Consider the following 54,103-nt stretch of genomic DNA (forward strand, 5'->3'; position numbering starts at 1 on the left):
AGCCGGACCGGGCGCGCGCCCTCCGGCGCGGCGGCCGGTTCGCCGGTCGCGGCGACCGACCAGGTGCCGGCGGCCGAACGGATATAGACGCCGCGGTCGGCCGGCCGATAGGCGAGGCGGCCGTCGCGCAGCGCTTCGATCACCGGCGCGGCCTGGGCCAGGCCGGATCCGGAGAGTGCGGCGACCGCCGCGGCGATCTCGTTGAAATTGTCGGTCGCGAAGCGCTGCACGAGCGGGCGCGCGCGCGCCGCCTCGTCCTGCGCGCGCACCGGCGCGACGCCGGCGGCGATGACGGCCAGCGCCAGAAAGGTCAGGATGAGTGACAGGCGTCGCATGAACATGTCCGGGCGGGAGCGGGCGGCAAGGCTGTCGTCGCCGGGACGCGCGGGGCGCGTCCCGGTCGTCTGGCGGTCAGGGTCAGCGCTGCGCCGAGCCGCCGCAGCGGCCGACACGGACGTTGAAATTGCCGCAGTTCATCGGCGCGCGATGGTCGGCGATCAGGTCGCGCGAGCCTTCCAGGTGCGGCGACCATTCCTGCGCCACGACGGTGCCTGGCGTCTGCCAGACCGTGGAGAACTGGCCGTTCTCCTGGATCTCGCCGATCAGCACCGGCTTGGTGATGTGATGGTTCGGCATCATGGTGGAGATGCCGCCGGAGAGGTTCGGCACGGCGATGCCGATCATCGCCTGGCGCACCTTGGTCGGATCGGTTGTGCCGGCCGCCTCCACCGCCTTCACCCACATGGCGAAGCCGATGACATGGGCTTCCATCGGGTCGTTGGTCACCGCGCGCGCATTGTTCTTGAAGGCGCGCCAGCGGGCGATGAAGTCCTGGTTGGCGGGCGTGTCGACCGACTGGAAATAGTTCCAGGCGGCGAGATGGCCGACCAGCGGCCGGGTGTCGAAGCCGGCGAGCTCTTCCTCACCCACCGAGAAGGCGATGACCGGAATGTCGGTGGCCTTGACGCCCTGGTTGCCCAGCTCCTTGTAGAAGGGAACGTTGGCATCGCCGTTGATCGTCGAGATCACCGCGGTCTTGCGGCCCGACGAGCCGAACCGCTTGATCGCCGCGACACGGGTCTGCCAGTCGGCATGGCCGAACGGCGTATAGTTGACCGAGATGTCCTCCGGCTTGATGCCCTTGGACAGCAGATAGGCTTCCAGGATCTTGTTGGTGGTGCGCGGATAGACGTAGTCGGTGCCTTCGAGCACGAAGCGCTGCACGCCTTCCGCCAGGAGGTAGTCGACCGCGGGGATCGCCTGCTGGTTCGGCGCGGCGCCCGTATAGAAGATGTTGGGCGAGGATTCCTCGCCCTCGTACTGCACCGGATAGAACAGGATCGCGTTCAGCTCCTCGAAGACCGGCAGGACCGACTTGCGCGACACGGAGGTCCAGCAGCCGAAGGTGACCGCGACGCGGTTGCGGGTGATCAGCTCGCGCGCCTTCTCGGCGAACAGCGGCCAGTTGGAAGCGGGATCGACCACCACCGGCTCGAGCTGCCGGCCGAGCAGGCCGCCGCGCTTGTTCTGCTCGTCGATCAGCATGAGCATGACGTCTTTCAGCGTCGACTCGCTGATCGCCATGGTGCCGGACAGTGAGTGCAGGATGCCGACCTTGATCGTTTCCTGCGCCCGGGCGGGCGCGCTGGTCAGGCCGGCCGCCAGGGCCAGGCCGGCCACGAGGCCCAGCACCTTTGATTTCAGGTTCAACATGAAAGGTTCCCCGTTCTGGTGTTCACCGTCGGACTTCGAAGGCCTCGGAACCGGCGGTAGGCGGGAAACCGACTCGCAACGGTTGTGCCAGCCCCGTGTCGATGCCGTAGAGTGCTGATTTAGTTGGAGTATTGCGGATTTGGGAGCGGCGCTGCGAGGACAGGTCTGCCATCCGCCTTAGCGGTTGCACAAAATTTCACCGGACTGTTCTGCTTAATTCTTGAGCTCGACGGAAAAGTGCAAACAATTGAGGCATTCGCCGCCGGCGAGGTCCAGGATCCAGCCCGCCCGTGACCTCGTCTTCAATTTTCCTTAACCATAAGGGCGTCACCTCAAGCCGGTACCCCGAACGAGGAGTTCTCGATGACCGCCAGCGAGACCGTGGCCAAGGCCGCGGACGGAGCCGCCGGCAGGACCGGCTGGCGCGCGGCGGCGGCCGTCTATCTGCGCCGGGACGTGTTCATCGTCCTGTTCCTCGGCTTCGCCGCGGGCCTGCCGCTGGCGCTCTCCGGCTCGACGCTGCTGGTCTGGATGGCCGAGAGCTCGGTCGACCTGAAAACCATCGGCCTGTTCGCACTGGTTGGCACGCCCTATACGATCAAGTTCCTCTGGGCACCGGTGGTCGACGCCGTCGACATTCCCGTCCTGTCGCCCTGGCTCGGTCGCCGCCGCGGCTGGCTCCTGTTCAGCCAGATCCTGCTGATGGCGGCGATCGTCTTCCTCGGCCTGCAGAACCCCGACGTCTCGCCCTTCATGATCGCGCTCGGCGCCGTGCTGGTGGCCACCGCCTCGGCGACCCAGGACACGGTGATCGACGCCTACCGCGTCGAGAAGCTGCAGCCGTCCGAGCAGGCGGCCGGCATGGGCGCCTATGTCGCCGCCTATCGGATCGGCATGCTGGTCTCCACCGCCGGCGCGCTGCTGATCGTCTCCTTCTTCGAGAAGGTCCAGGGCTTCGACAAGGCGACCGCCTGGTCGCTCGGCTATTGCGTGATGGCGGCCTTCGTCCTGGTCGGCATGGCCACGACGCTGGTCGCGCGCGAGCCCGAGCGGTCGGCCGAGGCGGCCGCGACGGTCCACGCCCAGGGCAATCCGATCGCCCGCGTCGCCAAGGCGGCGGCCGGCGCTTTCTCCGAGTTCCTCACCCGCGACATGGCGGTGGTCGTGCTCGCCTTCGTCGTGCTGTTCAAGTTCTGCGACGCCTTCGTCGGCGCCATGACCGGTCCCTTCGTCATCAGGGGCATGGGCTACAGCCGCGAGGAATATGCCGCCATCGTCAAGGGCCTCGGCCTCGCGGCGACGCTGACGGGCGGCTTTGCCGGCGGCTTCATCGCCCGCGGCCTCGACCTCAGGACCAGCCTGTGGCTCGCCGGCATCCTGCAGATGGCGTCCAATCTCGTCTTCGCACTGCAGGCCCAGGCCGGCGTCAGCTACGCCATGCTGGCCTTCGTCATCGTCGTGGAGAATTTCACCGGGGCCATAGGCACGGTCATTTTCGTGGCTTATCTGTCCTCGCTGTGCAATTCGCCGCTCCACACCGCCACCCAATATGCCCTGCTCGCCGCGCTCGCGGCGGTCGGACGCACCTATCTGTCGGCGCCGGCGGGCCTGCTGGTCGAACAGACCGGCTGGTTCTGGTTCTTCGTCCTGTCCTGCCTCACCGCGCTGCCGAGTTTCGTCCTGCTCTGGTGGCTGCAGGCACGGGGCCATTTCGACAGCCTGGCGCGGCCGACCGGTCCGCTGGCCGCGGACGACTGATCGCCGGCGACCGACGGCTTCGGCCGGGGGGAGCGCCATGAGCGAGGTCTTCCGCTCCTCCGGCGATCTCCTGGCCGACCGGCGCTACGACTACGCGATGGCCGCCCGCCGCGAGGGCGACCTTGCGGCCAGCGCCGACCTCATCGCCCAGGCGCTGGAGATCGCACCCGGCTGGGCCGCAGGCTGGTTCGCGCTTGGCGAGGTCGAGCGCGACCGCGGCCACAGGGAAGCTGCGATCGCCGCGTTCCGCGCGGCCGCGGACCATGATCCCAAGGATGCCCTCGGCGCCCGGCTCATGCTCGCCCGGCTCGGCGTCGAAAACACTGATGGGGGCGAGCTACCGGCCATGTCGCCCGCCTATGTCGCGACATTGTTCGACCAATATGCGCCCCGGTTCGACCGGGCCTTGCGCGAAAAGCTCGCCTATCGCGGTCCCGAAATCCTCCGCGATGCCGTCGGTCGCGCCACAGTCGCGGCGGACCGGCCGTTCCGGTTCCGCCGCATGCTCGATCTCGGCTGCGGCACCGGCCTTGCGGCCGAGGCTTTCGCTCCGCATGCCGACGCCATCGACGGTGTCGACCTCTCGGCCAGGATGGTCGAGATCGCCCGCGCCAAGCGTCTCTATGCCAGCCTCGAGGCCGGCGATCTCACCGCCTTTCTCGCCGCCCGCACGGCCGGCGCGGCGGACCTCGTCGTCGCCGCCGACGTCTTCGTCTATTGCGCCGACCTGAAGCCCATCCTCGCCGCCGCCGCGCGGGCGCTGGAGCCGCAGGGCCTCCTCGCCTTCACCGTCGAGACCCACGATGGCGAAGGCGTCGTGCTCGGCGCCGGCCTGCGCTATGCCCATGCGCGGGCCCATCTCGAGACGCTGTTCGCGACGCTGCCCTTCCGTCCCCTTGTGCTGGAGCCGGCATCGTCCCGCCGCGAGGGTGGCGAGCCCGTTCCCGGCCTGGTCGTGGTGGCGGTGCGCCCGGGCTGAGCCAAGCGGCGGCAATTGACGTCCGCAGCGCAAGACGCCACAGCATGAACCCATGAATGATCGCCACGCCAGCGGCCGCAGGACGCCATAGCCCCGGACCCATGAACTATCGCCACGCCAGCGGCCACAGGACGCCATAGCCCCGGACCCATGAACTATCGCCACGCCTATCATGCCGGGAATCCGGCCGATGTGATCAAGCATGCGGTGCTCGCCTTCGTGATCGAGCATCTCCTGAAGAAGGAGGCGCCGATCCGCATCGTCGACACCCATGCCGGCATCGGCCGGTACGACCTGACGTCCGACGCTGCCGAGCGCACCGGCGAATGGGTCGAGGGCATAGGCCGGCTCTGGGGCAAGCCCCTGCCGGCGGCCCTCGAGGCTCTCGTCGGTCCCTATCTCGACGTGGTGGCGCGGCTCAATCCGGATGGCCGGCTGCGCTTCTATCCCGGCAGCCCCGACATAGCGCGCCTGATGACGCGGCCCGGCGACGGCATCACCGCCTGCGAACTGCATCCGGAGGACGGCGCCTCGCTCGCCGCGCTCTATGCGCGCGACCGGCGCATCAAGGTGATCGACCGCGACGGCTGGCTGGTGCCCAAGGCGTTCCTGCCGCCCAAGGAGAGGCGCGGCCTCGTCCTCATCGATCCGCCGTTCGAGGAGCGCGGGGACTATGACCGGCTGGTCGAGGCCCTCGGTGCCGGTCACCGCCGCTGGGCGACCGGCATCTTCCTGCTCTGGTATCCGGTCAAGGACCCGGTCGCGGTGAAGCGGTTCCACGCCATGATCGCCGGTCTCGGCCTCGCCAAGTGCCTCACCGTCGAGGCGATCTGGCGCCCGGTCGACGGCGAGCGCCTGGCCGGAGCCGGGCTCGTCATCGTCAACGCGCCCTTCACGCTCGCCGCTGCCTGCCGGGCGGCGGAGCGGCCGCTCTGGGAAGCGCTCGGCGTGGCCAACGGCCGGCTCGGCGTGACGGGCGATGCGGCCTGATCATCGCATGCGGCAGGGAGGTGGGAATTGAGCAAGATCGGCCTGACGGACGAGGAGCGCGCGGTGGTGGCGCTGGTCGCCCGCGGAGGGGACAGCACGCTCAGAACGTTTTTCGATGCGCTTGTCTGGTACCTGCCGCTTTTTGCCTTCGGCTTCTATGGGCTGGCGATCAAGGATGTCAGCCTCATCTTCCTCTGCCTTGTCTTTCTTGCCGCCCTGATCGTCTGGGCGCTCTTTTCGGCAAGCGCCGAGCGGCAGCGGCTCGTCGCCATCCTCGTCAAGCTCGATGCTTTCGAGCGGGCCGAGGATGCGACGCAAAAGCCAGGCGAGGAGCCACCGCGGCCTGGTCTTTCGGGCGAGCCGGGCCGCTGAGGGACTGCGCCGCCGCTCGCGTGTTCAGCGATCGGCGGGCAGGTTCATCTGCCTGACCGCATCGACGACGAAGAGGGCGAGCGCCGCGCCGACGGCAAGTCCGATGGCGACGATGGCGAGGTCGGCAAGCACGAGCGTAATCATGACAAAGCCCTTCGAGGCTCGGGTGACGGTCGTCATCCGCGGCTCGGGCCGTCGGGGGGCGGCTCCGGCTCAGGTCAGGGCTCGTGGGGGAGCGAATGGCGCAGTGGCGGGAGGTGAACAGGGAACGATGCGTCGAGGCGCCGTTGCCTCTCTATCCGGCACTGCCTTTTCGTTGCCATTCGCCATTCGCGCTTGCGGATCAGGAGTCCTGCCCATGCGTTTGCCCGTCGCCCCCGGCGGCCAGGGCCCGGAGCGCCGTCCTGAAGTTTGGATGTTTCAGGTTAACGGACAGTTCACCTTTCAGGCGCCGGTTGGCGACACGCTTGCATTCGCCGTAGAAGCTGAGGCCCATCGGTGACAGCCCGGCCGCCTCGATCGGGATGTCGGGCGGTACGGCCACGCCGAGCAGTTCGGCCGCATAGGCGACGACGTCCTGGGCGGGCGCGGGTTCGTCGTCGGTCACATTGACGACGCCGTCGAAACGCTTGTCGAAGCTTGCCAGCACCGCCGCGGCGATGTCGTCGACATGGATGCGGTTGAACACCTGCCCGGGCTTGATGATCCGGCGCGCCGTGCCGCGCGCGACATTGACCAGGGCGTTGTTGCCCGGTCCGTAGATGCCGGAGAGGCGCAGGATCGATACCGGCACGCCGGCCGACCGGCCGAAGGCGGTCCAGGCCGCCTCCGCCTCCAGCCGCTCGACGCTGCGCGGGCTGACCGGCTTCGGCGCCGTCGTCTCGTCGACCCAGCCACCGCCATGGTCGCCATAGACGCCGACGGTGGAGAGGTAGGCGATCGCGCGTGGCCGGCGCGCGGCGAGCGCCGCGGCGCAGCGCTTGAGCACCGGATCGCCCGAGGCGTCGGGCGGTGCCGAGACGAGCACGTCGTCGGCTTCGCCGATCGCGGCCGCGAGCGCTTCCGACAGGTCCGAGCCATCGAACGGCAAGGCGGTGACCGGCTGGCCTGCGACGCCGTTCGCGGTGAAGCGGGCCGCGCGATCGGCGGTGCGCACGGTGGCGACGATCTTGTCGTAGCGCCCCTCGGCAGCGCGCACCGTCGCCTGCGAGGAATAGCCGAGGCCGAAGATCAGGAGCGTCGTCATCAGGTCCATTCCTCGCGGACGGTTGGATCGGTCTCAAGGCTCGCGTCGATGCCGGCGAGCCGGGCCGGCGCGATCTGGCGCAGTGCCCAGACCGCGGCGCCCCGCACCAGGGGCGAGGCGTCGGCGACGAGCGCCAGCGCGGTATCGGCCAGCGCCGGCTCGGCGCTGTTGCCGATCGCGATCAGCGCGTTGCGCACGAAGCGGTCGCGGCCGATGCGCTTGACCGGGCTCTTGGCGAAGAGCGCGCGGAAGGCCGCATCGTCGAGCCGGGCGAGCTCGGCGAGCCGCGGCCTGCGCAGGGCCTCGCGCGCCGCAAGCTTCATCTCGCGTCCGGTTTCGGCGAATTTGTTCCAGGGACAGACCGCGAGGCAATCGTCGCACCCATAGATGCGGTTGCCCATCGCCTTGCGGAACGCGCGCGGGATCGGCCCCTTGTGCTCGATGGTCAGGTAGCTGATGCAGCGGCGGGCATCGAGCTGGTAGGGCGCCGGAAAGGCTGCGGTCGGACAGGCATCGAGACAGGCCCGGCACGAGCCGCAATGATCGCGCTCCGGCCTGTCGGGCCGGAGCGCGAGCGTCGTCATGATCGAGCCGAGGAACAGCCAGGAGCCGTAGCCGCGCGAGACCAGATTGGTGTGCTTGCCCTGCCAGCCGAGGCCGGCCGCGGCGGCCAGCGGCTTTTCCATGACCGGCGCGGTGTCGACGAAGACCTTCAGTTCGCAGCCGGTCGCCTCGGCCAGCCAGCGCCCGATCGCCTTGAGGCGCGACTTGACGAGATCGTGATAGTCGTCGCCCCGGGCATAGACCGAGAGAAGCCCGGCTGTGCGCTGGCTCAGTCCGTCGAGCGGATTCTCGTCCGGGCCGTAATTGAGACCGAGCATGATGATGCTGCGGGCGTCCGGCCAGAGCACGGCGGGATCGGCGCGCCGCTCGGCGGTTTCGGCCATCCAGGCCATGTCGCCGTGAAAGCCGCGGGCGATCGCCGCGGCGAGCCGTGGCGCGGCGGCCGGGATCGCGCCGGGCAGGGTGAAGCCGACGATGTCGAAGCCGTTGCGGCGCGCCTCGTCGACGATGGCCTGGCGCAGCGCGTCGGGATCGCTCAGAAGTCGAGATCGGCGTAGGTCGCGCTCGCGGGCGTTCCGACCACCCGATCGGCCAGCAGCGGCCGGAACGAGGGGCGTGACTTCACCCGCGCATACCAGTCCTTGGCTGTCTCGTCGTCGTTCCACGGTACTTCGCCCAGATAGTCGGCGACCGACAGGTGAGCGGCGGCGACCAGGTCGGCATAGCTCAGCTCGGCCCCGGCGAGCCAGTCGTTGCGCGCCGCCAGCCACCCGATATAGCGCAGATGATAGCGGATATTGGCGCGCGCAGCCCTCAGCGCGTTGGTATCGGGGGCGCCGCCGCCATATTCGGCCGACATGAACCGCTTGTCGATCTTTTCGGCGACCAGCGGTCCCGACACCTCCTCGAAAAACTTGGTGCCGAACCAGTGCATCAGCCGGCGCACCTCGATGCGCGCGGCCATGCCGTCGGGCATCAGGCGCCGCTCGGTCTCAGGCTGGCCCAGCTCGTCGAAATAGGCCGCGATGATGTCGGCGCCGGGAATGATGAGGCCGCCGCCGGCATTGAGGATCGGCGTCGTCCCCTCGGGATTGAGCCGCAAGAAGTCCTCACGGCGCTCCCAGGGCCGCTCTTCGATGAGTTCCACCTCCACGCCACGCTCGGCCAGGATCAGCCTGACGAAACGCGAATGGGGGCAGAAGAATCGATGGTGCAGTTGCATCCGATCAAACCTGGACGGTCCGCAATCGACGGCCCTGTTGTGGTTTTTCGATGACATTTGGTTCAGAGGTGGCGTGAATAGCCTCCTCCCGGTCACGAAACAACCACGCGATTCGCATGATCAGTTTAACGACACGTCATGCTTAACCGTTCATGAAGGCGCCTGCGCTATCACGGTGGCGCGCCAGCACTGCTTCCTCCGGAGAACCCCATGGACATCGCCAATCTCGGCAAGGCCCTGATCCTCGGCCTCGTCGAGGGCGGGACGGAATTCATCCCCGTCTCCTCCACCGGCCACCTGATCCTCCTCGGCCATTTTCTCGGCTTCCATTCCACCGGCAAGACTTTCGAGGTGCTGATCCAGCTCGGCGCCATCCTTGCCATCGTGCTCGTCTACTTCACCCGGCTGCTCGGCGTCGTCCTGTGCCTGCCGACCGACGCCTGGGCGCGCCGCTTCGTGATCTCCGTGCTGGTCGCCTTCCTGCCGGCCGCGGTGCTGGGCGCCGTGCTGCACGGCACGATCAAGTCGCTGTTCGAGCGTCCGGCTCTCGTCTGCGTGGCGCTGATTCTCGGCGGCATCGTGCTGCTCTTCGTCGACCGGCTGAAGCTGCGCCCGACCGAGGACAACGCTTTCCGGTTCTCGCCGATGCTGGCGCTGAAGATCGGGCTTTGCCAGTGCGCCGCACTGTTTCCCGGCGTTTCCCGCTCCGGCGCGACCATTGTCGGCGCCCTCCTGATGGGCACGACCAAGCGGGCGGCGGCGGAATTCTCCTTCTTCCTCGCCATGCCCACCATGGCGGGTGCCTTCGCCTACGACCTCTACAAGAACTACAAGCTGCTCGATTTCTCCGATGTCAGCGCCATCGGCATCGGTTTCGTCGCAGCCTTCGTCTCCGGCCTGTTCGTCGTCCGCTTCCTGCTCGACTATGTCAGCCGGCACGGCTTCGCACTCTTCGCCTGGTGGCGGATCATCGTCGGTGTCGTGGGACTGGCCGGGCTGGCAATGTTCGGCTGAAGGGCGCGCTTTAGCGGGCCTGCTTCTCTCGCATCAGGGGCTGGCTCGCCCAGGGGCGAACGCCGCGCCGTGAGTCATGCCGAGGACCGGCATCAGGGGAGGACCCTGATGCCGGGCTATCGCTCGTGCCGACTCAGCGCGCCTGTTCGGCAAATTGGCCCTGCCGGTGGGCGAAGCGCCTTTAGCGCGCCTGTTCGGCAAATTGGCCCTGCCGGCGGAAGCGCCAGAGATAGCTCGGCACGATCGCCTCGACCGATTGCGGGTGGATGCCGAGTCCCTGCAGCGTGCGGCCGTCGGCGGTGGCGCCGGCGCTCACCACATTGTCGACCTTCAGGAGCTCGACCTGATCGGGGGTCAGGGGCGGGTTCGGGATATATTGCAGGAACTTCGCCTGGAACGCGGCGAGCCCGAAAGGCAGCGTCATCAGCGGCCGCCGGCGACCGGTGGTGGCCAGCACGAATTCGATGATCTCCTTCATCGATTTCACCGCCGGGCCACCGAGCTCATAGGTCGTGCCGGCCTTGGCCTTGCCGTCGATCGCGGCCATGACGGCCTCGGCGACGTCGCCGGCGAAGACCGGCTGGAACCGGGTCTCGCCGCCGCCGATCAGCGGCATGACCGGCGACATCTGGGCAAGCGCCGCAAAGCGGTTGAACAGCCCGTCCTCCGGCCCGAACACGACGGAGGGGCGCAGGATCACCGCGTCGGGCTTCTGGCGCAGCACCCCGGCCTCGCCCGCCGCCTTCGAGCGGGCATAGAGGGCCCGGCCATCCGCATCGGCCCCGATGGCGGAGACATGGATCATCCGGGCACCGGCATCGGCGGCGGCGCGGGCCACCGTCTCGGCGCCGCGGCCCTGGACCGAATCGAACTTCTGCCGGCCGGTCTCGTAGAGAATCCCGACACAATTGATCAGGATTTCCGCGCCCTCGGCGGCATGGCGCACCGAATCCGGATAGCGCAGATTGGCCTGGACCGGGCTGATCTGGCCGACGGCGCCGAGCGGCTGCAGGTGGCCGGCCAGGTCCGGCCGGCGCACCGCGACGCGGATGCGGAAGCCGCGGCGGGCGAGTGCCCGCACCACATGCCGTCCGATGAAGCCCGAACCGCCGTAAACCGTCACGAGCCGGTCGAAGGTCTGCATCTCCTGCCCCTTTGAAAGCGCATCTCGAATGCCGCGTGATTAGTCCATTTCAAAAGAGCCGTACAGAGCGACGGCAGCATGGCCGGCGGCTATCCGGTCATGCCCGCGCGTGGCCTTGCGTTCTCACACGGATGGGTTGTGTCGCGCCGGCCCGGAAACCAGGAAGACCGCGAGGGCGAACAGCGCGGTGGCGCTGACCGCGATCGCCAGAGGCCAGGCGCTGGCACCGAGGCCGTGGCCGACCAGGATGCCCGTCACCGCCCCGGACGTCATCTGGATGAAGCCGGCGAGCGAGGAGGCGGCTCCCGCCCTGTCGGGAAACGGTTTCATGGCGCCGGCCAGGGTCTGGGGCATGGTCAGGCCGAAACCGCAGGTATTGATCGCCATCGGCACGAGCACGCCGGCCGGGCCGAAGCCGCCGGCGGCGAGCGCAGCCACCATGGCGAGCCCGCCGATCACCTGAAGCGTCACGCCGGTGCGGATGGTCCAGTCCTCGCCCTTGCGCATGACGAGCCGGGTGCCGCCGAGGCTGCCGCTGACGAAGCCGACCACGCAGCTGCCGAAGGCCGCGCCCGCGCCGACCGGGCTGAGCCCGTAGAGTTCCTGCATGACGAAGGACGAGGCGGAGATGAAGGAGAAGAGCCCGGCATAGCCGGCCGCATAGATCGCGGTATTGGCGGCGAAGGTGCGGTTGGTGATGATGCTCCCGAAGGTCCGGAGAATGCCGAGCGGCGAGATCGGCGCGCTCGAGCGGACCTTCAGCGTTTCCGGCAGACGGCTCACCACCAGGACCAGGGCGCCGAGGCCGAAGGCGAGCGCAATGAGGAAGGTGGAGCGCCAGCCGAAGGCGACATGGGCGAAACCGCCGCCGATCGGCGCGAGTGCCGGCACCACGCTCATGATCGTGCCCATCAGGGCGAGCTCGCGGGCGGCGCGCCGCCCGTCGTAGAGGTCGCGCACCACGGCGCGGGCAACCACGATGGGGCCGGCGGCGCCGAGCGCCTGCAGCGCGCGGGCGCCCGTCAGCATTTCGATCGAGCCGGCGCTCGCGCAGACCGCCGTGCCGAAGCCGTAGAGAAGGAGCGCGCCGATCAGCACGGGACGCCGGCCATATTTGTCCGAGAGCGGCCCGTAGATGATCTGTCCGAGGGCGAAACCGGCGAGGAAGGCCGAGAGAGTGAGCTGGACCTCTGCCGTCGAGGCGCCGAGCAGGCGGCCGATATCGGGCAGCGAGGGCAGATACATGTCGGTCGACAGCGGCCCGAGCCCGATCAGCACCGACAGCAGCATGGTCAGGGCGAGGCTGTCGGGACGAAAGGCCATCTGCGCGGGTTCCGGAATGAAGGCGCCGCTCTACGCGAGCCGCGCGCCTCTGTCGAGGCGAGCCGGTGGGCGGTCGCCGTCAGGTCAGGGTGGCGATGGCGCCGGTCGCGCCGAGCCAGATGACGCCGTAGCGGATGGTGCGCGCGATGCCGGTCAGCACCAGGGTGGGCAGGAACGGGTAGCGCGCCATGCCGGCCACCAGCGTGATGGGATCGCCGATGACCGGCAGCCAGCACAGCAGCAGAGCAGCCCAGCCGATCCGGCCGAACAGGCGATGAACGCGCTCGACCATGTCGGGCGGCAGGCGGAAGCGTTCGAGCCAGGCATGGCCGGTCGTGCTGTCGGCGCCACGCGCGATCAGCGTGCCGATCCACCAATTGGTAAGGCCTCCGGCAATATTGGCAGCGGTCGCGACCAGGAACAGCATCATGGGATGCGGGTAGCCGGCCGCGATGAAGCCGACGAAGACCAGTTCCGAGCCCCCGGGCAGCAGCGTCGCGGCCGAGAACGCGGCGGCGGCCATGGTGGCGAGGGTGGTGACGTCGGCGAGCAAGATCGGGCCTTCCCTGGGCCGGCATCGGCGCGGCGCGCCCTCTTGCCACGGCGGCCGGCTCTTGCACAGGGACTTTCACGGCCGTTTAATACGGCCCCGTAACGAGTTGGGGCGTGCCGATGGCTGTCCAGTTGCGACCTGCCCAGGCGATCAAGCTGATGCACGACCTGTCTCTGGCCCTCGTCCAGGACGGCGAGCCGGACCTCAGCGCCCGCCAGCTCGCCATCCTCCTGACCATCTATCTCGAGCCGCCGCCGCACCATGTGCGCGACCTTGCCGCCCGGCTGAAGGTGACGAAACCGGTCATCACCCGGGCGCTCGACAGCATGGGCAAGCTCGACCTGGTCTCGCGTCGCCGCGACGAGCGCGATCGCCGCGACGTCGTCATCCAGCGCACGGTGAAGGGCGCACTCGCCATCGAGCGGCTCGGCGATCTCGTGGTGGCGCAGGCGCGCGGCCTGCCGCCGTGAGCGGCGGACATGGCTCGTAAACCGGCCCGTGCTAAAGGCTGAGGAATGACCGCCTTCGATCGCCGCCTGACCCCGGCCCGCCCCGACCTCGCCGCTGCCAGCCTGAAGGGCCGGGTGGAGGCCGCCCGGTTCGTCGAGGGGAGGCCGGCCCGTGTCGTGGCGCCGATCGTGCCGCTGCGCGGCGCGCCGCGCGCCGACGCCATGCTCGACACCGAGCTGACCTATGGCGAGCCCGTGACCATTTACGACGAGACCGGCGGCTGGGCCTATCTGCAGTCGGCCCGCGACGGCTATGTCGGCTACGCTCCGGCCGAGGCCTTCGGCACGCCGGCGGCCGCGACGCACCGCGTGGCGGTGCTGCGCACCTATCTTTATCCGGGACCCGGCATCAAGCTGCCGCCGATTGGCCTGATCCCGATGAATGCCGGCCTGACGGTGACCGGCCTTGCCGGCGATTTCGCCGTCACCGACACCGGTGCCCATGTCGTCGCCCGCCATATCCGGGCGATCGGCGAGCATGCCGAGGATTTCGTCGCGGTGGCCGAGGCCTATCGCGGCACGCCCTACCTCTGGGGCGGGCGCACCAGCCTCGGCCTCGACTGTTCCGGCCTCGTGCAGACCGCGCTGGAAGCGGCCGGCATTGCCGCCCCGCGGGATACCGACATGCAGGAACGCGCGCTCGGTACGGCCGTGCCGCTCGGCGCGGAGCTTTCGGGCCTCCGGCGCGGCGATCTGATGTTTTGGAAGGGTCATGTCGGCATCATGACGAGCCCGCTGCGGCTCCTTCATGCCAACGGCCACCATATGATGGTCGCGGAGGAGGACGTCGCCGAGGCCGTCGCGCGGATCGCCGCGAAGTCGTTCGGCGCGGTCACCAGCGTCAGGCGGCTGGGGGGCTGAACGCTTCGCCCGGGAAGCTCCGTCGTCACGGCGAGAACGGCCGCGCCGATGCGCTGGACGGTGTTGCCGGTCAGGGGGTCGCGGCTTCGCCCCACCAGTCATTTGGCAGCTGACGGATGATGTCGCGATTCGAGATCACGACCCAGACGGGCCCATAGGCCGCGGCGAACACCCGGACGCGGTGGTTGTCATACTCGAAAATGTCGTTGTCGTTGGCGCGCCTGGGCGGCCCGAGACGGCTTCGAAACATGTCGGAATAGGCGGCGGCGAGAACCGAGATATTGCGGCGCTCACCCGCGAACTCCTCCAGGCCGATCTGACGTGGAGCCTGCCCGATGAACAAACGGAGCTCTTCCACGAAGCGCCCCTCGATGGGGCTTGCCCGCTCGTGTGTCCCGTCGAGCCGAAGCTGAAGTGGCGGGCGCGCCGGGCAATCCGCCGAAGGCCACACGCCCGGGCCGCTTCCACGAAGGTCTCCGGGTGCCAGATGCCGCCGGTCCGGGCCACCCGGCCATAGAGATCGAACAGATCCGCCGGGGCGGGTGTGTCTCGATCAAAGATCCGCAATGCCGGTCTCCCTGCTCCTATGCCTTCGAGAGCATAGGCTGGTTTCCCCCGGGGGGCGTTGACACAGGATTTGATGTTTCGAAAGGCGGCCAGCCAGCCTCAAGCTAGCCGTCGCAGACCGGCTTGTCGCATTCGCGCACGGCGCGCACGGCCGATTCGATCGTGCCACGGCCGGGCCAGCCGATCAGTGCCACCCCCGCGATCAGCCAGGACGGCGTTGCCGCGAGATTGGCGGCATTGGCGAGGCGCACGGCCTGGGCCAGCATGTCGCCGACCTCCTGGCTGTCGGCGACCTTCTCGACCTCGTCGGCATCGAGGCCGATGTCGCGGGCGACGTCGAGCGCGCGGATGCCGTCGAACACGCCGCGCGCGGCCATCGAGCGGTCGTGGAACGCCCGGGCCTTGTCCTCGCCGCCGACCTTCTTCACCGCATATTCGACGCGTGCCGCCTGGAACGAGGGCAGGCCGAGGCTCGGCGCGTTGATGAAGCGGATGCGAAGATCGGGATCGGCCGCGGCCATGGCCTTCACGTCGGCGGCCGCGCGCCGGCAATAGCCGCAGTTGGAATCGTAGATCTCGGTCAGCGTCAGGTCCGGGCTCTGCGAGCCGATCGAGAAGCCGTTGTCGAGATCGATGATCTCGCTTTCGAGTTCCACCGGCACCCGGTGGTTGGCGACGGTCCTGCCATCGGGCCCGCGCAGCGCGAACCAGGCATCGTCCGCCCGCGCCGGCAGGGCCGTGGCGGCGGTGACGAGGGCGGGCGCGGCGAGCGCGCCGGTCAGGACGAGGCGGCGGCGGGTCAGCATGGCGGTCACATCATGGGCGGCACGGATGGCCGCACCATGGCAACGGCCCGGGCCGCCGAGGCAAGTCACGCCTGCGTGACGAGCCGCGCGGGGCGGACCGTCCCCGCTCAATAGCCGTGTTTCGGATCGACCACATTGGTCAGCGGCTCGCCGCGCTCGGCCGCCAGGATCTGGCCGGCGACATAGGCGGCGATCGCCGGCGGCGAGGAGATGGCCGAATTGTGCGGCGTCACCGTCACCTTCGGATGCAGCCAGAGCGGGCTGGTCGCCGGCAGCGGTTCGGTTTCGAACACGTCGAGCACGGCGGCGCCGAGCTTGCCGCTGTCGAGGGCGGCGAGAATGTCGGCCTCGACCTGCAGCCCGCCACGGCCGACATTGATCAGCACCGGGCCGCCGATCGCCTCGGCCTTGGGCATGTGATTGAACAGGCCAGCGTTGAGGAAGCCGGCCGTGTCGGGGGTCAGCGGCAGGATCGCCACCAGGATGTCGGAAACGGCGGCGATGGCGGCAAGGCCCTCGTCGCCATGGAACATCTCCACGCCGGCGATTTCTTTCGGCCGACGGCTCCAGCCGGCCACCTTGAAGCCCATCACGCCGAGCTTCATGGCCGCGTCCTGGCCGAGCTGGCCAGTGCCGAGCAGGCCGACGCGAATGTCGCTCGCCTGCGGCTGGTCGCGCAGGTCGGTCCAGGACCGCTCGCGCTGGAAGCGGTCATAGACGCGCACGCGCCTCAGTGCCATCAGGCAGTGCATGACGACATATTCCGACATGCGCGTGGTGAGGTCGGGGTCGACGACGCGGACGATCGGCACGCCATCGGGGAGCTTCTTGTCCTTGAAGAGGTGGTCGACGCCGGCGCCGAGCGAAAAGATCGCCTTCAGGTTCGGCAAGGCCGAGAAAGCGCCCTCGCGCTGCTTCCAGGCGGCCGCATAGCTGATCGCCGCTGGGTCATAGGCCTCCGTGTCGAGGACCACGGTCCAGCCGGGCAGGGCGTTCTGGAAGCGGGTGCGCCAGGGCTCCGGGTCCCAGGCGGTGATGCCGAGCAGCAGGGTCGTCACGGTGCGGTACTTCCATTTCCGACGGGAGCAAGATCGAAGGCGGCGGCGAAAAGCGCCTTGGTGTAGTCGTTCTCGGGCGACTTGAACACCCGCGCCGCGGGGCCGGCCTCGACGATCTTGCCGCCCTTCATCACGATGATGTCGTCGGCGAGCGCCGAAACCACCTTCAGGTCGTGCGAGATGAAGAGATAGGTGAGATCGCGCCTGGCCTGGAGGTCGCGCAGGAGATCGACGATCTGGGCCTGGACGATGCGGTCGAGCGCCGAGGTCGGTTCGTCCAGGAGCACGAAGGAGGGCTCCAGCACCATGGCCCGCGCAATGGCGATGCGCTGGCGCTGGCCGCCGGAAAATTCGTGCGGATAGCGATGGCGCGTCGCAGGGTCGAGGCCGACATCGGTCAGGGCGGCGATGACGCGCTGCTCGCGTTCGGCGGCGCTCAGCCGGCGGTGATGCACGTTCAGGCCTTCGCCGACGATCTCGGCCACCGACATGCGCGGCGACAGCGAGCCGTAGGGGTCCTGGAACACCACCTGCATGTGCCGCCGGTTCGGCTGCATCGCCTTGAAGCCGAGCCCGGCAATGGGCTTGCCCATGAACACGATGGCGCCTTCCGAGGAGATCAGCCGCAGCAGGGCGAGGCCGAGTGTCGTCTTGCCCGAGCCGGACTCGCCGACGATGCCGAGGGTGCGGCCCTGGCGCACGGCGATCGACAGGCCGTCGACCGCCTTCACATGGCCGACGGTGCGGCGCAGCAGGCCACGCTTGATCGGGAACCAGACCTTGAGGTCGCGGGCCTCCATCACGACCGGCCCGTCGGCCTTGTCGCCGCGCTCGACCGGCGCCGGCTCGGCCGCCATCAGCGCGCGCGTATAGGGGTGGGTCGGCCGCTCGAAGATGTCGGCGACCGGCCCCTGCTCGACGATCTTGCCGTAGCGCATGACGCAGACCCGGTCGGCGATCTTGCGGACGATGCCGAGGTCGTGGGTGATGAACAGGATGGCCATGCCCTCCTGGCGCTGCAGGTCCTTCAGCAGCGCCAGGATCTGCGCCTGCACGGTCACGTCGAGCGCGGTCGTCGGCTCGTCGGCGATCAGCAGGTCCGGTTCGTTGGCGAGCGCCATGGCGATCATCACCCGCTGGCGCTGGCCGCCCGAGAGCTGGTGCGGATAGCTGTCGAGCCGCTGGGCGGGATCGGGAATGCCGACCTTGCCGAGCAGCTCGACGGCGCGCTTGAGGGCCTGCGCCTCCGACAGGCCTTTGTGCAGGGTCAGCACCTCGGCCACCTGCCGTCCCACCGTATGCAGCGGGTTGAGCGAGGTCATCGGTTCCTGGAACACGATGGTGATGTCGTTGCCGCGCACCTCGCGCATGGCCGGCTCGTCCGCCGCGATCAGGTCGCGGCCGCGGAACAGGATCTCGCCCGACGGGTGCGAGGCGGCCGGATAGGGCAGGAGCTTCATCACCGACAGGGCCGACACCGACTTGCCGGAGCCGGATTCGCCGACCAGCGCGACCGTCTCGCCACGCCGGACGTCGAACGAGATCCGGTCGACCGCCAGCGTTTCGGCGCCGGCCTGGCGGAACGCGACCGACAGTTCGCGCACCGACAGGAGCGGCGTTTCGATGGCGTCGGTGCCGGCGCTGTCGCTGGTCATGGCAGGGCCCTCAGGAAACGGTCGAGATCGCGCGAGGATTCGGGGTCGATCAGGTCGATGCCGCCGGCAAGGCCGAGCTTCCGGTCGCCCGACAGCAGGGCGCGGCAGCCGGCGGCCTCGGCGGTCGCGAGGTGGATGGCGTCGGTCAGTTTCAGTGCCGGCAGCCGGGCGCGCAAATGTGCCGCCGTGCGCAGCACCTCGGCGGTGACGGGGCTGACGGTGAGCGGCAGGATCTGCCCGGCGAACAGGTCGTCGTAGCCGAGGACGAGGCCGTCATCGCGGGCCCGCAGCGGCTGCACCAGCACCTCGGCATAGCTGAGCCAGCTCGTCACCGCGGCGAGCCGCCCGGCCACGATCCGCTCCCAGACGGGATCGAGGGCGCCGGCGGCGCCCTCCGATCGCTCCATCAGCCGGATCAGCACATTGGCGTCGAGATAGACCGGCACCGCCACGGTCGTTCCGTCCGCCGTCACGCGAAGGTCTTGCGCGGGTCGAAGGCATCGCGCACCGCTTCCCCCGCGAAGATCAGCAGCGACAGCATGACGGCCACCGTGACGAAGGCCGTCAGCGCCAGCCAGGGCGCCTGCAGGTTGGACTTGCCCTGCTGCAGCAATTCGCCGAGCGAGGGCGAGCCGACCGGCAGGCCGAAGCCGAGAAAGTCGAGGGCGGTCAGGGTCATCACGCTGCCCGAGAGGATGAAGGGCAGGAAGGTGACCGTCGCGACCATCGCATTGGGCAGGAGATGGCGCTTCATGATGGTGAGCGAGGAGACGCCGAGCGCGCGCGCCGCGTTGACATATTCGAAATTGCGGGCACGCAGGAACTCCGCGCGCACCAGGCCGACCAGCCCGACCCAGGAGAACAGGAGCAGGATGCCGAGCAGGACGAAGAAGCTCGGGGTGATCACCGAGGAGATGATCAGCAGCAGGTAGAGCGAGGGGATCGCCGTCCAGATCTCGATGAAGCGCTGGAACAGCAGGTCGGTCCAGCCGCCGAAATAGCCCTGCACGGCGCCGGCGGCGATGCCGACCAGGGAGGAGATGATGGTCAGGGTCAGGCCGAACAGCACCGAGATGCGGAAGCCGTAGATCACCCGCGCGACGACGTCGCGGCCCTGGTCGTCGGTGCCGAGCCAGTTCCAGTTGCCGAGCGTGCAATAGCTCGACCCCTGCGGCCGCTGGCTGCGTGGCATGGCTTCGGCGGCGGCGCAGTCGGGCAGCTTGTCGCGCTGCATCCAGGTCGGCGCGGAGGGAAAGGGCGTCACCGGGTCCTTGACGGTGGAGGCGGCGCTGTGCCGGATCGGCGGCCAGAGCAGAAAGGCCTGCTTCTCGGCGAACAGGTCGAGCAGGAACGGATCCTTGTAGTCGGCCGGCGTTTCGAATTCGCCGCCGAGGCTGCGCTCGGAATAGTCGAACAGGACCGGGAAATAATGCCGGCCCTCCAGATTGATGTAGAGCGGGCGATCATTGGCGATCGCTTCGGCGAACAGCGTCACCACGAACAGCAGGAGAAACAGCCTGAGGCTCCACAGGCCGCGCCTGTTGGCCCGGAAATTGGCGAGCCGGCGCCGGTTGAGCGGGCTCAGCCAGTCGGTCCTGGGGCTGGCCGCGGGAGCCGGGCCGGTTCTGGTCGCCGATGCCTCCATGGTCAGACCTCGCGCGCCTCGAAGTCGATGCGCGGATCGACCCAGGTGTACATGAGGTCCGAGACCAGGTTCACCACCAGCCCGACCAGCGAAAAGATGAAGAGTGTTGCGAACACCACGGGATAGTCGCGGTTCAGCACGCTTTCGAAGCCGAGAAGGCCGAGCCCGTCGAGCGAGAAGATCGTCTCGATCAACAGCGAGCCGGTGAAGAAGGCATGGACGAAGGCGCCGGGAAAGCCGGCGATGATGATCAGCATGGCGTTGCGGAAGACATGGCCGTAGAGCACGCCGCGCTCATCCAGCCCCTTGGCCCGCGCGGTCAGCACATATTGCTTGCGGATCTCGTCGAGAAACGAGTTCTTGGTCAGCAGCGTCATGGTGGCGAAGGCGCCGAGCGCCATTGCGGTGAGCGGCAGGACGAGATGCCAGGCATAGTCCAGGGCCTGGCCGACAAAGCTCATCTGCCGGTAATTGTCGGAATGCAGGCCGCGCAGCGGAAACCAGTCGAGGAACGAGCCGCCGGCGAAGACGACGATCAGGAGGATCGCGAAGAGGAAGCCGGGAATGGCATAGCCGACCACGATGACCGCCGAGGTCCAGACGTCGAAGCGTGACCCGTCGCTGACCGCCTTGCGGATGCCGAGCGGGATCGACACGGCATAGGTCAGGAGCGTGAGCCAGAGGCCGAGCGAGACTGAGACGGGCAGTTTCTCGCCGATCAGCGTCAGCACCGAGACGTCACGGAAATAGCTCTTGCCGAAATCGAAGCGGATGTAGTTTTTCAGCATGAGCAGAAAGCGCTCATGCGCCGGCTTGTCGAAGCCGAACTGCTTTTCGAGCTGGGCGATGAACTGCGGGTCGAGCCCCTGCGCGCCGCGATAGCGGCTGGCGGTCGCCTCGGCCCCTGCCGCCGCCTGGCGGGCGGCATCGCCGCCGCCGGAGACGCGCTGGGTCGCCGAGGCATCGTTGCCGGTCAATTGCGCGATCACCCGCTCCACCGGTCCGCCCGGCGCGAACTGGATGACCACGAAGGAGACGAGCATGATCCCGAACAGGGTCGGGATCATCAGGAGCAGGCGGCGGACGATATAGGTCAGCATGGCCTCAGACTCGGCTGCCCAGAGTCCGCCGTCAATGGGGCCCGGGGCTGCGGCCCTGGCCTCAGCCTTTCGGTGCTCACGCGCCGTTGCTTTCGCAGAAGCGCAGGCGGTTGCCGAACGGGTCGTGCACGGTCAGTTCCAGGCCCCAGTCGGCCTGTTCGAGGCCGGGCCGCATGTAGGAATAGTGCGTGCCGATCAATTCCGCGTGCAGCGCGCGGATGCCGCGCATGCGCACGAAGGTGGTGCTGCCGGGGCTGGCATCGCCGTGATGTTCGCTCAGGTGCAGGACGAGACCGGCCCGCGAGATCTGCATGTAGAGCGGCATGCCCTCGTCGAAACGATGGTCCCAGTCGACGGCAAATCCGAGGAAGCCGAGATAGAATTCCCGCGCCTTGGCGATGTCGAAGATCCGGATGATCGGGATCGCCGCCTCGAAGCCTATGGTGTCGCCTTCGGCCGGCTTCGCCGTGCCGGCCGGCTCCTCCGCCGCGATCCGGGCGGCGAGCACGTTCCAGTCGGCGCAGCCGAACTGGGCTGCGACCAGCTCGAGCGCCTGCGCGTGGCTGATCTGGATATTCTTTGCGGCCAGGGACTGACGGAGCGTCGTGGCCATGGCCTTCGCGTCGCGGAACGAACGCATCGTTGCCGATCCCTCTCGTCGGGCGATCGAGGGTCCAGGGCTCGCGTTGCTGGCTCGTTCGCCGTCCGGTCGGACCTCGTGGCACAACGAAGGCGCAGGTATCGATACGTTCACCAGACCCTGACGGGCGCGAGCGGCAGGCCGTATCAGCCTTCTGCAAGCCTTATCTGCTATAGGGGCGGCCGCCGTCAAGGACGGGCCGGCGCCCCGCCGGCCGGCGGCCATGCGGCATCGTGCGAAGGACCATGGATGTGATGAGGCCAGTCGGACGCCGCGACCTCCTGAAGCGTGCCGGTGCTTTTGCGCTCGCTGCCGCGCTGCCGGCGCCCGCGCGCGCCGCAGGCGGGGGCGACAAGGTGACGCTGGCCTGGGCGCCGGTCCTGCAGTCGCTGCCGCTCTGCGTTGCCCGCGACGAGGGGCTGTTCGAGCGTGCCGGTCTCGAGATCGAGGTGATGCGCCTGCAGGCGCAGGCCCATCTCGTCGAGGCCGTCGTTTCCGGCCGCGCCGACGCCAGTGCGCCGGGCGCCTCGGTCGGCCTCGCCACCATTGCCGAGACCCGCGAGCCGGGCAGCCTGCGCGTTTCCGGCTTCCAGGGCGCGAGCAACAGTCTCAACCGCATTGCCGACGGGCTGATTACGCTGCGCCAGGCGCCGATCGCCGCTCTCGGCGATCTGCGCGGCCGTTCGCTCGGTCATCTGCCCGGCGCCTCCTGGCGCACGGTCGCCCGGCACATGGTGCGGCGGGCCGGCCTCGATCCGGAGCGCGATGTCCGTTTTGTCGAGCTTGCCGGCGGCCTGCACCGCGAGGCGCTGACGTCGGGCACCGTCGAGGCGGTCCTCTCGGTCGAGCCGGTCGTGTCGCTGGCGGTCGCCTCGGGCACCGCGAAACGCATTCTCGCCAATCTCGGCGCGGCGGCGATCGCCGATCCCTTCTTCGCCGGAGCCTCGCTGATCGGCACGAGCTTCGTCCGCGAGCGTCCCGATGTCGCCCGCCGCCTGATCGGCGCGCTCGACGAGGCGACCAGCCGCATCGAAGCGGATTTCGATCGCTATCGCCCGCTCATCGTGCATTGCACCGGCATCGAGCCGGCCGAGGCCGGCCTCGTGCCGCAGCCCTATCTGAAGGGCTGGCGCGACCTCGGCGAAGCCGACCGCCGGTCCTACCGGGCGTTTGTCGAGACGCTGGTGACCGAGCGCGCGCTGAGTGCTTCCGCGCGCGGCGCCGACATGATCCTGAAGCCGAGCGACTTTTCCGCCTGATCCCGGCCGGCCGGCTCAGCCGGCGACGGCGAGCGTGCCGATCGCCATGGTGACGGCGGCCTGGGTCGGATCGATCACCGGAAGGCCCAGGGCTTCTTCCAGCGGCCGGCGATGCCGGGCCATGCCGGCGCAGCCCATGACGATGGCGCCGGCGCCGTCGATCTCCTTCAGCTGGCGCCCGACCGCGATCATGCGCTCCAGCGTCTTCTCGCCGGCCGCGGTCTCGGCCACCGACATTTCCAGCGCCCTTTCGCCGGCGAGCCGGTCGGTCAGCGCCATCTGCCTGAGATAGCGCATGTGGCGGGGGATGGAGCCGCTCTTGATGGCGATCACGCCGAACCGCTCGGCGCGGGCGAGCGCGGTCAGCACGCCGCTCTCGGCTATGCCGAAGACCGGGCGGCTGGTGCCCTCGCGCGCGGCATGGATGCCGGGATCGGAATAGCAGGCGATGACGAAGGCGTCGGCGTCGTTGGTCGCTTCCACCTTGCGGCGCAGCGGAATCGCGATGCTGTCGACATGTTCCTGGGTCTCGATGCCGAAGGGGCCTTCGGCGAGCGTCGTGCAGACGATGTCCGGGCCCTCCGCATAGGCGAGGGGCTTCAGCGCCTCGCGCAGGCCCTCGGTGACCGCCTCGTTGGAATTGGGGTTGATGACGAGGATACGGGGTCTGCGTGCCATGGAGTTCCGCTCGCGCTGATCTGCCGGCTATTGTCGGCCCGTTCGACAGTGCCGTCCAGCCGGAGGAAGTCATGCCCGCCCAGCCCTACGATATCGTCATCCGCGGCGGCACCGTCGCCACCGCCAGCGGCCGCTTCCTCGCCGATGTCGCGATCTCCGGCGAGACGATCGCCGCCGTCGGCCGCGGCCTCGGACCCGGCGCCCGCGAGATCGACGCGACCGGCAAGCTGGTCCTGCCCGGCGGCATCGACGCCCACACCCATATCGAGCAGGTCTCGGCGGGCGGTCTCCTCAATGCCGACAGTTTCGAGAGCGCCACCACCTCGGCGGCCTTCGGCGGCAACACCACGGTGATCTCCTTCGCCGCGCAGCACCGCGGCCTCGACCTGCGCAAGGTGGTCGACGACTATTCGGCCCTCGCCGCGCGAGGGGCGCTGATCGACTATGCCTTCCACCTGATCGTCGCCAATCCCGACGCCAAGACGATCGAGACCGACCTGCCGGCGCTGATCGGCGAGGGCCATGCCTCGATCAAGCTGTTCATGACCTACGACCTCATCAAGGTCGACGACGAGCCGCTGCTCGACGTGCTGCTCACCGCCCGCCAGAACCGGGCGCTGCTCTGCGTCCATGCCGAGAACCACGGCATGATCTCCTGGATGGGCAAGCGCCTGGTCGCCAAGGGCTACACCGCCCCGAAATTCCATGCGATCAGCCATCCGCGCGGTTCCGAGGCGGAAGCCTTCACGCGCCTGATCACGGCCGCGGCGCTGATCGACCAGCCGATCATGATCTTCCATGTCTCCACCCGCGAGGGCGCGGAGGTGATCCGCAAGGCGCGCGGCGAGGGGCTGAAGGTTTTCGCCGAGACCTGCCCGCAATATCTGTTCCTGACCCGCCACGACCTCGACAAGCCAGGCCTCGAAGGCGCCAAGTGGATGTGCTCGCCGCCGCCGCGCGAGGCGGAGGACCAGGAGGCGCTCTGGCGCGCGCTCGCGCTTGGCGACATCCAGACGGTGACCTCCGATCACGCGCCCTATCGGTTCGACGAGACGGGCAAGCTCTCCGCCGGCCCGCAGCCGACCTTCAAGCAGATCGCCAACGGCCTGCCGGGGCTCGAAGTGCGCCTGCCCCTGATGTTCGATGCCATGGTCTCCAAGGGCCGGCCGGAATTCGGCGGCCGCGGCCTCGAGGCCTTCGTCGATCTGACCGCCACGGCGCCGGCCTCGATCTACAACCTGCCGAACAAGGGCGCGATCGCGCCGGGCCTCGATGCCGACATCGCGATCTGGGATCCCGCGCGCGTCGTCACCCTCAGCGACCAGATGATGCACGATCGGACCGGCTTCACGCCCTTTGCCGGCCGCACCGTTCAGGGCTGGCCGGTCCATGTGTTGTCGCGCGGCCGCGACGTGATCGCCGGCGGCGCGGTTGGCGTCGCGCCGGGCACGGGGCGCTGGTTGAAGCGCCAGGGCGGCTGGGCGGCGGAGCCGACCGGCCGGCTCACCGCCGACATGGATCCCGAGCGCAATTTCGGCGCGCGGCTCCTGTAGGCGTGGCGCCGCAGCTGCTGGTCAAAGAGCTGCCCGGACATCGGTCCGGGCGAAGCCGTTGCCGGTGTAGAGCAGCCGGCTGCCATGGTCCTTGGCGAGCTCATAAGCGAAGCAATCGCCAAAGTTCAGCGCCGCTGGATGTCGGCCCTTGCCCCACATCTCGTAGGCCTGGGCCACCCGGTGGGCAACTGCCGGCGTCACATCGACGATCCGAAAGCCGAGCTCTGCGATCAGGCGCTCCATTTCGTCCCGTACATTGCGCCGAGCGGCGACGATCAGTGCCTCCGCAACAGTTGCGGCGGAAATGATCAGATCGTCTTCGGCCTGCAGAGCCGTCATGCACGCTTCGGCGGCCTGTTCGCGGAGAATGATTGCCATCAGCGCGGAGGTATCGACGGCGATCATTCGGGCATCCCGTCGTCCGCATAAAGGAAGTCTTGGCTTCGCGCCGCAGTCGGTCCCGCCGTGGCTTTGGCCGCTGCCGAAGCCTGGACGGCTTCCATGAGAGCGCGGCGCGACCTTGCGGTCGGGCGAGGCTGAAGCGGCACCAGCCGCACGGCGGGCTGGCCGTGGCGTGTCAGGATGACTTCGTCGCCCGCTTCGGCGCGTCGCACGAGCTCGGTCAATTGTGCCTTGGCGTCTGTCACGGAGACCCGCATGTGATGCTCCGATCCGGGATCGTTACCGTTCTGCGGCACGCTGGATTTAGACCAGCGAATGGTCCAGATCACATGATTGGTGGCAAAGGTGACGGTGGTGGGAGCGACGGTGATCGAGCATCGTCGCGGCTCTTGAGCAATCGGGGCCGGCCCGCCACATTGGCGGCATGACACAGCACAGCCAGACTCGCCAGACCAATCCCTTCCTCCGCCCCTGGACCACACCCTTCGGCATCGCGCCGTTCGGCGAGATCGCCATCGATCACTATCGCCCGGCTTTCGAACAGGCGCTCGCCGAGCACCGCGCCGAGATCGAGGCGATCGCCACGCAGGCGGCGGAGCCGACCTTCGCCAATACGATCGATGCGCTGGAAAGGGCCGGCCATGCGCTCGACCGGCTGTGCGGCGTGTTCTTCAACCTCGCCTCCTCCGATGCCGATGCGGACATCCAGGCGATCCAGCGCGAGATGGCGCCGGTGCTCGCCCAGCACGGCAATGCCATCAGCCTCGACGAGCGGCTGTTCGGGCGGGTCAAGGCGCTGCATGCCGCGCGCGACGGGCTCGGCCTCTCGAGCGAGCAGGCGCGGGTGCTCGACAAGACCTACAAGAATTTCGTCCGGGCCGGAGCCGAGCTCGACGAGGCCGGCAAGGCGCGCATGCGCGCCGTCACCGAGCGCCTTGCGAGCCTCGGCACCGCCTTTACCCAGAACGTGCTGAAGGACGAGGCGACCTGGACGCTGCCGCTCGCCGAGGCCGACCTCGACGGCCTGCCCGACGATCTCGTCTCGGCCATGCGCCAGGCCGCGCGCGACCGCGGCCTGGACGGGGCGGTGATGACGCTCGGCCGCTCCATGGTCGAGCCGTTCCTGAGCCTGTCGCCGCGGCGCGACCTGCGCGAGAAGGTGTTCAAGGCCTGGGTCAAGCGCGGCGAGATGGGCGGCGAGAGCGACAATACGGCGATCGTCGCGGAAACCGTGGCGCTGCGGATCGAGCGGGCGAAGCTGCTCGGCTATCCGACCTTTGCGGCCTTCAAGCTGGACGATACGATGGCCAAGACGCCCGAGGCGGTCCGGGCGCTGCTCGAGCGGGTCTGGGCACGCGCCAAGGTGCGCGTCGGCGAGGAGCGCGCGGCGCTGGCCGACATGGCGCGTGCCGAGGGCATGAACGCTCCGATCGAGCCGTGGGACTGGCGCTTCTATGCCGAGAAGGTGCGCAATGCGCGGCATGCGCTCGACGAGGCGGCGCTGAAGCCTTATTTCCAGCTCGACCGGATGATCGAGGCCGCCTTCGACGTCGCCACCCGCCTGTTCGGCGTCACCTTCGAGCGGCGTCTCGACGTGCCGGTCTATCATCCCGATGTGCGCGCCTACCAGGTGCTGCGCGACGGCAAGCCGATCGGGCTGTTCCTCGGCGACTATTTCGCCCGCACCACCAAGCGGTCGGGCGCCTGGATGAGCGCGTTCCGCTCGCAGGAGAAGCTTTCGGGCGAGGTCCTGCCGATCATCGTCAACGTGATGAATTTCGCGAAGCCCGCCGCAGGTCGGCCGGCCCTGCTGTCCTTCGACGATGCCCGCACGTTGTTCCATGAATTCGGCCACGGCCTGCATGGGCTTCTGTCCGACGTCACCTATCCGCTGCTGTCGGGCACGTCGGTGGCGCGTGATTTCGTCGAGTTTCCCTCGCAGCTCTACGAGCACTGGCTGGCGCGGCCGGAAGTGCTGGCCCGCTTCGCGGTGCATGCCGAGACCGGCGAAGCCATGCCGCAGGAACTGATCGACCGGCTGATCGCCGCGCGCAATTTCAACCAGGGTTTCGCCACGGTCGAATATACCTCCTCGGCGCTGGTCGACATGGCCTTCCATTCGCTCGACAGCGCCGAGGGCCTGGATCCGATCGCCTTCGAGCGCGACGAGCTGAAGCGCCTCGGCATGCCCGAGGGCATGGTGATGCGCCACCGCACGCCGCATTTCGCCCATATCTTCTCGGGCGACGGCTATTCGGCCGGCTATTACAGCTACATGTGGTCGGAAGTGCTCGATGCCGATGGCTTCGCCGCCTTCGAGGAGGCGGGCGACGTGTTCGACCCGGCCCTCGCCGCGCGGCTCGGCACCTTCGTCTATTCGGCCGGCAACAGCCGCGATCCCATGGAGGCCTACATGGCCTTCCGGGGCCGAGCGCCGGATCCGGAGGCGCTGCTGGTCAAGCGCGGGCTCGCCGAGGCGGCCTGACGCGCAGGCGCGGCCGACAGCAAAAGGGCGGCCCCCGTGAAGGCCGCCCGCTGATCGTGCCGATGGCGAAAGCTCAGTGCCGCATTTCCACCGTGCCGGTGGGCGTGCCGACGGCGCTGCGCCATTGCGCGGCGGTGCCGCGGATCCAGCCGACATAATCGCGTACCGGCACATAGATCGGCGCCGAGGTGCATTCGCGGCCGGGATCGGTGGTGCCGCCCTTGAGGATGCCGACCACCGTGAAGGCGCCGCCGCTGCGGCGGTAGACCGGGCCGCCGGAATCGCCGACGCACATGCCGGAGCGATGGGCCCGGTCCTCGCCGGACAGGCCGGCAAAGCCCCGCCCCGGGACGCTCGGCTGGGCGTTGCGCATCAGTGCCTCGCGCAGCACGCCGTCGCGCGCCCGGGTGCGCTCGGTCGAGCCGAAGCCGGCGATCAGCATTTCCTCGCCGCGGCCGGCGCTGCCCCAGCCGCCCGGCAGGGCGGCGGCGCGGGTGTCCGTGCCGAGCGGGCGGGCGAGCTGGATCAGCCCGACATCGTCGGAGGCGAAGCCGTGGCGGGGGTCGAAATTGGGATGGGCCTGGACGCGCGCGACCTGCGCGGTGGCACGGCGGAACGACCGGTCGAGATAGCGGACCCGGTAGCGGCCGCGGGCCGAGACGCAATGACCGGCGGTGAGGACCAGGTCGGGACCGATAATGGCGCCGGTACAGACGCCTTCGGGCGTTTCGATGAGGACGGTCGAGCGTCGCGTGCCGTTGGGATCCCGGGCCGGCTCGCCTCGCATCACCGCTTCAGCGGCGGGCATGGCGGCCATCAGGCCGACGAATGCTGCAATCCAACCGATATGTCGCGCCACGGTAACCTCGCGCTTCGAGCCGGGCACAGCCGCCGTCCCGGACCTCAGAAGTGTTAACAGAGCCCCCTTACGGCAAGCTGTCAATGCGGCAGTCCCATAAGTCTGTGACAGTTCCATGATGCCGGGGATTTGCACTTGAACCTTCCCATGGGGCAGAGGGGGGCCGTCCGCCGGCGTTTTCATTGCACCCGCTAAGGACTTGTATTGCCTTGCGAGAATTGAGAAAATTGACGGCAATGATCCGTCCGAAGATCATGCGCCTGGGGGAAGACTTGAGGGGGTTCTGATGCTGGATGCGACGACCGCGACCTATCGGATCGTCATTGCCGACGATCATCCCCTGTTCCGCGGCGCCCTGCGCGAGGCGGTGACCGGGCTTGGCGTGCGTCTGGCGATCGCGGAGGCCGGATCCTTCGCCGAAATGTCCGACCTGATCGGCGCCGGCCCCGACGTCGACCTCGTTCTGCTCGACCTTGCCATGCCGGGCGTGAAGGGCTTTTCCGGGTTGATGTATCTGCGCGCGCAATATCCCGGCGTGCCGGTGGTGATCGTCTCGGCCACCGAGGATGTCGACGTCATCAGGCGCTGTTTCGAATTCGGCGCCTCCGGCTTCATTCCCAAGACGCTCGGCACCGAGGCGATGCGGGAGGCGGTGCGTCTGGTGCTCGACGGCGGCACCTATGTGCCCGCCGATGTCGACCTGGCGGCCAACAGCGATTCAGAGGGCGCGCGGCTGGTGGCGCGGCTCGCAAGCCTCACGCCGCAGCAGGTCCGCGTTCTGATGATGCTGTCGGAAGGCCTGCTCAACAAGCAGATCGCCTATGAGCTCACCGTCTCGGAAGCGACCGTGAAGGCCCATGTCTCGGCGATCCTGACCAAGCTCGGCGTCGACAGCCGCACGCAGGCGGTCATCGCCGCATCCAAGATCGCTGCCGAAGGCTGGCCGGGCCAGGCGCTCAACGGCTGAGGCCGGCCGGCCGCGGTGCGGTCAGCAGGACGGCGAGGCCGCCGAGTACCAGGGCCATGCCGGCAAGGCGCAGCGGGCCGAAGGCTTCGCCGAAGACGAGGGCCGAGGCCGCGGCGCCGACGAAGGGCACCAGGAGCGCGAAGGGCGCGATGGTCGCCGCCGAATAGCGGGCGATCAGCCGGCCCCAGAGCGCATAGCCGAGGGTCGTGGCGACGAGGCCGAGATAGAGCGCGGCGAGCCAGCTCGCCGCAGAGGCGCCGGCCAGTGCCTGGCCCATGCCGCCGGGGCCCTCTGTCGCAAGCGCCAGGGCAAGGCCGGGCAGGGGCGGCACGAGGCTGGCCCAGGCGACGAGCGCGACCATGTCGACCGGCCCGGCCCGTTTCATCAGGATGTTGCCGAAGGCGAAACTGACAGGCGAAACGAGGATCAGGAGGAAGCCGGCGAACGAAAACTCGGCGCCGCTGGTCGCCGCGATGGCGAGGAGGCCGCCGCCGGCCATGAGCAGCCCGGCCACCTGCCGCCTGCCCGGCACCTGGCCGAACAGGGCTGCCGAAAAGGCTACGGTGAAGAGCGCCTGGCTTTGGACGATCACCGCGGCGAGACCTGGCGGCACGCCCTGGGCAATGCCGACGAACTGGAACAGGAACTGGCCGAGGAACAGCGTCGCCCCGATTGCCGCGAGCCGCGGCCAGCCGATGGCGGGCCGCGCCACCAAGAGCACGGGCAGGGCCGAGAGGGCAAAGCGCAGCACCATCAGCAGGGCTGGCGAGAAGCTGTCGAGCGCCGTGCGGGTGACGACGAAGGCGATACCCCAGATCAGGGTGACCGCGAGCGCGAGGGCGGCATCGATGGGCCTCATGGTCCAAGACTGCCGTCAGCATCACGGCCGGCCAAGCTCATTTCGCTGATGGCCGCCATTCGCGGCGGCCATCCGCGCTTGCCGCGCATGGCGGCGACAAGGGCCCCCGCCGGTCGCTCGCGCGGACTGGCGGGGGGCCGCGCCCGCCCCCCCACTGCGAACGCGGCTGTCGATGCCCGCTTTGTTCAGAAGCGGTAGTTGACGCCGGCGCGCACGATGTCCGCGCTCATCCGCGCATTGGCGTAGATGAGGATGGCGCGCAGGTCGCTGCGATAGGTCTGCGCGCCGAGATCGACGTGCAGATATTCGAGCTTGGCGGTGATCTGCGGCGTGATCGCGGCTTCGACGCCAGCGCCGAGGGCCCAGCCGACATGGGTCTTGGAATCGCGCCCGACGGCGTTGGCGGTACGGCCGGCGCCGTCGTTGTAGTTGGCCTCGGTCCGGTCGGTGCCCTTGGCGATGGCAAGGCCGCCGGTCGCGTAGACGAGGAAGCGGTCGACCGTGAAGCCGAGGCGGCCACGGATGGTGGAGAGCCAGCTGATGCCGCTCGACCAGCGCTGGTCGACCCGGTCGCCCGGCTGCCAGACGTCGGTCTCGAAAGCGCTGGCATTGCTCTTCATGCCGGTCAGCGAGAAGTCGGCCTCGAGGCCGAGCACCATGCGGTTGATCTGGTGGTTGTAGCCGATTGTGCCGCCGATCAGCCAGCCATTGGCCCGCTGCGACTCGCCCACGTCGCCGTCATAGACGCCGAGGCCGGAATAGTAGGACGTGGTCCAGCCCTGCCGCATCGTTCCCCAGCCGTGGCCGCCGCTGATGCCGGCATAGAGCCCGGTCCAGCGATAGGCCGGCGCGGCATCGATGAAGGCGGCCGGTACCGAGACGGGCATGTCGGCGGCGACGGCCGGCAGCGCCACGGCGGCGGCAAGGACGATGCCGGAAATGAGTTGTTTCATCGGGCTCCCCAGGAGGATCGGTTGGTGCAATGATGTGGCCGGTCCGGGTCGGCGCGAAGACGGTGGTAGCCGCGGCACGGCGCAACAGCGCCCGTGCAAGGAGAGCGGCGGCTCCGGAAGCGGCGACCAGGGCGAGCGACGAGCGCGATATTCGACGGCTTCGGCCTGCGTCGCCATACGGCAGGTGGCGTATTTTTGCGGTGCTGAGCCGGCTATTTCCAAGGACGCCGCAAGGGCCACAACGGCATGCAGGGCCGGTTAACCAGGGCGCGGCTTCTGCCGTTGGCGGTCGCCGAAATACGACATCGGTCGTATCCGCCGGACGGCGCCCGCGATCTATGGAAGAGGTCGGGCGGGTTCTCGGCGCAGAGACCGCCTGGCGCTTGCGCCTCTTTCACGCGCCGTCGGGCGGCCTCGGCCGCTTTTGCTGGGGGAGAGACCCATGAAGACCATCGCCGTTGCGACCGCCGTGTCGCTGATGTCCTGCGCAGCCGCTTTCGCCGCGAGCGCGCCGGCGCCGGCCAAGCAGACGAAGAGCGAAACCGTCGCCGCCGCCAAGGCCGGCACGGCCCAGGCCGAGGTTCGGTTCTATTATCGCTGAACTCGGGCGCGCCGGCTGTTCGAGGCTGGCGCGCTCCCTTCGCCCGAGGGCTCAGAGCTGCTGGGCCTGGAACGTGTTGCAGGCGCTGATCTGGCCCGACCTCAGGCCGGTCATGAACCAGCGCTGGCGCTGCTCGGACGAGCCATGGGTGAAGCTGTCGGGAACGACATAGCCCTGCGAGCGCTTCTGCAGCATGTCGTCGCCGATCGCCGCCGCCGTCTGCATCGCGGCGCGCACGTCGTTTTCGTCCATGAAGCGCGAGCGCTGCTGGGTGTGGTAGGCCCAGACGCCGGCGAAACAGTCGGCCTGCAGCTCCACCCGCACCTGGAGTGCGTTGGACTGAGCCTCGCTGCCGGACTGCTGCTGCGCCTGATGCACGCGGTCGAGCAGACCCATCAGGTTCTGCACGTGATGACCGATCTCGTGCGCCACCACATAGGCATAGGAGAACTGGCAGGCCTGCGCCTCGCCGGTGCAGCCGCGGAACCGGGTGGTCAGCTCCTGGAAGAAGGTGGTGTCGAGATAGACCTTGCGGTCATTGGGACAGTAGAACGGCCCCATGGCCGATTGCGCCGCGCCGCAGCCCGAGCGTGTCGCGCGCGAGAACATGACGAGGCCCGGCGCCTCGTAGCGCCGTCCCGCCTCCTGGAAGATCTTGGTCCAGGCATCCTCGGTCGAGCCGAGCACGGCGGCGACGAAATCGCCCATCTGGTCGTTCGGCGCGCCCTGCCGGGACGGCTGCTGCTGCTGTTGTTGCGTCTGCCGCCCGCCGCCGGTCACCGCATCGTAGCCGCTGAGCAGCACCGCCGGATTGATGCCGGTCATGTAGGAAATCAGGCCGATGACGATCATGCCGCCAATGCCGATCCCGGCCGGGCCGCCGGGCAGGCCGCCGCCACCGCCGCCGCCGCGCCTGTCCTCGACATTGTCGGAACGCCGGAAATCATCGTAACGCATGGGTCAATCCCCTTGGGGTTGCCGGGATCATGCCGCCAGTGACGGGCCGGCGCAACTCCCGCCGTGACACAATGGTTTTGCCGGAAATTAAGTTTTACAGTTCGTTTATATTTACCTCTCGGTCATAGAATAAAAAACAATTCCTCTCGTCGGCTTAAGTATCCTTTTACCCTGTCTGGCCAATCTTCACCCGTGTGCAGCGTCACATTTGTTCCGCGTACCGAGTGCCGCCTCATGCGTCTGAATTTGAACGGAACCGCCCGATCAGGTGACCGCGTACGGGCGGTCCGTTCACCTTCACTGGTCCCGGACCAGGAGGTCGGCATCGGCCTCGGCAACCGCATCGTGGTCGGTGACTGCGTCGCCGCGCTCGATGCCCTGCCGCCCGCCTCGGTGGACCTCATCTTTGCCGATCCGCCCTACAATCTGCAGCTGCAGGGCGCGCTGCACCGCCCTGACGACAGCCTGGTCGATGCCGTCGACGACGACTGGGATCAGTTCGAGAGCTTCGCCGCCTACGACGCCTTCACCCGCGCCTGGCTGAAGGCGGCCCGTCGGGTGCTCAAGCCCGACGGCGCGCTTTGGGTGATCGGCTCCTATCACAACATTTTCCGTGTCGGCACGGCGTTGCAGGACCTCGGCTTCTGGGTGCTCAACGACGTCATCTGGCGCAAGGCGAACCCGATGCCGAACTTCCGCGGCCGGCGTTTCACCAACGCCCACGAAACCCTGATCTGGGCCTCGCGCGACGCCAAGGCGCGCTACACCTTCAACTACGAGGCGCTGAAGGCCGGCAACGAGGACGTGCAGGTCCGTTCCGACTGGTTCATTCCGCTCTGCACCGGCGACGAGCGCCTGAAGGACGGCGCCGGACGCAAGCTGCACCCGACGCAGAAGCCCGAGGCGCTGATCGCCCGGGTGCTGCTCGCCTCGTCCAAGGCGGGCGACGTCGTCCTCGACCCATTCTTCGGTTCCGGCACGACCGGGGCCGTTGCCAAGCGCCTCGGCCGGCGGTTCATCGGGATCGAACGCGATCCCGCCTATGCCGCAGCGGCCGAGGCGCGCATTGCTTGCATCGAGCCTCTGCCGGAGGACAGCCTCGCCGCCTTCACCACCGCGCGCGAAGCGCCGAGGGTCGCCTTCGCCTCGCTGGTCGAGCGCGGCCTCGTGCGGCCGGGCACGGTGCTGACCGACGAGAAGCGCCGCTATGCCGCGACCGTGCGTGCCGACGGCTCGCTGATGAGCGGCCCGCAGGTCGGCTCGATCCACAAGATCGGCGCCCTCGTCCAGGGCGCCCAGGCCTGCAACGGCTGGACCTTCTGGCACGTCAACGACAACGGCATGCTGTCGCCGATCGACGCGCTGCGCGCCCGCATCCGCGAGGAGATGGGCGTGCGCTGAGGCGCCGCCCGCAGCGCTGCTCTCAGCTCCGGCCGCGGCCGTCGACCGACCAGGCGCCCGGCCCGGTCGCGACCATCTGCAGGAAGCCGCCGGCAATCGCCAGATTCTTCATGAACTGCAGCATCTGGCCGGTATTGCCGGGCTGGAAGTGGAACAGCCAGGCCGACAGCAGGCAGAAGCCGGCGAGCAGGAAGGCGACGAGCCGCGTCTGGAAGCCGACGAGGATCATCAGGCCGCCGACGAGCTCGACAGCGATGACCAGCGGCAGCAGCGCGCTCGGCACGCCCGCCGAGGCCATGTAGCCGGCCGTGCCGGCATAGCCGGGGATCTTGTTGAAGCCGGCCTGGATGAAGATCGCTGCGATCAGGACGCGCGCGGCGAGCCTGATCAGGTTGTTCAGCGCCGCATTGTCGAACAGTTTGTCGAGCATGACGATCCCCACGAGCCGCCCAGGCGGCCGCTGCCGGCCGCAAAACACAGTGACTGTCTGTGAGTCGGGACGACGCCACGATCACCCCGGCATGCGGCAGGATGTCGCAGGTGGGTGGGTGGCGAATGGCGAGTGGTGGAGTGCGCCCCTGCACGCGGCGGATGCGGGGTGGAGGCACTCCAATTGGCTTGGAGTCCCCCCATCCGCTATTCGCCACTCCCCATTCGCCCAATGCTACTTCAGCACCATGGCGCTGAACGGCCAGACATAGGCCTGCAGCATGACGAGCACGCCGACGAGACAGGCGAGCACGATCGAATGCCAGAACACGTAGCGCAGGATCGAGCCTTCATGCCCGAACCAGTTGGTGGCCGTCGAGGCGACCACGATCGACTGGGCGTCGATCATCTTGCCCATGACGCCGCCGGATGAATTGGCCGCGCTCATCAGGATCGGCGAGATGCCGAGCTGTTCGGAGGTGATCTTCTGCAGGTTGCCGAACAGCACGTTGGAGGCGGTGTCCGAACCGGTCAGCGCCACGCCGAGCCAGCCGAGCAGGGTGCCGAAGAACGGGTAGAGCAGGCCGGTCGCGGCGAAGGCGAGGCCGAGCGTCGCATCGAGCCCGGACAGGCGGGTGAGCGTGCCGATCGCCAGCATGGCCGAGATGGTGATCAGCGAGGTCGCGCAGCGCTTCAGCGTCCGGCCGTATTCGGCCAGCATGCCGCCCGGCGAGACGCCCATCAGGACGCCGGAAATGATCGCTGCGATCAGCATGCCGGTGCCGGTGAACGACATGTAGGTGAAGGCGAAGACCGCGCCTTCCGGCGTCGGCCGCGCGGCCACCGGCGCCACCTTGTTGATCATGTTGTGCAGTTCGGGGACCGGATAGTTCCAGGTGAAGATCGGATTGACGACGCTCTTGAACCAGCCGGTGCCCCAGATCAGCATGACGATGCAGACGATGATCCAGGGCAGCAGCGCGCCCCACAATTGCTGGCTGGTCAGCGGCGTCGTGTCGATCGGCTTGGCGGCAGCCATGGTGGCGGCGGAATCGTCGCGCGTGCGCAGGGCCGGCGACAGCCAGAGCTCGCGCGGCTGCCACACTTTCAGGAAGCCGATGAGACAGGCCATCGAGATCAGCGATGCGCCGATGTCGACGATCCAGGGATTGATGTAGTTGGAGATGAGGAACTGCGGCACCGCGAAGGAGACGCCGGTGACCAGCACCGCCGGCCAGACCTCCTTCATGCCGCGCCAGCCGGCGAAAGCCCAGATCAGCCAGAACGGCACGATCACCGAGAAGAACGGCAATTGCCGGCCGACCATGGCGCCGAGCACATAGGGGTCGAAGCCGGTGACCTGGGCAAGGCCGGCGATCGGCGTGCCGAGCGCGCCGTAGGCGACCGGAGCGGTATTGGCGATCAGCGACAGGCCGGAGGCGGCGAGCGGCGAGAAGCCGAGGCCGATGAGGACGGCGCCGGTGACCGCGACCGGCGTGCCGAAGCCCGAGGCGCCCTCGAAGAAGGCGCCGAAGGCGAAGGCGATGAGCAGGAGCTGCAGGCGCCGGTCGGGCGTGACGCCGGCGATCGCGCGCTGGAGCAGCTCGAAGCGGCCGGTCCTCACCGTCACCTGGTAGAGGAAAATGACGTTGAGCACGATCCAGCCGATCGGGAAGAAGCCGGTGACGATGCCGAGCAGCGAGGCGCGGATCGACATGTTGGCCGGCATGGTGAACAGGAAGATCGCCACCAGATTGGCGAGGACGAGCGCGACGATCGCCGCGATATGGGCCTTCACCTTGCCGCTGGCGATCAGCACCAGCAGCGTCACCACCGGCACGGCGGCGGCTATTGTCGACAGCACGGCATTGTTGAACGGGTCGTAGACCTGGTTCCACATCGGCGAGACCTCCCTGTCCCCTCATGGCTTCGCCACGGGCCTAAGGCTTTGATTCTCGTCGGGACGACCCGTGGCGACCGTCGCCCCCTCTTTTTGCAGGACCTGCGGCTGCGACGATCGGTGCGGACGGCATCCGCTCCGGTGTCAGGCGCAGATTCGGCTGCCGTAAGGCTAGGGTGGGCAAAATGTCGCAGCAACTGCACTGGGCGTATTGCTGCCGCGCGGCGGCGCGAAAAGGATCGCCGCGGCTTCGGCACCGTTGCCGCCCGGCTCATTGCATTGAAGGACAGGTCGATGATGAAGGTCTTGTGGATCCGCGCCGCGGCGCTCGCCTTGCTGCTCGCCGGGACCGCCATTGTGGCGTCCGGACCGGCCGCCGCCCAGCCGGCGGCTCCCGGTTTTCGACCGCACATGCCCGGCTTCCGTGCCGGGGAGGCGGCCTGCCGGCGCGCGCTGCCGCTGGCGCGGCGGCATGTCGGCCAGCCGGCGCGCCTGGCACGTGCGCGTTTTCGCGCCCCGGCCGCCATCCAGGTGCGCTACTGCATGATGTGCACCCACGACTACCGGCCGAACCGGCTGACCTTCGGTCTCGACGAACGCAACATCGTGCGCAGCGTGAGCTGCGGCTGACCCGGGCGATGCGGGCAGGCGGTGCCGGCCGCACGGGACGGCCGGCACCGGCAGGGGATCAGGCGCGGCGGGCGTTCCAGAACACGATCTGGCCCTTCAGGATGCCCGTGACGTTGCGCCGATAAACCGACTTCGAGAAGTACTGGCCGGTCGGCAGGAACGGCACCTGTTCCAGCGCCACCTTCTGGATGTCGGCGGCGACGCGCTTCTGCGCCTCGGTGTCCGGGGCGTCGAGCCAGGCATCGATGAGGCGCTGCAGGTCGGGGATGTCCGGCCAGCCGAACCAGGCCTTGGCGCCGTTGGCCCTGAGCGGCTGCATGACCGCTGGATTGACCACGTCGAGGCCGAGCCACGTGGTGTGGAACATGTTCCAGCCGCCCTGCGAGGGTGGCTCCTTCTTGCCGCGCCGCTGCACCAGCGTGCCCCAGTCGGACACGACGAACTCGACGTTCATGCCGAGCTGGCGCAGCAGGTCGTGGCCGACCTCGCCGATGGCGGCGAGCGAGGACTGGTCGCTCGCCGACATCAGCACGACCTTCTCGCCCTGATAGCCGGCCTGCTTCAGCTTCTCCCGCAGCGCCGGCATGTCGCGCTTCGAGGTGATCGCGTCGAGGCCGACATCGCTCGCCATCGGCGTGCCGGGCGGGAAGATGCCGACGCCTTCGCGCCACATGCTGGTGTCGGTGCCGGCGACCGAGGTCATGAAATCGGCCTGCGACATGGCTTCCAGCACGACCCGGCGCACTGCCGGCTTGTCGAAGGGCGGGTGGAGGCAATTGAAGATGCCGGTGCCCATGATGCCGAGCGGGTTGAGCTGTTCGGAGACGATGTTGCGGTTGCGCTCGAGCGGCGGCAGCAGGTCGTTCGGCGGGTTCTCCCACCAGTCCGCTTCGCCGCTCTGCAGCGCCCCGGAGGCTGTCGCCGGGTCCGGCATGACGAGCCATTCGACCCGATCGAAATTGACGATCTTCGGGCCCGACAGCCAGTCGGGCGTGCCGCCCTCGCGCGGCCGGTAGCCGTCGAACTTCTCGTAGACCGCGCGGGCGCCGACCAGGCGCTCGCCCGGCACCCATTTGAACGGGCCGGAGCCGATCGCCTCGGTGATCGGCTTGAACGGGTCGGTATTGGCGAAGCGCTCCGGCATCACCACGAGCGCCGGCGGGCCGACCTTGGCGAGCGCGTCGAGCAGCGCGCCGAACGGCTTGGTCAGGCGGATGACGAAGCTTCGGTCGTCGGGGGCCGACATGTCGGCGACGCGCGCCATCAGGGCCTGGCCGAGCGCGTCGCGCGCCGCCCAGCGCTTGATCGAGGCGACGCAGTCGCGGCCGCGCACCGGCTCGCCGTCGTGGAACTTCAGCCCGTCGCGCAGCTTGAAGGTCCAGCGCTTGCCGTCCTCCTCCACGGTGTGGCCCTCGACCATCTGCGGCTGCGGCCGAAGCTGGCTGTCGAGGCCGTAGAGCTGGTCATAGACCATGAGCGCGTGGTGGCGGGTGACATAGGCGGTGGTGCCGATCGGGTCGAGCACGGTGAGATCGGCCTGGGGCACATATTTCAGGACGCTCGCCCGCGCCGTCTGCGCGAAGGCGGCACGCGGCAGGGCGGCCGCGGCGAGGGCTCCGGTGAGGAAGCTGCGGCGTCGCATTGTTGTCTCCATGTCAGATGCGGAATGTCGGGCGCGAGGGCGAACGCCCCGCGTGGAAGGCGCGAACCTCCCACGTCGCGCCGCCGCTGCCAATGGCGCACCAGCCCTGCGACGGAACGCCGGGAGGCGGCTGCGGCCCCGACAACGAAAAGGGGCGCCGCGAGGCGCCCCTTTCCTTGGATTTCGAGCCGGATGGGCTGGATCAGAAGTCCATGCCGCCCATGCCGCCGCCGCCCGGCATCGCCGGAGCCGGGGCATCCTTCTTCGGAGCCTCGGCGATCATGGCGCCGGTGGTGATCAGCAGCGAGGACACCGAAGCGGCGTTCTGCAGCGCGGTGCGGACGACCTTCACCGGGTCGACGATGCCGGCGTCGAACATGTCGACATACTCTTCCGCCTGGGCGTTGAAGCCGTAGGTGGCCGACTTGTTCTCCAGGATCTTGCCGACGACGATCGAGCCCTCGACACCGGCGTTCTCGACGATCTGGCGGATCGGCGCTTCGATCGCCTTGAGCACGATGTTGATGCCGGCCTGGACGTCGGCGTTCTCCGACTTCAGCTTGGCGACATTGGCCTTGGCGCGGAGCAGAGCGACGCCGCCGCCGGGGACGATGCCTTCCAGCACGGCCGCGCGGGTGGCGTTGAGCGCGTCGTCAACGCGATCCTTCTTCTCCTTCACCTCGACCTCGGTCGCGCCGCCGACCTTGATCACCGCAACGCCGCCGGCGAGCTTGGCCAGGCGCTCCTGCAGCTTCTCGCGGTCGTAGTCCGAGGTGGTCTCCTCGATCTGCGCCTTGATCTGGCCGATGCGGCCTTCGATGTCCTTCTTCTTGCCGGCGCCGTCGACGACCGTCGTCTTCTCCTTCTCGATCAGCACCTTCTTGGCGCGGCCGAGCATCTGGAGGGTGACGTTCTCAAGCTTGATGCCCAGGTCTTCGGAGATGACCTGGCCGCCGGTGAGGATCGCGATGTCCTCGAGCATCGCCTTGCGGCGATCACCGAAGCCCGGAGCCTTCACGGCCGCGACCTTCAGGCCGCCGCGCAGCTTGTTGACGACGAGGGTGGCGAGCGCTTCGCCTTCCACGTCCTCGGCGACGATCACCAGCGGCTTGCCGGTCTGAACGACCGATTCCAGCACCGGCAGCATGGCCTGCAGGCCGGTCAGCTTCTTCTCGTGGATGAGGATGTAGGCATCCTCGAGATCCGCGATCATCTTGTCGGCATTGGTGATGAAGTAGGGCGACAGGTAGCCGCGGTCGAACTGCATGCCTTCGACGATGTCGACCTCGGTGTCGAGGCTCTTGGCCTCCTCGACAGTGATGACGCCCTCGTTGCCGACCTTCTGCATGGCGTTGGCGATCATGTCGCCGATCAGCTTGTCGCCGTTCGCCGAGATGGTGCCGACCTGGGCGACCTCGGCCGAGGACTTCACCTTCTTGGCCGACTTCTCGAGGGTCTTGACGACCTCGGTGACCGCGGTGTCGACGCCGCGCTTCAGGTCCATCGGGTTCATGCCGGCGGCGACGTACTTGGCGCCTTCGCGGACGATGGCCTGGGCGAGAACGGTGGCGGTGGTGGTGCCGTCGCCGCCGAGGTCGTTGGTCTTGGAGGCGACCTCACGGACCATCTGGGCGCCCATGTTCTCGAACTTGTCGGCGAGCTCGATCTCCTTGGCGACGGTGACGCCGTCCTTGGTGATGCGCGGGGCGCCGAACGACTTCTCGATGACGACGTTGCGGCCCTTCGGGCCGAGCGTCACCTTGACGGCTTCGGCGAGGATGTCGACGCCGCGCAGCATTTTCTCGCGGGCGTCCTGGGCGAATTTCACGTCCTTGGCAGCCATGGGGCTAAACTCCTGTCGGAAATAGTGTGTGAGAGGGCTTGGTTGGGCCGGATTACTTGCCGATCACGCCCATGATGTCGCTCTCCTTCATGATCAGGAGGTCGACGCCGTCGATCTTCACTTCCGTGCCCGACCACTTGCCGAACAGCACCTTGTCGCCCTTCTTCACGTCGAGGGCGACCAGCTTGCCGGCCTCATCGCGGCCGCCCGGGCCGACGGCGATCACTTCGCCTTCCTGCGGCTTTTCCTTGGCGGTGTCCGGGATGATGATGCCGCCTTTGGTCTTCTCTTCGGACTCCAGGCGACGAACGACCACGCGGTCGTGCAGCGGACGGAACTTCATGGGTTATGGTCCCTGACATGGGCGGCGCATGGGCCGCGGAATGGCGTGCCGGCCTTGAGGGCCGGGTTGTTAGCACTCGTCATCGCCGACTGCTAACAACTGGTCGCCGAGATAGGCACATGGATTGGGAGAGTCAAGAAGCGCCCGTAACGTGGTTAACGCGCGTTCATCGAATTTTCCGGCTCGGGCCGCTTCAGGGGCGTTCGCCCGCCGGCGGCCGGGTGCAGACCTCCCCGGCTTTCGGCAGCTTGACGCGGCTCTTGTCTCGCCGGATCGTGACGCCATGACGACGGCTCCCGACAAAGCGACGCTGACGCGCATCGCGCGCTCCTGCATCTGCTTCCAGACCCGCATGACCGCTCATGCCATCACCCGCGCCTATAACCGGGTGCTGGCGCCGCTCGGCATCGAGGTGACCCAGTTCAACATTCTCGCCGCGCTCGCTTCGGGCGAGATCTGCTCGGTGACCGCATTGTCCGACGCGCTCGCGCTCGATCGCACCACGATGACGCGCAACCTGAAGCGGCTCGAGGCTTCGGGGCTGGTCTCGGTGGTCAGCGGCCCCGGCCGGGCCATGCGGCCGGCCCTGACCGAGACCGGCATCGGCCGGCTCTCCGCCGCCATTCCCTTGTGGGAGGCCGAGCACGCCCGCATGGAGGGGGCCGTCGGCGCCGCGCTCTGGCACGATACGCGCGAGGGCCTGCGTGCGATCCGCAAGACGTTGAAAGCGCGCGAAGCCTGAACCGGGCCGCTTGACCGTCGAATGGGACGTCCATATCGTGCATTTACACGATAGGTGAATCATGACGGTTGAATATGGGGTCGTCCCGACCCATGAAGCAGTGAGCCAGGACGGCATCGATTTCCTGCGCGGCATGCTGGAGCGGCGCCTGCCGGCCCCGCCGATCTCGCGTACGATGGGGTTCATTCTGACCGAGGCGGAACCCGGGCGCTGCGTGTTCGAGGGCACGCCGACCGCCGACTTCTTCAACCCGCTCGGCACGATTCACGGCGGCTGGCACGCGACCATTCTGGATTCGGCGCTCGGCTGCGCGGTCCATACCATCATCAAGGCCGGCCAGGGCTATACGACGGTCGAGATGAAGGTGAACTACGACCGGGCCCTGATGCCCGATTCCGGACCGCTGCGCTGCGAGGGCAAGGTGGTTCACGCCGGCGGCCGCATCGCGACCTCGGAAGCGCGGCTGACCGACGCCAAGGGCCGGCTGATCGCCCACGGCACCGAGACCTGCCTGATCTTCGAGGCGCGGCCGCCGGCGGCCTGAACGCCGTGTCAGGCGGCGGCCGGCACGCCCGTCACTTGCGGATCTGGCGCCGGGCGACGGCGAGGCAGGCGGCGATGATCAGCGCCGCGCCCGCCCAGGTGGTCCAGCTCGGCACTTCGCCGAAGGCGAGGTAGCCGATCGCCGACCCCCAGACGAGGGCGGTATATTCGAGCACGCCGAGCGGGCCGGCCTGGGCCCGGGCGAAGGCCCAGGCCATGCACAGATGGCCGCCGAGCCCGATCAGGCCGATGGCGGCGAAGATGAGCCACGATCGCGGATCGGGCGCCTCCCAGACCAGGTAGGCGAAGGGCGCGATCATCAGCATCGGAAACAGGTTCTGGAACAGCACGATCAGGCCGAGCGCGTCGGTCTGGGCGCGCTTGCGCAGCAGGACGAGGTTGGCCGCATAGAAGAAGGCGCTGAGGATGGCGGCACCGATGCCGAGCACGCGGGCAAGGTCGAGCACTCCGCCGCCGACCTTGCCGGCGACGATCACCGCCATGCCGAGGAAGCCGACCACGATGGCGATCAGCACGGCTGGCGGGATCGGCTCCTTCAGGATCAGCGCGGCGAGCAGGGCGAGGAAGAGCGGCGACAGGAAGGCGAGGGTGATCGCCTCGGCGAGCTCGAGCTTGGCGAGGGCGTAGAAGAACAGGCCCGCGGTGAAGACGACGAGAAGGCCGCGCAGGAGATGGGCGCGCACCATGGCCCCGTCCGGGACCGGCGGTTTCAGCACGAACAGCGCCAGGACCGCCCAGGGCAGGCCGCAGGCGAAGCGCATGAACACGATCTGCGACGTCGGGTGCTGCGCCGCCACCCCCTTGATCAGCGCATCCATGACCGCCAGCAGCAGAATGCCGAAAGCGCCGACCAGGAATGGCATCGGCGAGGCGAGATTCATCGGACGGGACGTGTCGGACTGAGTGGTCATGTCGGCCATAGCGCGCGGATCGCATCGACAAGCAGCTTGGCGCCGGCGATCCCGACCAGGCCATAGCAGAGTCCGTAGAGTTTTTCGCGCGACAGCCGGTCGTTGAGATGCCGGCCGACGAACACCCCGATCGGCACGACGGGCGCGAGCGCCAGAGCCTTGCCGAAAACCGCCGGGTGGTCGAGCCCGGAATAGACGAAGCCCGGCAGCTTGATCAGGTTGCCCATCATGAAGACCACGACCGTGGTCGCCGCATAGGCGGTCTTGGTGATGTCGCGGCGCAACAGATACATGGCGAGCGGCGGCCCGCCGGCATGGGCGATATAGGTGGTGAAGCCGGTGCCGATCCCGGCGGCGAGCGCCAGCCGCGGCGCGACCGGCAGGTCCGGCCGGCCGGCGCCGGATTTCAGGAAATAGCGCAGGGTGAAGGCCAGCGTCACGAGCGCGATGATGAGGGCGAGCCAGCGCCTGTCGACGTGTTCGAACACCAGGAAGCCGATGAAGGTGCCGCCGGCAAGGCCCGGCAGCAGCCAGACGAGATCCGGCTTCGACCAGGCGCCGCGCGGGAAGCTGCCGATCGCGAAGATGTCCATGAAGGCGACGAGCAGCGCGGTGACGATCGAGGCTTCGATCGGGTCCATGACCAGCGCCAGCAGCGGTATGCCGAGAATGGCGAGGCCGCCGCCGAAGGCGCCCTTGCCGAGCCCCATCAGGAAGGTGGCCGCGATGCCCACGGCGTAAAAGACCGGATCGGAGGGAAGGGCCGCGAACATGACTGGCGATTGCTAACGGGGTGCGAGGATTCGCGATAGGTCGGCGCGGGCGGTGCAACCATGCGTCGCATCGGTCCGGCCGGCGACGGAAAAAAGCCGCCGTGGCAGGCCACGGCGGCTCGAGGATGTCCCGGCCACGGACGAGGGGACGGCCGGCTTCCGGGACGGAGCTGGGCCGCGCGCGGCGAAGGGCGCGCGATCCAGGGAGCGGGAGGAAAGGCTGTACGGGTGCGGAATGTCCGCGCCGGTCAATTGCAGGGGGCGACGCGGGCGAGCGGCGAGGCGACGTCGGGAACGAGCGAGGGCCCGACGAGCGCGGCCGGCTGCGGCCGGCGGCCATGGCCTCGTTCGGCCGCACGGGTCGCGACGATCACCGTCGGATCTCCGAAGAATCCCGCCGCGGTGGCATCGCGAAGATCCCCCCGCGACAGGCCGAGATCGGCCAGGGTGTTGTCGTCCATCTCGCAAAGAGCCGCATAGTCGCGCCGCGCCTGGCGCCAGGATTTGACCGCCTCGACCTGGCGACGCGTGACCGCCGCGACCTGAATGAGGGCGGAAGCGAGCGTTGCGGTGATCATAGCCATGGCGTGTCTCCTTCTGACAGCGTGCGGACAAACGGAAGCTGACGCCCGTGCCGGGGGGCACGCACGGCCGGGAATCACCCGAGCGAGTGGACGCTTTCCGATGTGATTATAGTCTCATGGGGCCATTGATCATTGAAGCGAATGTTTTTAATGTCTCCCATCATATCTGCTGATGCGATCTTCGTTCGGGCGCTGCCATGGCCATTCTTCTCGATATCGACCAGCTCAGGACCTTCATGGCCATCGCCGATACCGGCAGCTTCACGCGCGCCGCCGATGTGGTGTTCAAGACCCAGTCGGCGGTGTCGATGCAGATGAAGCGGCTGGAAGAGCGCATCGGCAAGCCGCTGTTCGAGCGCGACGGCCGGGCGTCCCGGCTGACCGAGGACGGTGAGCGGCTGCTGGACTATGCCCGGCGCATCGTCAAGCTGAACATGGAGGCGGTTTCGGCCTTTTCGGGCGCGGAGCTGACCGGCCGGGTCCGGCTCGGCGTGCCCGACGACTATGCCGATCGCTACCTGCCGGAAATCCTGGCGCGCTTCTCGCGCTCCAATCCGCGCGCCGAGGTGACGGTGGTCTGCGAGCCCTCGTCCATGCTGGCCGAGCGGATCCAGGCGAACGATCTCGATATTGCGATCATCACCCATCGTCCCGAAAAGGGGCCGGCCCTGGTGTTCCGGCGCGAACAGCTCCTGTGGGTGGCCTCGGCGCGCACCTCGGTCCATTGCGACGACCCGGTGCCGCTGGCCGTCGGCCGGCCGACCTGCGACTGGCGGCGCGCTGCGACCGAGCGGCTGGAAAGCGCCGGCCGCGCCTATCGCATTCTCTATGCGAGCTGGAACTCGACGGCGGTCGGTGCCGCGGTCATGGCCGGCCTGGCCGTGTCGGTCCTGCCGGAATCCGCGCTGCGACCGGGCATGCGCGTGCTGCAGGCCGCGGACGGCTTTCCCGCCCTGCCGAGCGTCAGGATCGCCCTTCTGCGCAATCCGCATGAAATGTCGGCTCTCGCCGACGCGCTCGCCGATCACGTCGTCTCCGGCCTCGACAATCTGAGCGAGCACGCCCAGGCCGCGGAATAGCCCCGGGCCGGCCATGGCGCGTCATTTCGGATCCTGTCATTGCGGCGCGGTTTCGTTCCGGCTCGATGCCGAGCCGGTCGAGATGACGACCTGCGACTGCTCGCTCTGCGTCAAGCGTAACGCCCTGATGGTCAAGGTTCACGAGAGCGAATTGACCATTCTGTCGGGTGTCGACGTGCTGACGCTCTATGAATGGAACACGCGGCGCGCCCGGCACTATTTCTGCTCGCGCTGCGGCATCTACACCTTTCATCGCAAGCGCGCCGCGCCCGATCATTACGGCGTCAACGTCTTCTGCCTCGACGGTTTCGACGCCTCGGCCCTGCCGGTGCGGGCGACCGAGGGCATCGGCATGACCGTCGTCGACCCGGCCGCGCCCGCGACCTGGCCAGGGCCGCGCCGGCCGGAGCCCTGAGCGCGCCGCCGGCCGTCAGTAGGCGAGTTCGTCGAAGACCGGGTCGACCTGGCCCTGCCAGGGGCCGAGATATTTTTCGATCAGCGTCTCGGCCGGCGTGCGGCCGTCCTCGACGATCGCCTGGATCGGGTCGAGATAGCGTGTCTCGTCGCCGCCATTGCGGTCGAGGCGCGCGCGCCGGCGCAGGCCCGTACGCGCCAGGGTCAGCATTTCGCGGGCGAGCTCGTGCACGCTCAGGCCGCCGATCTCCGCCTTGAAGCCGAGCTTCGGCACGTCCTCGCGCAGCTTCTGGCGCTCGGCGGCATTCCAGTGCTTGACCAGTTCCCAGGCCGCGTCGAGCACGCCGTCGTCATAGAGCAGGCCGACGAACAGAGCGGGCAGGGCGACGATGCGCGACAGCGGGCCGGAATCGGCGCCGCGCATTTCCAGGTAGCGCTTCAGGCGGACCTCCGGGAAGATCGTGCCGAGATGGTTCACCCAGTCGGACAGAACCGCCCGCTCGCCCGGCAGCGCGGCGAGCCTGCCGGCCATCAGGTCGCGGAACGACTGGCCGGCGACGTCGTGATAGGTGTCGCCGCGCTTGACGAAATACATCGGTACGTCGAGCGCATAGTCGACATAACGCTCGAACCCCATGCCGTCCTCGAAGGCGAAGGGCAACATGCCCGCGCGGTCGTTGTCGGTATCGAGCCAGACCGCCGAGCGAAACGACAGATAGCCGTTGAGCTTGCCTTCGGTGAACGGCGAATTGGCGAAGATCGCGGTGGCGACCGGCTGCCAGGCGAGCGAAACCCGCAGCTTCTTGACCATGTCGGCCTCGGAGGCGAAGTCGAGATTGGCCTGCACCGTCGAGGTCCGGTACATCATGTCGAGGCCGAGCTGGCCGACCTTCGGCATGTAGCGGGTCATGATCTGGTAGCGCGACTTCGGCATGGCCGGCGTCTCGGCTCTCGACCATTTCGGGCTCATGCCGAGGCCGAGGAAGCCGATGCCCAGGGGATCGGCGATCTCGCGCACCTGCGCGAAATGGGCATGTGCTTCCATGCAGGTCTGGTGCAGCGTCTCGAGCGGCGCGCCCGACAGCTCGAACTGGCCGCCCGGTTCGAGCGAGATGGCGCCGCCGCCGGTGACGTCGGCAAGGCCGATAATGTGGCCGTCGTCGAGGATCGGCTCCCAGCCGAGCAGGCCTTCCATGCCTTTCAGGATGCCGGAAATGCCGCGCGGCCCCTCATAGGGCACCGGCCTATGGTCGGAACGATAGAAGCCGAACTTCTCGTGTTCCGTGCCGACCCGGAAGCGGTCCTTCGGTTTCACGCCTTTCTCGATCCAGGCGACCAGTTCGTCGCGCGATTCGATCGGGGTGAGGTCGACGGTGTCACGGGCCATCGGCATGTCCTGCGGCAAGGCGATTGCGGGCCGGGCAACAAACCACGGCACCGTGGAGACGGGCTAGTCCGGGGAGATAACGATGCCGCGACGATTTCGAAAGGGGCGCTGCCATGCGGCTGCCACCCGTTCGACACATTGCAGCCATCCCGGCGGCGGTCCGGGCCAGTGGAAACGCCCGGTTCCCGTCATCAGATCGCCCGGGCGGGCATGCTAGCAGCTCCGTGATATCGTCGGTCAGCGAATCGACCGGAGGCCCGTCCCGCTCATGCACCCGACCGCCCTGATCCGCCACGCGCTCACCGCCTGCCTTCTCGCCTGGCCGCTCGGCGTCCACGGACAGGCGCTCGCGCAGGCACCGGCGAGCCCGCCGGCGCCGGCCCAGCAGGCGGTGCCGCCGGTGCAGCAGGCGCCCGACACCGTGCTGCCCGTGCCCATCGGCCCGGCCGCGGTCGACATCGCCGCCCAGCTCAGGCGCGCCCAGGAGGCGGCGAGCGCCGGCCGCTCGACCGAGGCCCTGGACGCACTGGACGAGGCCGCGGTTCAGGTCTGGGAGCGCATGCCGCTCACCATCCGCCGCGCCACCTTCGTCGCCGAGGAGCCGCAGGGCTACGGCGTGTTCAATCCGCGCGATTCCTCGACGTTCCAGGCCGGCCAGCCGCTGCTTGTCTATGTCGAGCTCAACGGCCAGGGCTGGCGCCGCTCCGGCGACCTGTTCCGCACCGACATCGTGCTCGATTTCGAGCTGCGCACCAAGGAGGGCCAGCCGCTGGTGGCCCAGCAGGCCTTCAACACGATCGCCACCGCCAGCCGCCGGCGCAACCGCGAGTTCTTCATCTACGTCACCTATTCCTTCTCGGGCGTCGAGCCGGGCGACTATGTCGTGCGCACCACCGTGCGCGACCGGGCGGGCAACAAGCAGACCTCGTTCGACCTGTCGTTCACGGTCAAGTCCTGACCAAGCAAGCGCCCCAAGCCGCGCCCGCGGGCGCGGTTGCGTCCGGTCAAGTCCTGACCGCGCAGGGCAGCGCCCGAAGCCGCGCCCGCCGGAGCGGTCGCATGCGGTGGAATCCCGGCCGCGCGCGGGCCGGTCCGGGCCGCGCGGTCGACAATGGCCCCGGCCTGCGCTAGCTAGCCCGCTTGAACGCCCACAGAAGACCCGCCATGTCCGACAGCCCGAAAAAGAAGACCGGTCCGCTCGCCCGCCTGCCGCGCGGCTTCGCCGACCGCGGGCCGGCCGAGATCGCCGGCACCAACGCCATGCTCGAGGCCATCCGCAAGGTCTATGAGCTCTATGGCTTCGAGGCGGTGGAAACGCCGGCCTTCGAGTTCACCGACGCGCTCGGCAAGTTCCTGCCGGACCAGGACCGGCCGAACGAGGGCGTGTTCTCGCTGCAGGACGACGACGAGCAGTGGCTGTCGCTGCGCTACGACCTGACCGCGCCGCTCGCCCGCTATGTCGCCGAGAATTTCGACGCGCTCGCCAAGCCCTATCGCAGCTATCGCGCGGGTTATGTCTTCCGCAACGAGAAGCCCGGCCCCGGCCGGTTCCGCCAGTTCATGCAGTTCGACGCCGACACCGTCGGTTCGGCGAGCCCGGCGGCGGATGCCGAGATCTGCATGATGGCGGCCGATACGATGGAGGCGCTCGGCATTGCCCGCGGCGACTTCGTCGTGCGCATCAACAACCGCAAGGTGCTCGACGGTCTGCTCGAAGCCATTGGCCTCGGCGGCGACGACAATGCCGGCAAGCGGCTCGGCGTGCTGCGTGCGATCGACAAGCTCGACAAGTTCGGGGCCGAGGGCGTGCGCCTGCTGCTCGGCGAGGGCCGGCGCGACGAGAGCGGCGATTTCACCAAGGGCGCCGGTCTCGACGCGGCGGCGACCGACCGCGTCATCGCCTTCACCGCGGCACGCGGCGCCGATGCCGGCGCGACGCTCGCCAATCTCGAGGCGGTGGTCGCCGGCTCCGGGCGGGCGCTCGAAGGCGTTGCCGAGCTGCGCGCCATGGCCGATCTCTTTGCCGCCGGCGGCTATGGCGAGGACCGCATCGTCATCGACCCCTCGGTGGTGCGCGGCCTCGAATATTACACCGGTCCCGTCTTCGAGGTGGAGCTGACCTTCGAGGTCACCAATGACGAAGGCCAGGTGGTGCGCTTCGGCTCGGTGGCCGGCGGCGGCCGCTACGACGGGCTGGTGGCGCGCTTCCGCGGCGAGGAGGTTCCGGCGACCGGCTTCTCGATCGGCGTCTCGCGCCTTGCCGCAGCCCTCAAGAGCCTTGGCAAGCTCGGGGCCGAGACCATCGTGGGCCCGGTCGTCGTGCTGGTGATGGACCGCGAGCGCGTCGCCGACTATCAGGCCATGGTGGCGGAGCTCCGCCGCGCCGGCATCCGCGCGGAAATGTATCTCGGTGCCTCCGGCATGAAGGCGCAGATGAAATATGCCGACCGGCGCGGCGCGCCCGCCGTGGTGATCCAGGGTTCCAACGAGCTCGCCGCCGGCGAGGTCATGATCAAGGACCTGGTGGCCGGCGCCGAGGCGGCAAAATCGATCACCGACAATGCCGAATGGCGCGCGGCCCGGCCGGCCCAGTTCGCGGCGCCGCGCAGCGGCTTCGTGGCCGCCATCGCCGAGCTGCTCGCCAAGCGCTGAGGCCTGCCCAAACCCGGCCGCAATCGCAACCGAAGGTCCGGGCCGCCCTGTCCGGACCGTCAACATTCATGTCCAAGCTTCGCGATTTCGCCAATACCGTTTTCGGCGCCGTAGCCATCGTCCTGGTGCTGCGCTCCTTCGCCTTCGCCACCTATCACATCCCTTCCGAGAGCATGATCCCGACGCTGGAGATCGGCGACCGGGTGGCGGCGACCAAATACCCCTTCGGCTACAGCCGCTTTTCGCTCGTCGGCGGCGACTATCTGCCACGTTTTCCCGGCGAGACCGGCCGCATTCCGGCCGCCATGCCCGAGCGCGGCAATGTCGTGGTGTTCCGGCATCCGATCACCGGCGAGGATTTCGTCAAGCGCGTCGTCGGCCTGCCGGGCGACCGCGTGGCGATCCGCGACGGCCGGCTGTGGCTGAACGGCGCCGAGGTGCCGCTGGTCCGCTCCGGCCATTGGCGCTATCGCGACCAGAACGGCGACGTCGTGCCGGTGACCGCCTATCGCGAGAGCCTGCCTGGCGCCGAGCCGCACACCATTCTCCTGCGCGACCGGCGCAGCCCCGCCGGGGACATGGCGGAACAGGTCGTGCCCGAGGGCCGGCTGTTCATGCTCGGCGACAACAGGGACAATTCGGCCGACAGCCGCTTTGCCTCGCTCGGCTTCGTGCCGGTGGAGAACCTGATCGGCCGGGCCGACGCGATCCTTTATTCCTTCGCGAGCTGCGCGGGCGAAACGGGCTTGCGCTGCGCGCCGCGCCGCATGCTCGAGCGGGTCGAATAAGGCATGGGGCGGGGCAGCCGGAGATCGGCCGGCAAAGCCCTTTACAACCTCCGGCGGATGGGGATCTATCCTCTTCTTTGACAGGGAGAGACCCATGTCCTTCGAGAGCTGGGCCGCCTTCGCCGCGGCCTCCGCCATCCTTCTCGTCATTCCCGGCCCGACCATCCTCCTGGTCGTCTCCTACGCCCTCGGCCAGGGCTGGCGCACCGCGCTGCCGATGGCGGTCGGCGTCGCGCTCGGCGATTTCACCGCCATGACCTTGTCGATGCTCGGCATCGGCGCGCTGCTCGCCGCTTCCGCCGCCGTCTTCACCATGCTCAAGATCGCCGGCGCGGCCTATCTCGTCTATCTCGGCGTCAAGCTGTTCCAGGCTGGCGGCACGCTGGAGGTCGCGCCGCGCGACAATGCCGCCTCCGCCGCGCGGATGATGGGCCATGCCTGGCTGGTCACCGCGCTCAATCCGAAAAGCATCACCTTCTTCGTCGCCTTCCTGCCGCAGTTCCTCGATCGCAACGGCGATTTCTGGCAGCAGATGCTGGTCTTCGAGGCGACTTTCCTCATCCTCGCCTTCGCCAATGCCATGGCCTATGCCCTCGTCGCTGCGCGCGTGCGCCATGTCGCGCGCAACCCGCGGATGATCCGCGTCTTCAACCGCACGGGCGGGACCTTGCTGATCGGCGCCGGCGGCGCGACGGTCGCCATGCGTTCGGGCAACTGACAGGCCGCGGCCATCCCGGATTGCGGTCCATCAGCGGCGCGCGGGCACGGAGCCCGGGCCCGGCCAGGCGCTATTCGTCGCGCCGGCCGCCATATTGGGGCAGCGTCAGGCTGTGACGAATGGCGAGCGCCCGGGTGCCGAAGGCGACGCCGAAGCCGAAGATGGAGGGGATCGGCGGCGGCACCACGGCGACCGTCAGCGCGAAGACCACGGCGCCGGCGAGCGCCGCGGTCACGTAGATGTCGCGCCGGAGCACCAGCGGCACCTCGCCGGCCATGACGTCGCGGATGATGCCGCCGAAGGTCGCGGTCATGATGCCGAGCAGGACGGCGGAAAAGGCCGGCACGCCGGCGCCGAGGCCGCGCGCGGTGCCGTTGACCGCGAACAGGGCGAGGCCGACGGCGTCGGCCCAGAGCAGAAGTCGGGCGCGGCTCGCCTGTTCGAAATGGTGGGCGGTGAAGAAGGCGGCGATCGAGACCGCGACGCAGATCAGCACCGCGGTCGGCTCGTGCAGCCAGGTGATCGGCGTCGCGCCGATCAGGAGGTCGCGCAGGGTTCCGCCGCCGACGCCGGTGACCGTGCCGAGCAGGACGAAACCGAAGGGGTCCATGGCCTTGCGGGCCGCGACCAAAGCCCCGGTCAGGGCGAAGACGCCGATTCCCAGGAGCTCGATCGTCGTCTGGACCCCGATCACACCATCACGCGCCTTCCGACGGTGCCGCGGCCGGCGCCGTCTTGGGACCGCCCTTGGACACGCCGACCAGAGCCGGGCGCAGGACCCGCTCGCCGATGACGTAGCCGACCTGCACGGTCTGCACCACCGTGCCGTTGGGAACGTCCGGATTGGGCAGTTCGAACATGGCCTGGTGCAGGTTCGGGTCGAATTTCTGCCCGTCCGGCTCGATCTTGCGGACGCCGTGCTTTTCCAGCGTCTTGGTCAGCTCGCGTTCGGTCAGGCTGATGCCGTCGATGAAGGCCTTCAGCGGCCCGTCGGCGGCCTGCGCCTCGGCCGGCACGCTTTCGAAGGCGCGGCGCATGTTGTCGCCGACGCTCAGCATGTCGCGGGCAAACGAGGTCACGCCATAGGTCTTGGCGTCGGCGACCTCGCGCTCGGTCCGCTTCCGCAGATTTTCCATTTCGGCGAGCGTGCGCAGCAGCCGGTCCTTCATCTCGCGCGCTTCGGCGCGCGCTGCGGCAAGCTCGGCCTCGCGCGGATCGGTGGCCTCGGCCTGCGGCTCCTCATGTTTCGGCACGTCCAGCGCCGGATCGGTGCCGGGCGGGTTCTCGTGTGCCGGAGCGTTGTCGAGCGGCGCGGCTTCGTGCGCCTTGTTCGGATTGTTCATCTCAACTCACTGACTGCGGACAAAGGGTTGGGCCCGATATCGAGCCTCTCGCGGTGGAAATCAAGGTTGGCGATGCGGCCGGTTGCCGCGGTTCAGCCGGGCCGCAGGCGCTCGAGGAGCGCCATGCCCGACCAACGCTGCGGTCCGTCGGCCTGTTTCACCAGGGCGGTCATGGCGGCGTTGCGCGGGGCGGGGAGGCCGTGGGCGGCGGCGAGGCGCACCACCGCGCCGCAGAGATCGTCGATTTCGGTCGTCCGGCCCGCGGCAAGATCGTCCTGCATCGACGAGCGGGCCGTCGGGTCGATCTTCAGCATGCCTGCGGCGATGCGTGCAAAGGCGAAGGTCGGCAGCCGCAGGATCGCCGGAATGAGGCGCGGCGGCGCCGCGCCGATGCGGGCCGGCGTCAGGCCGGCCTTGCGCATCACCCCGAGCGCCTCGTCGATCAGGGCCGCCAGCACCCGCCGATAGCCGGCGTCCATCAGCTCCTCGCGCAGGGGCAGGCCGGACAGGGCGTTGACCGGATTGTTGAGATTGAGCAGCAGCTTGCCCCATTGCACCGCGACCATGTCGCGGCTCAGGGCCAGCCCGAGCCCCGCCCGCGCAAAGGCGGGCAGCGCCGCCCGTGTCGCCGGATGATCCTCGACCGTCAGCACGCCGGAAGTCGCCCG

General features: G+C 68.6%; 56 protein-coding genes and 1 pseudogene (1 of these 57 cut by a window edge). 22 read left to right on the forward strand and 35 right to left on the reverse strand.

Annotated elements, in window-relative coordinates; translation table 11 throughout:
* Both OZ671_RS16790 and urtA read right to left on the reverse strand, forming a co-directional pair.
* Positions 1–335: pseudogene (locus OZ671_RS16790) on the reverse strand (urea ABC transporter permease subunit UrtB); the annotation flags it as partial.
* An 82-nt stretch (positions 336–417) separates the two neighbouring features.
* Positions 418–1,713 (reverse strand): urea ABC transporter substrate-binding protein, encoded by a 1,296-nt coding sequence (urtA, locus tag OZ671_RS16795; RefSeq protein ID WP_268861819.1) that lies wholly within the window; start codon positions 1,711–1,713, stop codon positions 418–420.
* 363 nt (positions 1,714–2,076) lie between these two features.
* Between urtA and OZ671_RS16800 the strand changes: the two genes are divergently transcribed.
* The 4 genes from OZ671_RS16800 to OZ671_RS16815 all read left to right on the forward strand — a co-directional run bounded on the left by OZ671_RS16800 (position 2,077) and on the right by OZ671_RS16815 (position 5,812).
* Entirely contained in the window at positions 2,077–3,471 is a 1,395-nt protein-coding gene (locus tag OZ671_RS16800; protein ID WP_268861820.1) for an AmpG family muropeptide MFS transporter, read from the forward strand.
* 37 nt (positions 3,472–3,508) lie between these two features.
* Entirely contained in the window at positions 3,509–4,450 is a 942-nt protein-coding gene (locus OZ671_RS16805) for a class I SAM-dependent DNA methyltransferase (RefSeq protein ID WP_268861821.1), read from the forward strand.
* Between the two features lie 150 nt (positions 4,451–4,600).
* A complete protein-coding gene (locus tag OZ671_RS16810; protein ID WP_268861822.1) occupies positions 4,601–5,440 on the forward strand; it encodes a 23S rRNA (adenine(2030)-N(6))-methyltransferase RlmJ in 840 nt (279 codons plus the stop codon).
* A 66-nt stretch (positions 5,441–5,506) separates the two neighbouring features.
* The gene (locus OZ671_RS16815) at positions 5,507–5,812 is read left to right on the forward strand and encodes a hypothetical protein (protein ID WP_268861823.1); all 306 of its coding nucleotides are present in this window, start codon (positions 5,507–5,509) and stop codon (positions 5,810–5,812) included.
* A gap of 343 nt (positions 5,813–6,155) precedes the next feature.
* On the opposite strand, the gene OZ671_RS16820 is transcribed toward OZ671_RS16815, so the two are convergent.
* Genes OZ671_RS16820 through OZ671_RS16830 form a run of 3 tightly spaced genes read right to left on the reverse strand, consistent with a single transcriptional unit; the run spans position 6,156 to position 8,844 of the window.
* Positions 6,156–7,058 carry an SDR family oxidoreductase gene (locus OZ671_RS16820; protein ID WP_268861824.1) on the reverse strand — a complete coding sequence of 301 codons (903 nt, stop codon included), beginning with the start codon at positions 7,056–7,058 and terminating at the stop codon, positions 6,156–6,158.
* Positions 7,058–8,260 carry a tRNA epoxyqueuosine(34) reductase QueG gene (gene queG, locus OZ671_RS16825; protein WP_442957091.1) on the reverse strand — a complete coding sequence of 401 codons (1,203 nt, stop codon included), beginning with the start codon at positions 8,258–8,260 and terminating at the stop codon, positions 7,058–7,060. Before queG ends, OZ671_RS16820 begins: the two co-directional genes overlap by 1 nt.
* The gene (locus OZ671_RS16830; protein ID WP_268861825.1) at positions 8,158–8,844 is read right to left on the reverse strand and encodes a glutathione S-transferase family protein; all 687 of its coding nucleotides are present in this window, start codon (positions 8,842–8,844) and stop codon (positions 8,158–8,160) included. The genes queG and OZ671_RS16830 overlap by 103 nt, the downstream gene beginning before the upstream one ends.
* Positions 8,845–9,054: 210 nt before the next feature.
* On the opposite strand from OZ671_RS16830, the gene OZ671_RS16835 reads away from it, so the two are divergent.
* Positions 9,055–9,858 (forward strand): undecaprenyl-diphosphate phosphatase, encoded by an 804-nt coding sequence (locus OZ671_RS16835; RefSeq protein ID WP_268861826.1) that lies wholly within the window; start codon positions 9,055–9,057, stop codon positions 9,856–9,858.
* A gap of 181 nt (positions 9,859–10,039) precedes the next feature.
* Here the strand turns inward: OZ671_RS16835 and OZ671_RS16840 are convergent, their stop codons facing one another.
* The 3 genes from OZ671_RS16840 to OZ671_RS16850 all read right to left on the reverse strand — a co-directional run bounded on the left by OZ671_RS16840 (position 10,040) and on the right by OZ671_RS16850 (position 12,878).
* Positions 10,040–11,002: a complex I NDUFA9 subunit family protein gene (locus tag OZ671_RS16840; RefSeq protein WP_268861827.1), complete on the reverse strand. Its 963-nt coding sequence runs from the start codon at positions 11,000–11,002 to the stop codon at positions 10,040–10,042.
* Positions 11,003–11,125: 123 nt separating this feature from the next.
* Positions 11,126–12,325 carry a multidrug effflux MFS transporter gene (locus OZ671_RS16845; RefSeq protein ID WP_268861828.1) on the reverse strand — a complete coding sequence of 400 codons (1,200 nt, stop codon included), beginning with the start codon at positions 12,323–12,325 and terminating at the stop codon, positions 11,126–11,128.
* 79 nt (positions 12,326–12,404) lie between these two features.
* Positions 12,405–12,878 carry a YqaA family protein gene (locus tag OZ671_RS16850; protein WP_268861829.1) on the reverse strand — a complete coding sequence of 158 codons (474 nt, stop codon included), beginning with the start codon at positions 12,876–12,878 and terminating at the stop codon, positions 12,405–12,407.
* Positions 12,879–12,997: 119 nt separating this feature from the next.
* Between OZ671_RS16850 and OZ671_RS16855 the strand changes: the two genes are divergently transcribed.
* Positions 12,998–13,348 carry a MarR family winged helix-turn-helix transcriptional regulator gene (locus tag OZ671_RS16855; RefSeq protein WP_268861895.1) on the forward strand — a complete coding sequence of 117 codons (351 nt, stop codon included), beginning with the start codon at positions 12,998–13,000 and terminating at the stop codon, positions 13,346–13,348.
* A 45-nt stretch (positions 13,349–13,393) separates the two neighbouring features.
* Positions 13,394–14,248: a C40 family peptidase gene (locus OZ671_RS16860; RefSeq protein ID WP_268861830.1), complete on the forward strand. Its 855-nt coding sequence runs from the start codon at positions 13,394–13,396 to the stop codon at positions 14,246–14,248.
* Positions 14,249–14,318: 70 nt separating this feature from the next.
* Here OZ671_RS16860 and OZ671_RS16865 read toward each other — a convergent pair whose 3' ends face one another.
* The 8 genes from OZ671_RS16865 to OZ671_RS16900 all read right to left on the reverse strand — a co-directional run bounded on the left by OZ671_RS16865 (position 14,319) and on the right by OZ671_RS16900 (position 21,719).
* Positions 14,319–14,606 carry a hypothetical protein gene (locus OZ671_RS16865; protein ID WP_268861831.1) on the reverse strand — a complete coding sequence of 96 codons (288 nt, stop codon included), beginning with the start codon at positions 14,604–14,606 and terminating at the stop codon, positions 14,319–14,321.
* Positions 14,607–14,919: 313 nt separating this feature from the next.
* A complete protein-coding gene (locus tag OZ671_RS16870; RefSeq protein WP_268861832.1) occupies positions 14,920–15,621 on the reverse strand; it encodes a DsbA family protein in 702 nt (233 codons plus the stop codon).
* 107 nt (positions 15,622–15,728) lie between these two features.
* Positions 15,729–16,679, reverse strand: a complete 951-nt coding sequence (locus tag OZ671_RS16875; RefSeq protein WP_268861833.1) for a 2-hydroxyacid dehydrogenase — start codon at positions 16,677–16,679, stop codon at positions 15,729–15,731.
* On the reverse strand, positions 16,676–18,334 hold the full coding sequence (locus OZ671_RS16880) for an ABC transporter ATP-binding protein (protein WP_268861834.1): 1,659 nt from the start codon (positions 18,332–18,334) through the stop codon (positions 16,676–16,678). The genes OZ671_RS16875 and OZ671_RS16880 overlap by 4 nt, the downstream gene beginning before the upstream one ends.
* A complete protein-coding gene (locus OZ671_RS16885) occupies positions 18,331–18,807 on the reverse strand; it encodes a type II toxin-antitoxin system VapC family toxin (RefSeq protein ID WP_268861835.1) in 477 nt (158 codons plus the stop codon). The genes OZ671_RS16880 and OZ671_RS16885 overlap by 4 nt, the downstream gene beginning before the upstream one ends.
* The gene (locus OZ671_RS16890) at positions 18,804–19,979 is read right to left on the reverse strand and encodes an ABC transporter permease (protein WP_268861836.1); all 1,176 of its coding nucleotides are present in this window, start codon (positions 19,977–19,979) and stop codon (positions 18,804–18,806) included. The genes OZ671_RS16885 and OZ671_RS16890 overlap by 4 nt, the downstream gene beginning before the upstream one ends.
* A 2-nt stretch (positions 19,980–19,981) precedes the next feature.
* On the reverse strand, positions 19,982–21,079 hold the full coding sequence (locus OZ671_RS16895; RefSeq protein WP_268861837.1) for a microcin C ABC transporter permease YejB: 1,098 nt from the start codon (positions 21,077–21,079) through the stop codon (positions 19,982–19,984).
* 76 nt (positions 21,080–21,155) lie between these two features.
* The gene (locus OZ671_RS16900) at positions 21,156–21,719 is read right to left on the reverse strand and encodes a glyoxalase superfamily protein (RefSeq protein WP_268861838.1); all 564 of its coding nucleotides are present in this window, start codon (positions 21,717–21,719) and stop codon (positions 21,156–21,158) included.
* Positions 21,720–21,973: 254 nt separating this feature from the next.
* Between OZ671_RS16900 and OZ671_RS16905 the strand changes: the two genes are divergently transcribed.
* Positions 21,974–22,978, forward strand: a complete 1,005-nt coding sequence (locus tag OZ671_RS16905; RefSeq protein ID WP_268861839.1) for an ABC transporter substrate-binding protein — start codon at positions 21,974–21,976, stop codon at positions 22,976–22,978.
* A gap of 15 nt (positions 22,979–22,993) precedes the next feature.
* On the opposite strand, the gene OZ671_RS16910 is transcribed toward OZ671_RS16905, so the two are convergent.
* Complete coding sequence (locus OZ671_RS16910; RefSeq protein ID WP_038304830.1) at positions 22,994–23,656, reverse strand: aspartate/glutamate racemase family protein; 663 nt, start codon at positions 23,654–23,656, stop codon at positions 22,994–22,996.
* Between the two features lie 71 nt (positions 23,657–23,727).
* On the opposite strand from OZ671_RS16910, the gene hydA reads away from it, so the two are divergent.
* Entirely contained in the window at positions 23,728–25,209 is a 1,482-nt protein-coding gene (hydA, locus tag OZ671_RS16915; RefSeq protein ID WP_268861840.1) for a dihydropyrimidinase, read from the forward strand.
* Between the two features lie 21 nt (positions 25,210–25,230).
* On the opposite strand, the gene OZ671_RS16920 is transcribed toward hydA, so the two are convergent.
* Together OZ671_RS16920 and OZ671_RS16925 are read right to left on the reverse strand one after the other, a co-directional pair.
* The gene (locus OZ671_RS16920; RefSeq protein ID WP_268861841.1) at positions 25,231–25,614 is read right to left on the reverse strand and encodes a type II toxin-antitoxin system VapC family toxin; all 384 of its coding nucleotides are present in this window, start codon (positions 25,612–25,614) and stop codon (positions 25,231–25,233) included.
* The gene (locus OZ671_RS16925; RefSeq protein ID WP_268861842.1) at positions 25,611–25,868 is read right to left on the reverse strand and encodes a type II toxin-antitoxin system Phd/YefM family antitoxin; all 258 of its coding nucleotides are present in this window, start codon (positions 25,866–25,868) and stop codon (positions 25,611–25,613) included. Before OZ671_RS16925 ends, OZ671_RS16920 begins: the two co-directional genes overlap by 4 nt.
* A gap of 167 nt (positions 25,869–26,035) precedes the next feature.
* Here OZ671_RS16925 and OZ671_RS16930 point away from each other — a divergent pair, with 167 nt between their 5' ends.
* Complete coding sequence (locus OZ671_RS16930; protein ID WP_268861843.1) at positions 26,036–28,096, forward strand: M3 family metallopeptidase; 2,061 nt, start codon at positions 26,036–26,038, stop codon at positions 28,094–28,096.
* 73 nt (positions 28,097–28,169) lie between these two features.
* On the opposite strand, the gene OZ671_RS16935 is transcribed toward OZ671_RS16930, so the two are convergent.
* Positions 28,170–28,904 carry a S1 family peptidase gene (locus tag OZ671_RS16935; RefSeq protein ID WP_268861844.1) on the reverse strand — a complete coding sequence of 245 codons (735 nt, stop codon included), beginning with the start codon at positions 28,902–28,904 and terminating at the stop codon, positions 28,170–28,172.
* A 337-nt stretch (positions 28,905–29,241) separates the two neighbouring features.
* On the opposite strand from OZ671_RS16935, the gene OZ671_RS16940 reads away from it, so the two are divergent.
* Positions 29,242–29,922: a response regulator transcription factor gene (locus OZ671_RS16940; RefSeq protein WP_038304819.1), complete on the forward strand. Its 681-nt coding sequence runs from the start codon at positions 29,242–29,244 to the stop codon at positions 29,920–29,922.
* Here OZ671_RS16940 and OZ671_RS16945 read toward each other — a convergent pair.
* Positions 29,912–30,781 (reverse strand): EamA family transporter, encoded by an 870-nt coding sequence (locus OZ671_RS16945; protein ID WP_268861845.1) that lies wholly within the window; start codon positions 30,779–30,781, stop codon positions 29,912–29,914. The genes OZ671_RS16940 and OZ671_RS16945 overlap by 11 nt on opposite strands.
* Positions 30,782–30,966: 185 nt before the next feature.
* Positions 30,967–31,734 (reverse strand): outer membrane protein, encoded by a 768-nt coding sequence (locus OZ671_RS16950; RefSeq protein WP_268861846.1) that lies wholly within the window; start codon positions 31,732–31,734, stop codon positions 30,967–30,969.
* A 442-nt stretch (positions 31,735–32,176) separates the two neighbouring features.
* Between OZ671_RS16950 and OZ671_RS16955 the strand changes: the two genes are divergently transcribed.
* The gene (locus OZ671_RS16955) at positions 32,177–32,335 is read left to right on the forward strand and encodes a hypothetical protein (RefSeq protein WP_268861847.1); all 159 of its coding nucleotides are present in this window, start codon (positions 32,177–32,179) and stop codon (positions 32,333–32,335) included.
* A 51-nt stretch (positions 32,336–32,386) separates the two neighbouring features.
* On the opposite strand, the gene ypfJ is transcribed toward OZ671_RS16955, so the two are convergent.
* Positions 32,387–33,292 (reverse strand): KPN_02809 family neutral zinc metallopeptidase, encoded by a 906-nt coding sequence (gene ypfJ / locus OZ671_RS16960; protein WP_268861848.1) that lies wholly within the window; start codon positions 33,290–33,292, stop codon positions 32,387–32,389.
* A 300-nt stretch (positions 33,293–33,592) separates the two neighbouring features.
* Here ypfJ and OZ671_RS16965 point away from each other — a divergent pair, with 300 nt between their 5' ends.
* Positions 33,593–34,693, forward strand: a complete 1,101-nt coding sequence (locus tag OZ671_RS16965; protein ID WP_442957092.1) for a site-specific DNA-methyltransferase — start codon at positions 33,593–33,595, stop codon at positions 34,691–34,693.
* A 22-nt stretch (positions 34,694–34,715) separates the two neighbouring features.
* Here OZ671_RS16965 and OZ671_RS16970 read toward each other — a convergent pair whose 3' ends face one another.
* Together OZ671_RS16970 and OZ671_RS16975 are read right to left on the reverse strand one after the other, a co-directional pair.
* Complete coding sequence (locus OZ671_RS16970) at positions 34,716–35,123, reverse strand: DoxX family protein (RefSeq protein ID WP_268861850.1); 408 nt, start codon at positions 35,121–35,123, stop codon at positions 34,716–34,718.
* Between the two features lie 234 nt (positions 35,124–35,357).
* Complete coding sequence (locus OZ671_RS16975) at positions 35,358–37,022, reverse strand: L-lactate permease (protein ID WP_268861851.1); 1,665 nt, start codon at positions 37,020–37,022, stop codon at positions 35,358–35,360.
* A gap of 294 nt (positions 37,023–37,316) precedes the next feature.
* On the opposite strand from OZ671_RS16975, the gene OZ671_RS16980 reads away from it, so the two are divergent.
* On the forward strand, positions 37,317–37,652 hold the full coding sequence (locus OZ671_RS16980; RefSeq protein WP_268861852.1) for a hypothetical protein: 336 nt from the start codon (positions 37,317–37,319) through the stop codon (positions 37,650–37,652).
* 58 nt (positions 37,653–37,710) lie between these two features.
* On the opposite strand, the gene OZ671_RS16985 is transcribed toward OZ671_RS16980, so the two are convergent.
* From OZ671_RS16985 to groES, 3 genes are all read right to left on the reverse strand, one after another.
* Positions 37,711–39,294 carry an ABC transporter substrate-binding protein gene (locus OZ671_RS16985; RefSeq protein ID WP_268861853.1) on the reverse strand — a complete coding sequence of 528 codons (1,584 nt, stop codon included), beginning with the start codon at positions 39,292–39,294 and terminating at the stop codon, positions 37,711–37,713.
* Between the two features lie 202 nt (positions 39,295–39,496).
* Complete coding sequence (groL, locus tag OZ671_RS16990; protein WP_038304811.1) at positions 39,497–41,137, reverse strand: chaperonin GroEL; 1,641 nt, start codon at positions 41,135–41,137, stop codon at positions 39,497–39,499.
* A gap of 52 nt (positions 41,138–41,189) precedes the next feature.
* Positions 41,190–41,480 (reverse strand): co-chaperone GroES, encoded by a 291-nt coding sequence (gene groES / locus OZ671_RS16995; RefSeq protein WP_038304809.1) that lies wholly within the window; start codon positions 41,478–41,480, stop codon positions 41,190–41,192.
* Positions 41,481–41,763: 283 nt separating this feature from the next.
* Between groES and OZ671_RS17000 the strand changes: the two genes are divergently transcribed.
* Together OZ671_RS17000 and OZ671_RS17005 are read left to right on the forward strand one after the other, a co-directional pair.
* Entirely contained in the window at positions 41,764–42,222 is a 459-nt protein-coding gene (locus tag OZ671_RS17000) for a MarR family winged helix-turn-helix transcriptional regulator (protein ID WP_268861854.1), read from the forward strand.
* Positions 42,223–42,283: 61 nt separating this feature from the next.
* Positions 42,284–42,766, forward strand: a complete 483-nt coding sequence (locus OZ671_RS17005) for a PaaI family thioesterase (RefSeq protein WP_268861855.1) — start codon at positions 42,284–42,286, stop codon at positions 42,764–42,766.
* Positions 42,767–42,797: 31 nt separating this feature from the next.
* Here the strand turns inward: OZ671_RS17005 and OZ671_RS17010 are convergent, their stop codons facing one another.
* The 3 genes from OZ671_RS17010 to OZ671_RS17020 form a co-directional block, all read right to left on the reverse strand.
* Complete coding sequence (locus OZ671_RS17010) at positions 42,798–43,697, reverse strand: DMT family transporter (RefSeq protein ID WP_268861856.1); 900 nt, start codon at positions 43,695–43,697, stop codon at positions 42,798–42,800.
* Positions 43,694–44,470: a sulfite exporter TauE/SafE family protein gene (locus tag OZ671_RS17015; RefSeq protein ID WP_268861857.1), complete on the reverse strand. Its 777-nt coding sequence runs from the start codon at positions 44,468–44,470 to the stop codon at positions 43,694–43,696. Before OZ671_RS17015 ends, OZ671_RS17010 begins: the two co-directional genes overlap by 4 nt.
* A 248-nt stretch (positions 44,471–44,718) precedes the next feature.
* Positions 44,719–45,054: a DUF1127 domain-containing protein gene (locus OZ671_RS17020; protein ID WP_103169501.1), complete on the reverse strand. Its 336-nt coding sequence runs from the start codon at positions 45,052–45,054 to the stop codon at positions 44,719–44,721.
* Positions 45,055–45,251: 197 nt separating this feature from the next.
* On the opposite strand from OZ671_RS17020, the gene OZ671_RS17025 reads away from it, so the two are divergent.
* Positions 45,252–46,133: a LysR substrate-binding domain-containing protein gene (locus OZ671_RS17025; protein ID WP_038304802.1), complete on the forward strand. Its 882-nt coding sequence runs from the start codon at positions 45,252–45,254 to the stop codon at positions 46,131–46,133.
* Between the two features lie 13 nt (positions 46,134–46,146).
* Positions 46,147–46,548, forward strand: coding sequence for a GFA family protein (locus tag OZ671_RS17030; RefSeq protein WP_038304800.1), 402 nt, complete (start codon positions 46,147–46,149; stop codon positions 46,546–46,548).
* A gap of 15 nt (positions 46,549–46,563) precedes the next feature.
* Here OZ671_RS17030 and OZ671_RS17035 read toward each other — a convergent pair whose 3' ends face one another.
* On the reverse strand, positions 46,564–47,934 hold the full coding sequence (locus OZ671_RS17035) for a glutamate--cysteine ligase (protein ID WP_268861858.1): 1,371 nt from the start codon (positions 47,932–47,934) through the stop codon (positions 46,564–46,566).
* A 268-nt stretch (positions 47,935–48,202) separates the two neighbouring features.
* Here OZ671_RS17035 and OZ671_RS17040 point away from each other — a divergent pair, with 268 nt between their 5' ends.
* From OZ671_RS17040 to OZ671_RS17055, 4 genes are all read left to right on the forward strand, one after another.
* A complete protein-coding gene (locus OZ671_RS17040; protein WP_268861859.1) occupies positions 48,203–48,892 on the forward strand; it encodes a hypothetical protein in 690 nt (229 codons plus the stop codon).
* A gap of 206 nt (positions 48,893–49,098) precedes the next feature.
* Positions 49,099–50,586 carry a histidine--tRNA ligase gene (hisS, locus tag OZ671_RS17045; protein WP_268861860.1) on the forward strand — a complete coding sequence of 496 codons (1,488 nt, stop codon included), beginning with the start codon at positions 49,099–49,101 and terminating at the stop codon, positions 50,584–50,586.
* A 68-nt stretch (positions 50,587–50,654) separates the two neighbouring features.
* The gene (lepB, locus tag OZ671_RS17050; RefSeq protein WP_268861861.1) at positions 50,655–51,374 is read left to right on the forward strand and encodes a signal peptidase I; all 720 of its coding nucleotides are present in this window, start codon (positions 50,655–50,657) and stop codon (positions 51,372–51,374) included.
* A gap of 94 nt (positions 51,375–51,468) precedes the next feature.
* Positions 51,469–52,092 carry a LysE family translocator gene (locus tag OZ671_RS17055; RefSeq protein ID WP_268861862.1) on the forward strand — a complete coding sequence of 208 codons (624 nt, stop codon included), beginning with the start codon at positions 51,469–51,471 and terminating at the stop codon, positions 52,090–52,092.
* 70 nt (positions 52,093–52,162) lie between these two features.
* Here the strand turns inward: OZ671_RS17055 and OZ671_RS17060 are convergent, their stop codons facing one another.
* The 3 genes from OZ671_RS17060 to OZ671_RS17070 form a co-directional block, all read right to left on the reverse strand.
* Complete coding sequence (locus OZ671_RS17060) at positions 52,163–52,786, reverse strand: trimeric intracellular cation channel family protein (RefSeq protein WP_268861863.1); 624 nt, start codon at positions 52,784–52,786, stop codon at positions 52,163–52,165.
* 4 nt (positions 52,787–52,790) lie between these two features.
* The gene (grpE, locus tag OZ671_RS17065) at positions 52,791–53,435 is read right to left on the reverse strand and encodes a nucleotide exchange factor GrpE (protein ID WP_268861864.1); all 645 of its coding nucleotides are present in this window, start codon (positions 53,433–53,435) and stop codon (positions 52,791–52,793) included.
* A 92-nt stretch (positions 53,436–53,527) separates the two neighbouring features.
* Positions 53,528–54,103 carry the 3' portion of a 2-dehydropantoate 2-reductase gene (locus OZ671_RS17070; RefSeq protein WP_268861865.1) on the reverse strand. Its footprint extends 450 nt past the window's final position, so 576 of the gene's 1,026 nt are visible here — the last part of the coding sequence; its start codon lies beyond the right edge, outside the window — the gene reads right to left on this strand; the stop codon is at positions 53,528–53,530.

This window comes from Phreatobacter sp. AB_2022a (genome assembly GCF_026847585.1).
Taxonomy (GTDB): domain Bacteria; phylum Pseudomonadota; class Alphaproteobacteria; order Rhizobiales; family Phreatobacteraceae; genus Phreatobacter.

Bases quoted from the DNA above. Each gene is read 5' to 3' on its own strand.
- OZ671_RS17005 (WP_268861855.1), top strand. From the start codon at position 42,284: ATGACGGTTGAATATGGGGTCGTCCCGACCCATGAAGCAGTGAGCCAG.
- urtA (WP_268861819.1), bottom strand. From the start codon at position 1,713: ATGTTGAACCTGAAATCAAAGGTGCTGGGCCTCGTGGCCGGCCTGGCC.
- OZ671_RS16800 (WP_268861820.1), top strand. From the start codon at position 2,077: ATGACCGCCAGCGAGACCGTGGCCAAGGCCGCGGACGGAGCCGCCGGC.
- hisS (WP_268861860.1), top strand. From the start codon at position 49,099: ATGTCCGACAGCCCGAAAAAGAAGACCGGTCCGCTCGCCCGCCTGCCG.
- OZ671_RS16905 (WP_268861839.1), top strand. From the start codon at position 21,974: ATGAGGCCAGTCGGACGCCGCGACCTCCTGAAGCGTGCCGGTGCTTTT.
- OZ671_RS16910 (WP_038304830.1), bottom strand. From the start codon at position 23,656: ATGGCACGCAGACCCCGTATCCTCGTCATCAACCCCAATTCCAACGAG.
- OZ671_RS16870 (WP_268861832.1), bottom strand. From the start codon at position 15,621: ATGCTGACCCGCCGCCGCCTCGTCCTGACCGGCGCGCTCGCCGCGCCC.
- OZ671_RS16935 (WP_268861844.1), bottom strand. From the start codon at position 28,904: ATGCCCGCCGCTGAAGCGGTGATGCGAGGCGAGCCGGCCCGGGATCCC.
- OZ671_RS17010 (WP_268861856.1), bottom strand. From the start codon at position 43,697: ATGACCACTCAGTCCGACACGTCCCGTCCGATGAATCTCGCCTCGCCG.
- OZ671_RS16860 (WP_268861830.1), top strand. From the start codon at position 13,394: ATGACCGCCTTCGATCGCCGCCTGACCCCGGCCCGCCCCGACCTCGCC.
- OZ671_RS16820 (WP_268861824.1), bottom strand. From the start codon at position 7,058: ATGACGACGCTCCTGATCTTCGGCCTCGGCTATTCCTCGCAGGCGACG.
- OZ671_RS16845 (WP_268861828.1), bottom strand. From the start codon at position 12,325: ATGGCCTTTCGTCCCGACAGCCTCGCCCTGACCATGCTGCTGTCGGTG.
- OZ671_RS16895 (WP_268861837.1), bottom strand. From the start codon at position 21,079: ATGCTGACCTATATCGTCCGCCGCCTGCTCCTGATGATCCCGACCCTG.
- OZ671_RS16950 (WP_268861846.1), bottom strand. From the start codon at position 31,734: ATGAAACAACTCATTTCCGGCATCGTCCTTGCCGCCGCCGTGGCGCTG.
- OZ671_RS16805 (WP_268861821.1), top strand. From the start codon at position 3,509: ATGAGCGAGGTCTTCCGCTCCTCCGGCGATCTCCTGGCCGACCGGCGC.
- groL (WP_038304811.1), bottom strand. From the start codon at position 41,137: ATGGCTGCCAAGGACGTGAAATTCGCCCAGGACGCCCGCGAGAAAATG.
- OZ671_RS17025 (WP_038304802.1), top strand. From the start codon at position 45,252: ATGGCCATTCTTCTCGATATCGACCAGCTCAGGACCTTCATGGCCATC.
- OZ671_RS16840 (WP_268861827.1), bottom strand. From the start codon at position 11,002: ATGCAGACCTTCGACCGGCTCGTGACGGTTTACGGCGGTTCGGGCTTC.
- OZ671_RS16940 (WP_038304819.1), top strand. From the start codon at position 29,242: ATGCTGGATGCGACGACCGCGACCTATCGGATCGTCATTGCCGACGAT.
- OZ671_RS16920 (WP_268861841.1), bottom strand. From the start codon at position 25,614: ATGATCGCCGTCGATACCTCCGCGCTGATGGCAATCATTCTCCGCGAA.
- OZ671_RS16945 (WP_268861845.1), bottom strand. From the start codon at position 30,781: ATGAGGCCCATCGATGCCGCCCTCGCGCTCGCGGTCACCCTGATCTGG.
- OZ671_RS16925 (WP_268861842.1), bottom strand. From the start codon at position 25,868: ATGCGGGTCTCCGTGACAGACGCCAAGGCACAATTGACCGAGCTCGTG.
- OZ671_RS17055 (WP_268861862.1), top strand. From the start codon at position 51,469: ATGTCCTTCGAGAGCTGGGCCGCCTTCGCCGCGGCCTCCGCCATCCTT.
- OZ671_RS16880 (WP_268861834.1), bottom strand. From the start codon at position 18,334: ATGACCAGCGACAGCGCCGGCACCGACGCCATCGAAACGCCGCTCCTG.
- groES (WP_038304809.1), bottom strand. From the start codon at position 41,480: ATGAAGTTCCGTCCGCTGCACGACCGCGTGGTCGTTCGTCGCCTGGAG.
- OZ671_RS16900 (WP_268861838.1), bottom strand. From the start codon at position 21,719: ATGCGTTCGTTCCGCGACGCGAAGGCCATGGCCACGACGCTCCGTCAG.
- OZ671_RS16980 (WP_268861852.1), top strand. From the start codon at position 37,317: ATGATGAAGGTCTTGTGGATCCGCGCCGCGGCGCTCGCCTTGCTGCTC.
- OZ671_RS17030 (WP_038304800.1), top strand. From the start codon at position 46,147: ATGGCGCGTCATTTCGGATCCTGTCATTGCGGCGCGGTTTCGTTCCGG.
- grpE (WP_268861864.1), bottom strand. From the start codon at position 53,435: ATGAACAATCCGAACAAGGCGCACGAAGCCGCGCCGCTCGACAACGCT.
- OZ671_RS17015 (WP_268861857.1), bottom strand. From the start codon at position 44,470: ATGTTCGCGGCCCTTCCCTCCGATCCGGTCTTTTACGCCGTGGGCATC.
- OZ671_RS16970 (WP_268861850.1), bottom strand. From the start codon at position 35,123: ATGCTCGACAAACTGTTCGACAATGCGGCGCTGAACAACCTGATCAGG.
- OZ671_RS16985 (WP_268861853.1), bottom strand. From the start codon at position 39,294: ATGCGACGCCGCAGCTTCCTCACCGGAGCCCTCGCCGCGGCCGCCCTG.
- OZ671_RS17020 (WP_103169501.1), bottom strand. From the start codon at position 45,054: ATGGCTATGATCACCGCAACGCTCGCTTCCGCCCTCATTCAGGTCGCG.
- ypfJ (WP_268861848.1), bottom strand. From the start codon at position 33,292: ATGCGTTACGATGATTTCCGGCGTTCCGACAATGTCGAGGACAGGCGC.
- OZ671_RS16810 (WP_268861822.1), top strand. From the start codon at position 4,601: ATGAACTATCGCCACGCCTATCATGCCGGGAATCCGGCCGATGTGATC.
- OZ671_RS16855 (WP_268861895.1), top strand. From the start codon at position 12,998: ATGGCTGTCCAGTTGCGACCTGCCCAGGCGATCAAGCTGATGCACGAC.
- OZ671_RS17040 (WP_268861859.1), top strand. From the start codon at position 48,203: ATGCACCCGACCGCCCTGATCCGCCACGCGCTCACCGCCTGCCTTCTC.
- OZ671_RS16890 (WP_268861836.1), bottom strand. From the start codon at position 19,979: ATGGAGGCATCGGCGACCAGAACCGGCCCGGCTCCCGCGGCCAGCCCC.
- OZ671_RS16975 (WP_268861851.1), bottom strand. From the start codon at position 37,022: ATGTGGAACCAGGTCTACGACCCGTTCAACAATGCCGTGCTGTCGACA.
- OZ671_RS16830 (WP_268861825.1), bottom strand. From the start codon at position 8,844: ATGCAACTGCACCATCGATTCTTCTGCCCCCATTCGCGTTTCGTCAGG.
- OZ671_RS17000 (WP_268861854.1), top strand. From the start codon at position 41,764: ATGACGACGGCTCCCGACAAAGCGACGCTGACGCGCATCGCGCGCTCC.
- OZ671_RS16835 (WP_268861826.1), top strand. From the start codon at position 9,055: ATGGACATCGCCAATCTCGGCAAGGCCCTGATCCTCGGCCTCGTCGAG.
- OZ671_RS16930 (WP_268861843.1), top strand. From the start codon at position 26,036: ATGACACAGCACAGCCAGACTCGCCAGACCAATCCCTTCCTCCGCCCC.
- hydA (WP_268861840.1), top strand. From the start codon at position 23,728: ATGCCCGCCCAGCCCTACGATATCGTCATCCGCGGCGGCACCGTCGCC.
- OZ671_RS16955 (WP_268861847.1), top strand. From the start codon at position 32,177: ATGAAGACCATCGCCGTTGCGACCGCCGTGTCGCTGATGTCCTGCGCA.
- OZ671_RS17035 (WP_268861858.1), bottom strand. From the start codon at position 47,934: ATGGCCCGTGACACCGTCGACCTCACCCCGATCGAATCGCGCGACGAA.
- lepB (WP_268861861.1), top strand. From the start codon at position 50,655: ATGTCCAAGCTTCGCGATTTCGCCAATACCGTTTTCGGCGCCGTAGCC.